This is a genomic window from Vibrio sp. 1180_3, assembly GCF_029478545.1.
In the GTDB taxonomy this organism is placed as follows: domain Bacteria; phylum Pseudomonadota; class Gammaproteobacteria; order Enterobacterales; family Vibrionaceae; genus Vibrio; species Vibrio aestuarianus.
This window is the reverse complement of the sequence record NZ_SJFM01000010.1, coordinates 57672-115342: the sequence shown is the minus strand read 5'-3', so window position 1 is coordinate 115342 and position 57671 is coordinate 57672. Positions and strand designations below refer to the sequence as shown.

The 57671-nt window shown below is 42.3% G+C and carries 52 protein-coding genes, 3 tRNA genes and 3 pseudogenes (2 of these 58 cut by a window edge); 37 read left to right on the top strand and 21 right to left on the bottom strand.

Features of this window, described 5'->3' with window-relative positions:
• A protein-coding gene (locus tag EYW48_RS08635; protein ID WP_277432252.1) for an ATP-binding protein crosses the window boundary here: on the top strand, positions 1 to 645 show its 3' end. Its footprint begins 2013 nt before the window's first position; the window shows 645 of its 2658 coding nt (coding positions 2014–2658); its start codon lies beyond the left edge, outside the window; its stop codon occupies positions 643 to 645.
• On the opposite strand, the gene EYW48_RS08630 is transcribed toward EYW48_RS08635, so the two are convergent.
• Entirely contained in the window at positions 588 to 2408 is a 1821-nt protein-coding gene (locus EYW48_RS08630) for an EAL domain-containing protein (protein ID WP_346780432.1), read from the bottom strand. The genes EYW48_RS08635 and EYW48_RS08630 overlap by 58 nt on opposite strands.
• Before the next feature lie 334 nt (positions 2409 to 2742).
• On the opposite strand from EYW48_RS08630, the pseudogene EYW48_RS08625 reads away from it, so the two are divergent.
• Positions 2743 to 3105: pseudogene (locus tag EYW48_RS08625) on the top strand (efflux RND transporter permease subunit); the annotation flags it as partial.
• Positions 3102 to 3176, top strand: a pseudogene (locus tag EYW48_RS08620) (copper-binding protein); the annotation flags it as partial. The pseudogenes EYW48_RS08625 and EYW48_RS08620, both read left to right, overlap by 4 nt.
• Positions 3177 to 3228: 52 nt before the next feature.
• Here EYW48_RS08620 and EYW48_RS08615 read toward each other — a convergent pair.
• Positions 3229 to 3672 carry a cytidine/deoxycytidylate deaminase family protein gene (locus tag EYW48_RS08615; protein ID WP_053310474.1) on the bottom strand — a complete coding sequence of 148 codons (444 nt, stop codon included), beginning with the start codon at positions 3670 to 3672 and terminating at the stop codon, positions 3229 to 3231.
• Positions 3673 to 4479: 807 nt separating this feature from the next.
• Here EYW48_RS08615 and EYW48_RS08610 point away from each other — a divergent pair.
• From EYW48_RS08610 to yddG, 4 genes are all read left to right on the top strand, one after another.
• Positions 4480 to 5460 (top strand): Gfo/Idh/MocA family oxidoreductase, encoded by a 981-nt coding sequence (locus tag EYW48_RS08610; protein ID WP_274682307.1) that lies wholly within the window; start codon positions 4480 to 4482, stop codon positions 5458 to 5460.
• 192 nt (positions 5461 to 5652) lie between these two features.
• A complete protein-coding gene (locus EYW48_RS08605) occupies positions 5653 to 6051 on the top strand; it encodes an OsmC family protein (RefSeq protein WP_053310476.1) in 399 nt (132 codons plus the stop codon).
• 108 nt (positions 6052 to 6159) lie between these two features.
• Positions 6160 to 6729 (top strand): sugar O-acetyltransferase, encoded by a 570-nt coding sequence (locus EYW48_RS08600; RefSeq protein WP_053310477.1) that lies wholly within the window; start codon positions 6160 to 6162, stop codon positions 6727 to 6729.
• A gap of 22 nt (positions 6730 to 6751) precedes the next feature.
• Complete coding sequence (gene yddG, locus EYW48_RS08595; protein WP_277432251.1) at positions 6752 to 7672, top strand: aromatic amino acid DMT transporter YddG; 921 nt, start codon at positions 6752 to 6754, stop codon at positions 7670 to 7672.
• A gap of 69 nt (positions 7673 to 7741) precedes the next feature.
• Here yddG and EYW48_RS08590 read toward each other — a convergent pair whose 3' ends face one another.
• Both EYW48_RS08590 and EYW48_RS08585 read right to left on the bottom strand, forming a co-directional pair.
• Positions 7742 to 8638 carry a cation diffusion facilitator family transporter gene (locus EYW48_RS08590; protein ID WP_053310479.1) on the bottom strand — a complete coding sequence of 299 codons (897 nt, stop codon included), beginning with the start codon at positions 8636 to 8638 and terminating at the stop codon, positions 7742 to 7744.
• 180 nt (positions 8639 to 8818) lie between these two features.
• Entirely contained in the window at positions 8819 to 9697 is an 879-nt protein-coding gene (locus EYW48_RS08585; protein ID WP_053310480.1) for a LysR family transcriptional regulator, read from the bottom strand.
• Between the two features lie 210 nt (positions 9698 to 9907).
• On the opposite strand from EYW48_RS08585, the gene EYW48_RS08580 reads away from it, so the two are divergent.
• The 8 genes from EYW48_RS08580 to EYW48_RS08545 all read left to right on the top strand — a co-directional run bounded on the left by EYW48_RS08580 (position 9908) and on the right by EYW48_RS08545 (position 16997).
• Entirely contained in the window at positions 9908 to 10489 is a 582-nt protein-coding gene (locus tag EYW48_RS08580) for a class I SAM-dependent methyltransferase (protein WP_277432256.1), read from the top strand.
• 201 nt (positions 10490 to 10690) lie between these two features.
• On the top strand, positions 10691 to 11266 hold the full coding sequence (locus tag EYW48_RS08575; protein WP_253910156.1) for a thermostable hemolysin: 576 nt from the start codon (positions 10691 to 10693) through the stop codon (positions 11264 to 11266).
• Positions 11267 to 11268: 2 nt separating this feature from the next.
• Positions 11269 to 12774 (top strand): AMP-binding protein, encoded by a 1506-nt coding sequence (locus EYW48_RS08570; RefSeq protein ID WP_277432250.1) that lies wholly within the window; start codon positions 11269 to 11271, stop codon positions 12772 to 12774.
• 10 nt (positions 12775 to 12784) lie between these two features.
• Positions 12785 to 13468, top strand: coding sequence for an iron-containing redox enzyme family protein (locus EYW48_RS08565; RefSeq protein WP_277432249.1), 684 nt, complete (start codon positions 12785 to 12787; stop codon positions 13466 to 13468).
• A 10-nt stretch (positions 13469 to 13478) separates the two neighbouring features.
• Positions 13479 to 14285, top strand: a complete 807-nt coding sequence (locus tag EYW48_RS08560) for an SDR family oxidoreductase (protein WP_274702110.1) — start codon at positions 13479 to 13481, stop codon at positions 14283 to 14285.
• A gap of 54 nt (positions 14286 to 14339) precedes the next feature.
• A complete protein-coding gene (locus EYW48_RS08555; RefSeq protein WP_277432255.1) occupies positions 14340 to 14936 on the top strand; it encodes a hypothetical protein in 597 nt (198 codons plus the stop codon).
• 2 nt (positions 14937 to 14938) lie between these two features.
• Entirely contained in the window at positions 14939 to 15595 is a 657-nt protein-coding gene (locus EYW48_RS08550) for a response regulator (protein WP_261918595.1), read from the top strand.
• A complete protein-coding gene (locus EYW48_RS08545; RefSeq protein WP_277432248.1) occupies positions 15585 to 16997 on the top strand; it encodes an ATP-binding protein in 1413 nt (470 codons plus the stop codon). The genes EYW48_RS08550 and EYW48_RS08545 overlap by 11 nt, the downstream gene beginning before the upstream one ends.
• 353 nt (positions 16998 to 17350) lie before the next feature.
• Here EYW48_RS08545 and EYW48_RS08540 read toward each other — a convergent pair whose 3' ends face one another.
• Entirely contained in the window at positions 17351 to 18265 is a 915-nt protein-coding gene (locus EYW48_RS08540; protein ID WP_171981701.1) for a LysR family transcriptional regulator, read from the bottom strand.
• A gap of 192 nt (positions 18266 to 18457) precedes the next feature.
• The gene (locus tag EYW48_RS08535) at positions 18458 to 20452 is read right to left on the bottom strand and encodes an acetoacetate--CoA ligase (RefSeq protein WP_176313879.1); all 1995 of its coding nucleotides are present in this window, start codon (positions 20450 to 20452) and stop codon (positions 18458 to 18460) included.
• A 237-nt stretch (positions 20453 to 20689) separates the two neighbouring features.
• Here EYW48_RS08535 and phhA point away from each other — a divergent pair, with 237 nt between their 5' ends.
• Together phhA and EYW48_RS08525 are read left to right on the top strand one after the other, a co-directional pair.
• A complete protein-coding gene (gene phhA / locus EYW48_RS08530) occupies positions 20690 to 21481 on the top strand; it encodes a phenylalanine 4-monooxygenase (RefSeq protein WP_261918596.1) in 792 nt (263 codons plus the stop codon).
• Positions 21474 to 21806, top strand: coding sequence for a 4a-hydroxytetrahydrobiopterin dehydratase (locus tag EYW48_RS08525; protein ID WP_053310492.1), 333 nt, complete (start codon positions 21474 to 21476; stop codon positions 21804 to 21806). The genes phhA and EYW48_RS08525 overlap by 8 nt, the downstream gene beginning before the upstream one ends.
• A 127-nt stretch (positions 21807 to 21933) precedes the next feature.
• On the opposite strand, the gene EYW48_RS08520 is transcribed toward EYW48_RS08525, so the two are convergent.
• Both EYW48_RS08520 and EYW48_RS08515 read right to left on the bottom strand, forming a co-directional pair.
• Positions 21934 to 23361, bottom strand: a complete 1428-nt coding sequence (locus EYW48_RS08520) for a methyl-accepting chemotaxis protein (protein ID WP_176313877.1) — start codon at positions 23359 to 23361, stop codon at positions 21934 to 21936.
• Positions 23362 to 23537: 176 nt separating this feature from the next.
• Positions 23538 to 24749 (bottom strand): aromatic amino acid transport family protein, encoded by a 1212-nt coding sequence (locus EYW48_RS08515; protein ID WP_171981470.1) that lies wholly within the window; start codon positions 24747 to 24749, stop codon positions 23538 to 23540.
• Positions 24750 to 25085: 336 nt separating this feature from the next.
• Between EYW48_RS08515 and EYW48_RS08510 the strand changes: the two genes are divergently transcribed.
• Together EYW48_RS08510 and EYW48_RS08505 are read left to right on the top strand one after the other, a co-directional pair.
• Positions 25086 to 25208, top strand: a complete 123-nt coding sequence (locus EYW48_RS08510) for a hypothetical protein (protein WP_255091333.1) — start codon at positions 25086 to 25088, stop codon at positions 25206 to 25208.
• Between the two features lie 126 nt (positions 25209 to 25334).
• Complete coding sequence (locus EYW48_RS08505; RefSeq protein ID WP_053310495.1) at positions 25335 to 26600, top strand: DEAD/DEAH box helicase; 1266 nt, start codon at positions 25335 to 25337, stop codon at positions 26598 to 26600.
• Positions 26601 to 26611: 11 nt separating this feature from the next.
• On the opposite strand, the gene EYW48_RS08500 is transcribed toward EYW48_RS08505, so the two are convergent.
• The 3 genes from EYW48_RS08500 to EYW48_RS08490 all read right to left on the bottom strand — a co-directional run bounded on the left by EYW48_RS08500 (position 26612) and on the right by EYW48_RS08490 (position 29148).
• On the bottom strand, positions 26612 to 27322 hold the full coding sequence (locus tag EYW48_RS08500; protein ID WP_261916213.1) for a TetR/AcrR family transcriptional regulator: 711 nt from the start codon (positions 27320 to 27322) through the stop codon (positions 26612 to 26614).
• Between the two features lie 297 nt (positions 27323 to 27619).
• Positions 27620 to 28624, bottom strand: a complete 1005-nt coding sequence (ltaE, locus tag EYW48_RS08495; RefSeq protein WP_261918600.1) for a low-specificity L-threonine aldolase — start codon at positions 28622 to 28624, stop codon at positions 27620 to 27622.
• A gap of 8 nt (positions 28625 to 28632) precedes the next feature.
• Positions 28633 to 29148 (bottom strand): NUDIX hydrolase, encoded by a 516-nt coding sequence (locus EYW48_RS08490; RefSeq protein ID WP_261918601.1) that lies wholly within the window; start codon positions 29146 to 29148, stop codon positions 28633 to 28635.
• A 285-nt stretch (positions 29149 to 29433) separates the two neighbouring features.
• On the opposite strand from EYW48_RS08490, the gene EYW48_RS08485 reads away from it, so the two are divergent.
• From EYW48_RS08485 to EYW48_RS08465, 5 genes are all read left to right on the top strand, one after another.
• On the top strand, positions 29434 to 31092 hold the full coding sequence (locus tag EYW48_RS08485; protein ID WP_277432247.1) for an ATPase RavA domain-containing protein: 1659 nt from the start codon (positions 29434 to 29436) through the stop codon (positions 31090 to 31092).
• Between the two features lie 9 nt (positions 31093 to 31101).
• Complete coding sequence (gene viaA / locus EYW48_RS08480; protein WP_171981465.1) at positions 31102 to 32547, top strand: ATPase RavA stimulator ViaA; 1446 nt, start codon at positions 31102 to 31104, stop codon at positions 32545 to 32547.
• A 176-nt stretch (positions 32548 to 32723) separates the two neighbouring features.
• A tRNA-Gly gene (locus tag EYW48_RS08475) sits at positions 32724 to 32799 on the top strand.
• Between the two features lie 56 nt (positions 32800 to 32855).
• Positions 32856 to 32942: transfer RNA gene (locus tag EYW48_RS08470), tRNA-Leu, on the top strand.
• A gap of 36 nt (positions 32943 to 32978) precedes the next feature.
• Positions 32979 to 33052, top strand: a tRNA-Cys gene (locus tag EYW48_RS08465).
• Between the two features lie 109 nt (positions 33053 to 33161).
• On the opposite strand, the gene gbpA is transcribed toward EYW48_RS08465, so the two are convergent.
• Positions 33162 to 34634 (bottom strand): N-acetylglucosamine-binding protein GbpA, encoded by a 1473-nt coding sequence (gene gbpA / locus EYW48_RS08460; RefSeq protein WP_277432246.1) that lies wholly within the window; start codon positions 34632 to 34634, stop codon positions 33162 to 33164.
• 462 nt (positions 34635 to 35096) lie between these two features.
• Here gbpA and EYW48_RS08455 point away from each other — a divergent pair, with 462 nt between their 5' ends.
• Complete coding sequence (locus EYW48_RS08455) at positions 35097 to 35675, top strand: cytochrome b/b6 domain-containing protein (protein WP_261927071.1); 579 nt, start codon at positions 35097 to 35099, stop codon at positions 35673 to 35675.
• A gap of 356 nt (positions 35676 to 36031) precedes the next feature.
• Here the strand turns inward: EYW48_RS08455 and choV are convergent, their stop codons facing one another.
• The 3 genes and pseudogenes from choV to EYW48_RS08440 form a co-directional block, all read right to left on the bottom strand.
• Positions 36032 to 37219, bottom strand: coding sequence for a choline ABC transporter ATP-binding protein (choV, locus tag EYW48_RS08450; protein WP_171980442.1), 1188 nt, complete (start codon positions 37217 to 37219; stop codon positions 36032 to 36034).
• 2 nt (positions 37220 to 37221) lie between these two features.
• A pseudogene (locus EYW48_RS08445) lies at positions 37222 to 37365 on the bottom strand (choline ABC transporter permease subunit); the annotation flags it as partial.
• 70 nt (positions 37366 to 37435) lie between these two features.
• A complete protein-coding gene (locus EYW48_RS08440; RefSeq protein ID WP_053310510.1) occupies positions 37436 to 38224 on the bottom strand; it encodes a lipase in 789 nt (262 codons plus the stop codon).
• A 327-nt stretch (positions 38225 to 38551) separates the two neighbouring features.
• On the opposite strand from EYW48_RS08440, the gene nirB reads away from it, so the two are divergent.
• From nirB to EYW48_RS08415, 5 genes are all read left to right on the top strand, one after another.
• Positions 38552 to 41137 carry a nitrite reductase large subunit NirB gene (gene nirB, locus EYW48_RS08435; protein WP_277432245.1) on the top strand — a complete coding sequence of 862 codons (2586 nt, stop codon included), beginning with the start codon at positions 38552 to 38554 and terminating at the stop codon, positions 41135 to 41137.
• A 2-nt stretch (positions 41138 to 41139) separates the two neighbouring features.
• Complete coding sequence (gene nirD / locus EYW48_RS08430; RefSeq protein WP_053310512.1) at positions 41140 to 41475, top strand: nitrite reductase small subunit NirD; 336 nt, start codon at positions 41140 to 41142, stop codon at positions 41473 to 41475.
• Positions 41476 to 41611: 136 nt separating this feature from the next.
• Complete coding sequence (locus EYW48_RS08425; RefSeq protein ID WP_168524519.1) at positions 41612 to 42424, top strand: formate/nitrite transporter family protein; 813 nt, start codon at positions 41612 to 41614, stop codon at positions 42422 to 42424.
• A gap of 77 nt (positions 42425 to 42501) precedes the next feature.
• The gene (cobA, locus tag EYW48_RS08420) at positions 42502 to 43254 is read left to right on the top strand and encodes a uroporphyrinogen-III C-methyltransferase (protein WP_277432244.1); all 753 of its coding nucleotides are present in this window, start codon (positions 42502 to 42504) and stop codon (positions 43252 to 43254) included.
• A gap of 64 nt (positions 43255 to 43318) precedes the next feature.
• Complete coding sequence (locus EYW48_RS08415; RefSeq protein ID WP_053310515.1) at positions 43319 to 43792, top strand: NYN domain-containing protein; 474 nt, start codon at positions 43319 to 43321, stop codon at positions 43790 to 43792.
• Here EYW48_RS08415 and EYW48_RS08410 read toward each other — a convergent pair.
• The gene (locus EYW48_RS08410) at positions 43781 to 43984 is read right to left on the bottom strand and encodes a DUF2986 domain-containing protein (protein WP_053310516.1); all 204 of its coding nucleotides are present in this window, start codon (positions 43982 to 43984) and stop codon (positions 43781 to 43783) included. The two genes, EYW48_RS08415 and EYW48_RS08410, sit on opposite strands and share 12 nt — an antisense overlap.
• A 107-nt stretch (positions 43985 to 44091) precedes the next feature.
• On the opposite strand from EYW48_RS08410, the gene EYW48_RS08405 reads away from it, so the two are divergent.
• On the top strand, positions 44092 to 44493 hold the full coding sequence (locus EYW48_RS08405) for a nitrous oxide-stimulated promoter family protein (RefSeq protein WP_176246964.1): 402 nt from the start codon (positions 44092 to 44094) through the stop codon (positions 44491 to 44493).
• An 8-nt stretch (positions 44494 to 44501) separates the two neighbouring features.
• Here EYW48_RS08405 and EYW48_RS08400 read toward each other — a convergent pair whose 3' ends face one another.
• Both EYW48_RS08400 and trxC read right to left on the bottom strand, forming a co-directional pair.
• Positions 44502 to 45833 carry an MFS transporter gene (locus EYW48_RS08400; protein ID WP_216652896.1) on the bottom strand — a complete coding sequence of 444 codons (1332 nt, stop codon included), beginning with the start codon at positions 45831 to 45833 and terminating at the stop codon, positions 44502 to 44504.
• A gap of 25 nt (positions 45834 to 45858) precedes the next feature.
• Positions 45859 to 46293, bottom strand: a complete 435-nt coding sequence (gene trxC, locus EYW48_RS08395; protein ID WP_277432243.1) for a thioredoxin TrxC — start codon at positions 46291 to 46293, stop codon at positions 45859 to 45861.
• Positions 46294 to 46479: 186 nt separating this feature from the next.
• On the opposite strand from trxC, the gene EYW48_RS08390 reads away from it, so the two are divergent.
• From EYW48_RS08390 to EYW48_RS08375, 4 genes are all read left to right on the top strand, one after another.
• Positions 46480 to 47577: a ketoacyl-ACP synthase III gene (locus EYW48_RS08390; RefSeq protein WP_277432242.1), complete on the top strand. Its 1098-nt coding sequence runs from the start codon at positions 46480 to 46482 to the stop codon at positions 47575 to 47577.
• Positions 47578 to 47865: 288 nt separating this feature from the next.
• Positions 47866 to 49119 (top strand): diguanylate cyclase, encoded by a 1254-nt coding sequence (locus tag EYW48_RS08385; RefSeq protein WP_253910134.1) that lies wholly within the window; start codon positions 47866 to 47868, stop codon positions 49117 to 49119.
• Complete coding sequence (locus EYW48_RS08380; RefSeq protein WP_171980446.1) at positions 49109 to 50425, top strand: glycosyltransferase; 1317 nt, start codon at positions 49109 to 49111, stop codon at positions 50423 to 50425. Before EYW48_RS08385 ends, EYW48_RS08380 begins: the two co-directional genes overlap by 11 nt.
• A 2-nt stretch (positions 50426 to 50427) precedes the next feature.
• Entirely contained in the window at positions 50428 to 51462 is a 1035-nt protein-coding gene (locus EYW48_RS08375) for an HlyD family secretion protein (protein ID WP_171980447.1), read from the top strand.
• A 44-nt stretch (positions 51463 to 51506) separates the two neighbouring features.
• On the opposite strand, the gene glpC is transcribed toward EYW48_RS08375, so the two are convergent.
• From glpC to glpA, 3 genes are read right to left on the bottom strand one after another with little or no spacing between them, the layout of a single operon-like run.
• The gene (gene glpC / locus EYW48_RS08370; protein WP_053310540.1) at positions 51507 to 52733 is read right to left on the bottom strand and encodes an anaerobic glycerol-3-phosphate dehydrogenase subunit GlpC; all 1227 of its coding nucleotides are present in this window, start codon (positions 52731 to 52733) and stop codon (positions 51507 to 51509) included.
• A complete protein-coding gene (glpB, locus tag EYW48_RS08365) occupies positions 52730 to 54043 on the bottom strand; it encodes a glycerol-3-phosphate dehydrogenase subunit GlpB (RefSeq protein ID WP_176313279.1) in 1314 nt (437 codons plus the stop codon). Before glpB ends, glpC begins: the two co-directional genes overlap by 4 nt.
• The gene (gene glpA / locus EYW48_RS08360) at positions 54040 to 55689 is read right to left on the bottom strand and encodes an anaerobic glycerol-3-phosphate dehydrogenase subunit A (RefSeq protein ID WP_274699778.1); all 1650 of its coding nucleotides are present in this window, start codon (positions 55687 to 55689) and stop codon (positions 54040 to 54042) included. Before glpA ends, glpB begins: the two co-directional genes overlap by 4 nt.
• A 528-nt stretch (positions 55690 to 56217) precedes the next feature.
• On the opposite strand from glpA, the gene EYW48_RS08355 reads away from it, so the two are divergent.
• Positions 56218 to 57072 carry an MIP/aquaporin family protein gene (locus EYW48_RS08355; RefSeq protein WP_053310543.1) on the top strand — a complete coding sequence of 285 codons (855 nt, stop codon included), beginning with the start codon at positions 56218 to 56220 and terminating at the stop codon, positions 57070 to 57072.
• Between the two features lie 60 nt (positions 57073 to 57132).
• On the top strand, positions 57133 to 57671 hold the 5' portion of the coding sequence (gene glpK, locus EYW48_RS08350; RefSeq protein ID WP_053310544.1) for a glycerol kinase GlpK. 979 nt of this gene lie beyond the right edge of the window; only the first 539 of its 1518 coding nucleotides appear in the window; the start codon lies at positions 57133 to 57135; the stop codon falls past the right edge of the window.

The window sequence follows — 57671 nt, the reverse complement described above, 5'->3', positions numbered from 1 at the left end:
GTTTTATACTGTCAAACGCTTACCGCTAGTCTCCAGTCAGATCTTATTGATCTGCATGATCAATTTCCTAGAGTCAAAGTTCTTGTGCTACAGCATCATCTATTCATCAATCAAGATTTTGTAAGATTCGCACAGCCAATGCTGACTTTACCATTTTTAGGATCGCGGTTTGAAAGGGCAATGCGTGAGCTATTAGTGGCTTCGGTATGGGAGAGTGAGAAAGATTTGTTATCGGCAAGGGCTGATTCAATCATTGAAAACGGGAAGCGAATCTTGATCGTGGAAGATAATTTAATGAATCAAAAAATAGCCAGTTTCTTTCTTGAAAAAGCCGGACTGGATTATATGGTGGCGAATAATGGACAAGAAGCACTGGATGCGATCACACAAGGCGGTCAATTCTGTGCCGTGCTTATGGACTGCATGATGCCAGTGATGGATGGTCTAACAGCGACCAAAAAAATTCGCCAATGGGAACAAGAACAAGGTAAGAATAAGCTGCCCATCATTGCTTTAACCGCCAGTGTACTTGAAGAAGATATTAAGAATTGTTTTGACGCAGGGATGGATGCCTATCTACCTAAACCTTATAAATCTAAGCAACTATTTGATATCTTTAGTGAGTTGAATGTTGCCGAATACTGAAGAAGTAGTTTGGAAAATTGTTTCGCAGGAATCGGTTTGGAAAACAAATATCCTTGGTAGTTGTCACAACCTTCAGTATTTAATAGTGAGAGCTGTTGTTCCGTTTCGACGCCTTCTGCGGTGACTTGCTTACCAATATTATGACCAAGCTGAATAATGGTTTTTACAATCATGTGATCATTGTGGTTATCTACACAGTCGTCAATAAACGACTTATCAATTTTCAATACGTCTACGGGAAGTTGCTTCAGATAGTTGAGTGAAGAATAAGCAACACCAAAATCGTCAATGGCAACGGAAACTCCCAATTTACGCAGCGCATTACAAGTTTGCGCAACTTTATCTGGATGCTCCATTAAAGTCGTTTCTGTTATTTCTAATTGAAGTAAATTCGGATCTAATTCATTGACCTTTAATGCTTCTGTGACGATATGAAAAATATCATCAAATACAAACTGAACCGCAGAAACATTGACTGATACACAAATTGGGTATCCTTGATCACTCCATTGCTTGGTTTGTTGACAGGCGGTTTGAATAATCCACTGTCCAATAGCGATGATTTGCTGGCTTTTTTCGGCGGTACCAATAAATTCAACTGGGGAAATCATTCCCAATTCAGGGTGTTGCCAACGGATTAGTGCCTCCGCACCTTGTATACGATTGCTCTTGATGTTGATTTTGGGTTGGTAGTACAACAGCAATTGGTTTCTTTCTATGGCGGAAATAAGCTCTCGTTCTATTTGATAATTGCGAATCGTCTCGTCAATTAACGCCTCGTCATACCACTGAATGGTATTTTTCCCCCGCGATTTAGCGCGGTATACGGCAATATCTGCATTTCTACACCAAATATCGACGGCATTAAGTGCGTCTTCTAATAATGCAATGCCAATACTAAATGTCATCGAATATGATCGATTTTCCAATGAAAATTGTTGATTTGATATATCTTTCAATTGGTTAGAAGCATACTCGGCGGTGTGACGAATATTGGTTCTATCTTTGATAATCATGGCAAATTCATCACCGCTAAGGCGATATATATTTATCCGCTCAAAAGGAAGATCTTTTAAACGGTTAGAAAACTCTATGAGCACGAGGTCGCCAAAGTGGTGACCTAGGTTATCATTAATTTTCTTAAAATCGTCAAGGTCAAGCTGAATGAGTGCATAGCCGTCGCTGTATGGTGTTTCCTTAGCAATCTGTTGAAGATCTAAGGTAAATGCCTTTCTATTGGCTAATCCGGTTAAGAAATCGGTCAGACTATCCTGTTTATACTGAGTAATTTGACGTTGCCACTTTTGTTGGTAGTAAACCATGACGGTAGCGAAAATCGCAATGGTCATTAGTTCAATGGCATCTTCCCTAAATTCAATAAATTGCTCTGCAGGTAAGTTGTGCAGATAGCTGAATATCAGTAATACCGCAGAAAGTATTGGTAATAGTGAGCCTAGGAAAATGACGATGTAGCATAACGGAATGAGAATAAATGTTTCTTCTATAGCATCGATATCAAGCGGTTCAATATAACTTCCGATCAAAATGGTGCTGATTGCAATTAGGCTAGTCAAACGTTTGACCAATGTTGAGCGGTGTAATCGAGCGATGACCATGGCGATAGGAAACAAAAGGTAAATGTTTATGGCTGCACGATGTTCGGTGAGTAAAGTGAAGCTTATTGCGCTAACAGAAGCAAAATAGAACGCAGTGATAAGCAATGAGAAGGCTATTTTTTTATCAATTTTATTAAGCATTATCATATAAATTTCCGCGTTATCTAGCCAAACTAACGATTAATTTTAAGGTGAACGGGTTAGAACGATGGTGCTAGTGCAAACTTAGAGCTCACTTCAAAGCATTATGTTTAGAGTGTAGTTGCTGTATCTGTAACGCTTTGGAGATGCAGTCATTTAATTAAAATTATGTTGCCTATTCTCATTTTTGAATCATATATAACCGATAAGCTATTGACCTTGCCCCTAGGGGATACTTTAGTCTATTCAAGCTATTTAATACTAGAGTGATGTTGTTATGCAACAAGTAACGCATACAATTTGGTTTTCAGTGCTGATGGTCGTGGTTTTGATCACATCATCAATGGTGTCGAGTGCATCTTTGATGGCGTCAGCTTATTATCCACTGAGCAAACTAGTCAGCGAGTTCATTCCTCCTTTAGATGAAGGGGATTTAATGTATATGCCGACCACTTATCCGAGCATTTCTATCGGTAAGGCTCGTGAGCTATTACAGCAAACCAACAAACTCATCAAAACAGTTCCGGAAGTAGAAACCGTGTGGGGGAAAATTGGTCGAGCAGAAACCGCGACCGATCCGGCTCCGCTGACGATGACAGAAACGGTTATTCAACTGAAACCTCAAGATCAACAGCGTGAAAGGGTAACGACGGAATCTTTGCGCAAAGAATTTGATAATTTAGTGCAATTCCCTAGTTTGACAAAAACATAGAGTTCGCTTGTAACATTCCAGGCCACGCTGAAGCTGGAATGGTCAAAAAGATTCAACTGTAATGTAAAGCGCCCTCCAATATCGGAGGGCGTTTAGTATTGAATATGTTGTTACTTACTTTAGGCTATCTAGCGGTAGCCAGTTTACTTTTACTCCGGCTTGTAAAAACATATCTTGGCTGACTTTGATTTTATCACCCCAGCGAGACAAAAAGTCTTCCGTTTGTTCAGGGCAGTGAACCGCAGAAATACCGGTTTGAATAATTTTTGCCGCACAGTTTGGGCAAGGGAAATGAGTCACGTAAATCTCACAGCCATCTAAATCACGCTTAGCAAAAAGAATCGCGTTTTCCTCAGCATGCAAGGTTTTGAGATATTTCATATCTCGATCATCGGTTCCTGCGCTGTCTGAAATGCCGTGTGGATAGCCATTGAAGCCAACGGAAACGATGCGATTTTGTTTGGTAATGACTGCACCCACTTGGGTTGACGGGTCTTTACTCCAAGAGCCAACAAGTTCTGCCATTTGGTAAAAGCGTTGTGCCCATTTCGAAATCATGCTTTGTTCCTCTAATGATTTTTCTTTGCTCCCCAGACTAAATAGGGATTTGTGATAAAGATCAGCATTAATATCCTAGTTTTCGAGCACTGAGTCTAGAGTAAATCTATTTTAGCGAAGATATTTCTTAAATTAGAGTGAGAGCTCTATCCCGTTTTTTTCTTCACAAAAATTTCTTCAATGGACATATTTAGGATTTTCTTTGTGCGAGATCTCTTACACGGACTGTAAGATTTTAGCGTTTATTGATGCCGTAGAATGAGATGTTGTATTTTTAACTCATTGAAAATAAATCATTATAATTGCAATCAATTTATAGTGTAGAAAAGTTTTTTCAGAACGGTAATTGTTCGTTAACGTAAAAAAAGTAATCTTAAGTTGTCAGCAGGAAGCGGACACGGAACAGGAAAGACCCAAGGATAGGTCATCTTCAGGATGAAGATTCGATGATTCGGGAAGAATTATCGGCAAGGAAAGCGAAGGACATTAGCTGGATGCTGAATAACTAGGATGGTTATCAAGGATGGTTAATGTACGGTGCAAAGGATAATTGCACGAATCTGTCAGGAAGACAGATTAAGGACACCGCTAGGAAGGCGATGAAAAGGATTGCGCTGAAGGAGTCAGCCAACTATCAAGGAATAGATGCAGGGAGCACCTATTAGTAGCTGGATTGCTGCGAGTAAGAACTGGAACCCCACTAGGCGAAAGCTTGGTGGGGTTTTCTTCATTTTATTCTTGTAAAGTAAGATTGCTTCCTACTCCGTAACTCCAGATAATGAGTGAAATTTGTAAAAGGAGCTCATTATGATTCGCTTAGCGGTTATTGGAACCAACTGGATTACCGATCAATTTATTGAAGGCGCATTAAAAACAGGTGCTTTTAAGCTGACGGCGGTCTACTCGCGCAGTTTCGATAAAGCAAAAGAATTTGCAGCGAAATACGATTCTCCGGTTTTATTTACCGATTTAGTCCAGTTAGGGGAGTGCGATGAGGTTGACGCGGTCTATATTGCAAGTCCTAATGCACTGCATGGTCCGCAGTCGATTCAAATGATGGAGGCAGGTAAGCATGTCATATGTGAAAAGCCTTTGGCATCAAATTACCCACTAGCGCAGCAGATGTATAAAGTGGCAGAGCAGCAAAATGTCATTTTATTTGAAGCATTTATGACGCCGCATTTACCAAATTTTGCTGTTATTAAACAGCAGTTATCGCAAATTGGTGCTATTCGCAAAGCGATGATTAGCTACTGCCAATACTCATCTCGTTACCCTAAATATTTAAATGGCCAAAGACCAAACACTTTCTTAGCTGAATTTTCTAATGGTTCCATCATGGATATTGGTTACTACTGTCTAGGTTCTGCGGTTGAATTGTTTGGTGAGCCAGACTCAGTTCAAGCCCAAGCTCATTTGTTGGATACGGGGGTGGATGGCAATGGCAGTGTCATTCTAGGATACAAAGGTTTTGATGTGGTGTTAATGCACTCCAAAACTAGCGATTCTTACTTGCCAAGTGAGATCCAAGGTGAAGAGGCTGCGTTGCAAGTTGAGATGATTTCTATCTGCAATAGTGTCACAAAAATTAGTCGCAGTGGCTGTCGTGAAGATTTAAGTGTTGATCAACAAACGAATCGCATGTTTTATGAAGCTCAGAAATTTGCCGCGCAAATCCAGCGAAACAGTATTGATGAGCAATGCAAACAACGTTCACTACTGGTGTCCAAATTATTAACGGAAATACGCCGTCAAACCGGAGTGGTTTTCCCTTCCGATAAACAGTAATACCAATCGTAGTAAATAACTGGTCATCCTAGCTTGTTTAAATATTCGATAACAGCGTTAGAATTTTTGATTGTAGAATAGCTACTTATCGAAAAATTTCGCCTTGCTATCAAGCATTTTTTCTACGCTATTTCGGAACACTGACTTACGGTGATTGGTATAATTCACAGCCAATGAATAAGAGATCAAGTGATGCAAGCAGAAGTTAAGTGGGTTGAAGATTTTAAATTTTTAGGGCAATCACAATCGGGTCACTCTATTGTGATGGATGGTAGTGGCGGTGCGAGTGCACCAAGCCCAATGGAAATGGTTCTGATGGCCGCTGGTGGTTGTAGCTCTGTCGATGTAGTTGATGGTTTGAAATCGGCCAAGCAAAATGTGACATCGTGTGTTGCTAAATTAACCACAGAGCGCCGCGACACAGCACCGCGTATTTTTACCGCGGTAAACATTCATTTTGAAGTTTCTGGAGAAAACCTTGACCCTACCGTGGTGGCAAAGGTAGCTCAAGATTCATTAGAGAAATACTGCTCAGTCTGTTTGATGTTAGGTAAAGGTGTGGTGATGACCCATAGTTGGGAAATCATTTAATTCGCCATGAGCGATGTAAAAAGGGGGAAAATGTACGAGCGACATTTTCTCTTTTTTCTTTTTTATTTCAGCGTACTCTGGCTTTTTATTGCGATGAGGAGTGAAAAGATGACTGAAATGGAAAAAATGATGGATGGACAAATCTTTGATGGTGCCGATCCTGAAATAGATAGAATTCGTTGCAAAGCGGCTCAATTGCAAATTCAAATTAACCAATGTTGTGATGCGTCGCAGCGTTATTCATTACAGCAGCAACTGTTCGGTGCCATTGGTCACAGCGTTGTTCAACCTCCTTTTCACTGTGAGTTTGGTGAAACGATTCACATTGGTGACGAAACTTTTATCAATATGAATGTCACTATGTTAGACGGTGCTTGTATTACCATTGGCAATCATGTTCTTATTGGCCCTAATACTCAATTTTATACACCTTCTCACTCTTTAGATTATCGCAGTCGCCGTTTATGGGAGACGTTTTGTAAACCCATCGTAGTGGAAGATGATGTTTGGATTGGCGGTAACGTGATTGTTAACCAAGGTGTCACCATTGGTGCGCGTTCGGTTGTGGCGGCCAATTCTGTGGTTAATCAAGATGTGCCACCCGATACACTGGTTGGTGGTACACCAGCCCGAGTGATTCGCTCATTAAAAGAAGTCAACAGTCTCTCAACCAGTTAAATAACAGCGAGGAAGGTCATCATTGAAACAACATAAGCACACCTTGTTTGGTGTGGCTGCCATTTTGCTATGGAGCTGTCTTATGGGGCTCACCCGAACAGTGGCTGAGCAATTTAGCCCAATTGGGGGGGCGGCTTTGATCTACACAGTGAGTTCTATATTTCTCGTGCTAGTGATGGGTTTTCCTAAGCTAAAGCAATTTTCTTTACGTTACTTGCTGATTGGTGGCGCGCTTTTTGTCAGCTATGAAATTTGCTTAGCGCTAGCACTTGGCATGGCAAATGACCGTCATCAAGCGTTAGAAATGGCAGTTATCAATTACTTATGGCCAGCACTGACAGTGTTGTTGGCTGTTATTGTTACTCGTAAACCCATTAATTTATTCGTTTACCCGAGCGTTGTATTAGCTTTTGTGGGGGTGGCGTGGACGATCGCTGGTGATGATGGCTTTTCTATCGAACAGTTTTCTCGCAACATCGCCACTAACCCAGCGACTTATAGCATGGCGTTTGCGGGAGCGATTATTTGGGCTGTGTATTGCAATATTACCAAACAGTTAGCGAATGGACAAAATGCAATTATCGTCTTTTTTATCGCCACAGCCAGCGCACTTTGGATTCAATATTTCTTCAGTGATGAACGAGCGTTAGTATTTACACTCCCTGCTACTTTAAATTTAGTGATCACTGGTGTGGTTATGGGCAGTGGCTATGCGTTGTGGAATGTCGCGATTATTCGAGGAAATATGCTGTTACTGGCTACGCTTTCCTATTTCACTCCTGTCATTTCGATGCTATTTTCTTCGGTTATATTGGGAGTGGTGCTCGGTGTCAGTTTTTGGCAAGGTGTCGTGATGGTCACCATTGGCTCATTAATGTGTTGGTGGGCGACAAAAGATAGATCGTCATCTGTTAAAGAGAGCGAGGCAACACAAGCAAGCTAGGCGAATTGGCTATTAGAAACAAAAAGACCTCACCATAATGGTTGAGGTCTTTTTTATGAAGGTTTGTGACTATCGTGCAATGTTCATGTTTAATTGCAATTCAAAAGGCAGTTTCGATAAACGCTTATGTAACGAACGACGTGTACTTTCAATATCTTCGATAGCAATCATTTCATTCTCTTCTGGGCGAATATCTACGTTTACCCATAACTCATGGCCTACTTTAGTCACGGAAGTCAATTCAATCTCTTGGTCTGATTCTTCACCTGCGGCTATTACGCCTTGGTCAACTGTGTTACAAATTTCTTTGCTCGCCGACATCATCAGTAATTCACGCATCGCGGATTTGAGCATGTCGTAAGGCACTTTAATAAAATAAAACGACATTAGTAGCATCATCATTGGATCTACATATACGGCATACTCCGCATAAGGTGACATTGTCACTAAAAAAGCCACTAAGAAACCTACGGTTACCACGACACTTAATAGCGTGTCCATTTGCCACTGTTTCGTTTCTGCTTCGATTAAGCCAGAAGAGTAACGCTTACTTTTTTGAGCAATAAACCACCAGGCAAAGCCACAGCCAATAACGTTGATTGCGCCAAAGAGTGTTGCGATAGAAGCATCCACTTCACGCCCACCAGTAAATAATGCAACGACAGCTGAGTAGAGCGAATAACTCACTACTAATAAAATCACGCTGGCTTTAATTGCAATTACCGCTGGTTCAAAAACGGCTCTACCCAATGGAAATTGAGAATCTGAAGGTTTACGGATATAACGTGAAGCCACCAGCGACAATAATGTTAACAGCAAGCTGACCAGTGAATAGACACCATCAAACACGATAACTAATGAGCCGACAAGCATACCTACCACTAAACCACCTCCAGCAAAGCCAGAAGCCAAAAGGGCAGAAATCGTTAATACGCGATTTTCGTTATTTCTTGTTCGAGCGCACATAAAATAATACCTGTTGAAAACATAGTGTTATTTTGGCTGAAAACCCATTTTTGACAATCGTTAAGTGAGCGTAATTGATAGTGGAATCAATGTGAAATTATTATTTTATTTAAAAACAAAGAGTTACGAATTATCTGCCTGTCAGTTTTTTTGACACTGACTGCTTGAGTCTCGATTGGATTAAAAATCAAACAAGTAATCGCTGAGTTTATCCGCCAACCAATTCATTCCAGGATGTTCCGCCATGCCTGTTGCGGTGAACATGCAATAATCTTCTTGGGTTAAACCATAAGTATGCTTGATTACCGTTAGTTTTTGTTCACGCAAATAACGGCGAATAAGTGGCTCGGGCAAAACTCCCCATGCATTTTCTGTCAAAATGGTGTTGAGCATGTAATCAAAACTTGAGAAACCGATGTATCGACGTGAAAAAGGTTGTAGCTCTGGATTATCCTTCTCATTTAGGTAAACCATCACCGCTTGCATTGCTTTGCGGAGTTCTTCATCGGTTACACGTTTGATTTTGGTCAGTGGGTGGTCACTTTTACACACCGACATCATGCGGATTTTGCCCAAAGGCTGGTAGGTAATTCTGGGGTCATTGATACGCTCGTAATCAACGCCAAACGCGAAGTCAACTTGGTGAGTGGCAATTAAGTTGGCTAAGTCACCGCTCGATGCGAGTACTAAGTTGAATGACGTGGCTGGAAAACGATTATTGAGCTGATGCGCAAAATCTTGCCATAGTGCATCGGGTAGTGAGTCATCACGGGCTATCCACATTTCGGCGTTAAACCCACGTGAGACTTGAGTGCAGGTGTGCTTTATCCGCGCAATCGTCACCAACACGCTTTCACAATCTTTGTAGATCGCTTTACCTGCTTCCGAAAGCGTGAGGTTATTACCGGTTCGCACAAACAGGGCAGTATCGAGCTCTTTCTCTAATGCTTTTATCGCCATGCTCAGTTTAGTGCGGTTACATTCTAGCTGCCGTGCCGCTTCAGAAACAGAACCGGTTTCTGCGACGGAACAAAATGCTTCAATTTGCGAGAGATTCATAAAGACTCGAAGATATAGTAATCACAAGTGATGATAGTCAGCGGATCATAAACAATTTTCAGTTGGATGCCTATCTGTCTGTTTTCTCGCCAAATGAAATAAGCGCCCCATTTCTTGAATAAGATTGCGTTGTAACGCTATGAACGTCACATAGTTTTGGTTTACTCTTGGCAATATTACCCCAATACAAGAAGTAATACGGAGGCCATGATGGCGAACGAATGGGATGAGTACGCAGCTGAGTGGGAACAGGATGAGTCCACGACTATTTTTGCACAGAACGTTTTTCAGCAGCTTCAGAAGTTAGCGTCACTCAATGGCAAACATGTTTTTGATTTTGGCTGTGGTACGGGTTTATTGAGCCAATTGATGTCACCACAAGTAAAGGATATTGTCGCATTAGACAGCTCGGAAGCGATGATTGAAGAGTTAGACAAAAAAGAACTGTCTAATGTTGAACCTGTGGTTGACTTCTTGACCCGTGGTTTAGTCGCGCAGCACCCTGCCTTTCGTAAGCAATTTGACCTTGTCGTTGCTTCTTCTGTTTGTGGTTTTGTGCCTAATTTGAGTGAAGTGCTCACAATTATCCATTCTTTACTGGATGACAATGGCTTATTTGTGCACTGGGACTGGTTAGTAGCAGAGGATGATCCTGAATATGGTCTTAGCCAACGTCAGATCGAAACACTACTTAAAGATGCATGTTTTAGTCAGGTTGAAACCTCAGTGGCTTTTGAGATGCAAACAAAAAATGGTCTAGCGCCAGTTGTGATGGGCGTGGGTCGTAAATAATCCTTTCATCCTAGTTCACGATTTTATCTCGGTATTTTCCCTTAGAAATCGCGCTGTAAAGCGCGGTTTTTTTATGCGTGTAGCAAAAAATTTACTTTCTTAAGTTTCCCTTAAGTTTCATTTCTTATTCTCACTATGAAATCAAAGTTAGAGGGTGAACAAATGAAAGATCTCTTACGAGCAAACACACTAGTGTTAGAGATGGTTGAAAAAGACCACCCAAAACGTAAAGAAGTCGAAGCGTATATCGGTGAACGGTACGCCCTAGCGTTTGACGCGAAACTCAATAGTTTCATGCCAACGTTTCTTGCTCTGCTCGAGCACGACCATATCCAGTCTTTATGCGGTTTTCGCATTGCCAGCAATGAAGCCTTGTTTCTTGAGCAATATTTAGATGAGCCAGCGGAAGCTATCTTGTCTAACGTTTTTAGCCAAGCTATTAGCCGTGAAAGCTTAATTGAGTTTGGTCAACTGGCATCATTTTCTAGAGGAATGTCACCGGTCCATTTCCTACTCATGACTGAAAAATTGGTGGCATCGGGTTTTGAGTGGTGCATTTTTACAGCGACCGATCCCCTTTATGCCATGATGTGCCGTTTAGGCTTAACCCCTACGATATTAGCAGAAGCGGATCCAAATCGAATTGCTGATGCTACCCAAATATGGGGAAATTACTATCAGCATCAACCGCGTATTGTTGCCGGTAACTTAAAGCAAGGGTTGGCGCATTTGCAGAGCTTATTTGTAAACCACAGCCGTACGGTTATAGGAGAGTAGTGATGTCTGCCATTATTGAAACCTTAATGCAGCGTGCGGAACTAACGCCTGACCGTATTGCCTTTATCGGCTGTTCGCATAGCTCTGACCAAGTGATGAGACTGAGTTATGCTCAACTGCTAGAAAAAGTGAAAGGCTACGCGTCAATACTTGAATCTTTACAGCCTCACTGTATTGCTCTGCGCGCTGAAAACAGTTTGGATTGGGTGATAGCAGACCTTGCGGCTATGTATATTAAGTTGCCGATTGTACCGATCCCGATGTTTTTTACAGCGGAGCAAATCCGCCACACTTTAGACTCTGCGGGTGTCGATTTACTGTTGGGAGATTGGCCTGATACCTTATCAGCATCATTAGTACAGCCGCTAGCCGTGACGATTGGGTCGCTGGATGTATGGAAAATCTGTGATGTGCAGCCTGCTCGGTTACTTGCCCATAGTGCCAAAGTCATATTCACTTCAGGCTCAACAGGAACACCGAAAGGGGTGTGCTTAAGCAGTCAACACCTTGCTACTGTGAGCATGACTTTAAAGGAAGCGATTGCGACGCAAGCGAAATGCGATACTCACTTGGTTTTACTGCCTCTGTCCACTTTGCTAGAAAATATTACCGGTATCTATGTACCAATCATGCTTGGTGCTAGCTCTGTGGTACTGCGAGGTGAAGACGTGGGCTTAGTGGGGTCGAGCCAGTTTGATGCACAGCGTTTCGCACATGCACTGGCTAGCTATCAACCCAATAGCCTAGTGCTTACCCCTGCGTTGTTAATGGCTTTGATTCACGTTGCTAAACAGGATGCTGCTCTTGTCGCCTCGCTGGTTTTTGTCGCGGTGGGTGGCGCGCGTGTTGCCCCGCAGTTGATGCAGTATGCTCACGCGATGCACATTCCGGCTTTTGAGGGTTACGGCCTGTCGGAATGCGGCTCTGTGGTGAGTTTAAATACACCATCACAACTGAAAATGGGCACATGTGGACGAGTATTACCGCATTCAAAAGTGATGATTGCGCCGGATGGAGAAGTGCTTGTTAAAGATAATGTTGCGCTGGGTTATATCAACCAACCTTTTAATGAGCAATGGCTAGCCACGGGCGATTTGGGTTCGCTGGATGAGCAAGGTTACCTTTCTATTACTGGTCGTAAGAAAAACCAGATTATCACCAGTTTTGGCCGGAATGTATCGCCGGAATGGGTTGAATCTGAAGCGCAAATTTTTGCGCCTTTACGCACCATGGTTGTGGTTGGTGAAGGTCAGCAGCACCTAACCGCCGTTGTTGATGGCGGCGATCAATCACTGGTGTTATCAGCCATTGAGCAACTTAACCAAAAATTGCCAGATTACGCCAACATTGGTGATGTGCTTACGGTGAGCGATCTACGTTCATACCATCACTTATTTACAAGTAATGGGCGGCCGATTCGCCAAGCTTTTGAGTCTTGGTTAAGCGACACCAACGTCCCCAGCTCTGTGCAGCGAATTTCTATTGCCCCTATGTCAATTTATTCTTGAGGAACCGATGATGAGTCAATTTTTTCAAACATTAAAACAGCAAACTTTACCTGCGCAAATGTCGATGCTCCAAGCCCCTATTTTTGCTGCCTGTCAGCGTGGGGATATAGATAAAGAGACTTATGTGAATTTTCTCACTCAAGCTTTTCATCATGTAAAGCATACCGTCCCTTTATTGATGGCATGTGGAGGACGATTGCCTGAAAAATACGAATGGTTACGCCAAGCGATTGGAGAGTATATCGAAGAAGAAAAAGGTCATCACGAGTGGATTTTGAATGATATTCAAGCATGTGGTGCCGATGCTGAACTTGTTAGATCAAACCAAGAAACTGGCCGTGTGGGTATGCCTATCGAGCTGATGGTGTCGTATTTGTATCATCAAATTGACCGCGCTAATCCTATCGCTTTTTTCGGTATGGTTTGGGTATTAGAAGGTACGAGTGTTGGTGTGGGGGGACAAGTGGCGCAGTTGGTGAAGCATACTTTGCAACTACCGGATAGCGCGATGACGTATCTCACCTCTCACAGTGTGCTCGATCAAGACCATATCAAATTGTTTGAAGATTTGATGAATAAGATCACCAACCCTGAAGATCAGCAAGCGATCATTGACTCTGCCAATATGGTTTTTCATCTCTACGGAAAAATGTTGCATGACTTAATGCCCAGTAGTTTGCAAAACGTTGCTTAAGGAGCATCAAATGGATCTGCAAGGAAAACACGTTCTATTAACTGGAGCCTCTGGTGGTATAGGCCATGAGTTAGCGCTGGCATTGGAAGAAAAGGGGGCAACGTTGTTGCTGGTTGCTCGCAATATCGAAAAATTACAAGCGCTTCGCCAATCACTGAGTAACCCAGATGCCCATCACTGTTTAAGCGTGGATCTATCAACCGCCGATGGGTTAGACAAACTGAAACAGATGTGTCGCCAGCTAGATAACCTCAAACGCATTGATGTGGTGATTAATAATGCAGGGATTAACCAGTTCAGCTTTTTAGCTCAACGGAGCAGTGCGTCGATAGAACAAGAGATTCACCTAAACCTTACGATGCCAATTCTGCTTAGCCAAGCTGCACTAAGTTGGTTAAATCGCCCCGGAATTATTTTAAATATTGGGTCGACTTTTGGGTCGATTGGCTTTCCAGGTTACAGCAGTTATTGTGCCGCAAAATCAGGAGTACAGCGCTTTAGCGAAGCGTTAGATCGTGAACTTGATGGTTCCGGTCTTCGTGTGCTTTATCTTGCGCCGCGCGCAACTAACACCAGCCTTAATGATCCGTTAGTCGAGCAAATGAACAAACAATTGGGTAACGCCAGTGACTCACCCCAAGTCGTTGCGCAGCATGCTATTAAAATATTGGAAAAAGAGCAGGCATCACATTGGATAGGGTGGCCTGAAAAACTGTTTGCCAAGCTAAATCAATTGTTTCCATCATTGGTTTCTCAATCTATCCGCAAGCAACAAGACACTATTCATCATTACATTAATCAAGTTCATGGAAAGTAGTAAGAGGGATTTAAGATGAAAACATATTGTATAGGACTTCTTTCACTATTAACGATGGGCAGTATCCAGCCTGTGGTTGCATCGAGTGCAGATCCGTTGAACACTATTCAAAAAAAATGGGCGGTGTGCCAATATCAATCGCAAGATAAAGAACATCAGGTTTACTGTTTAGAAAAGCTTATTGAACGTAATCAAAAAGCACTCGATGATCAACCTGAACGCCCAGAGTTAAAAGTTTGGCTTGCTATCAATAAAGGCTCTTTAGCTGGCGTTAATGGTGGGCTGGGCGCGCTTTCTTTAGTGAAAGAAGCAAAAGTATTGCTTGAGCAAGTGATTGAACAAGCACCAGAAACGTTAGATGGATCCGCTTATACCAGTTTAGGTTCGTTATACTATCAAGTGCCGGGGTGGCCTATTGGCTTCGGTGACGATGAAATGGCGGAAAAAATGCTCAAAAAAGCGCTAGAAATTAACCCCGATGGTATCGACTCTAATTATTTTCATGGTGATTTTTTAGCTGAAGATGGCCGAAAAGTGGATGCTCTGACTTATTTGAAACGAGCTCAACAGGCCAAAGCAAGACCCGATAGACCTTTGGCTGATATGGGGCGTCAAAAGGAAATAGAAAAGCGAATAGGAGAGCTTAATTAATCATGCGCTTGTTGTTGGTTGAAGATGATGTATTACTCGGCCAGTCTATGGTGGCTTCATTAAGCCGCCAAGGCTATACCGTTGATTGGGTAGAAAGAGGTGGTGGGGTTGATTTGGCTTTAAAAACCGAACAGTTTATTGCCATCATCTTAGATTTAACCCTTCCTGATATTGACGGTTTAGTTGTGCTTAAAAATGTGCGTCGGGCGGGTTATACATTACCTGTTTTGATCTTAACCGCGCGTTATGATGTTGAAGACAAAGTCAAAGGCTTAGATGGCGGAGCTGATGACTATCTGGTCAAGCCTTTTGCATTGGAAGAATTGATGGCAAGGTTACGGGTGTTGATCAGACGTCAATCCGGTTTCTGTGATACACGTATGGAAATTGGTGATTTAGCCCTGTCGTTAGCTGAACAAGCGGTTGAATATCAAGGAGTACGACTTAAACTTACGAATAACGAGTTTAAATTACTAGCCGTATTGATGACGCAAGCTGGCCGAGTCGTAAGCAAAGAACAACTGCTACAATCTCTACATGGGTGGGATGAAGGCACGAGCGATAATGCGATAGAAGTGCACATTCATAACCTACGAAAGAAAGTTCCAAATAACATGATAAAAAACATCCGTGGCGTGGGGTATATCATTGAAAAATAAAAATGGCTATTCGATTAAAAAGAGGTTGACTGTTTCGGTAGTAATGCTCTCCTCGTTACTAATCCTCATTTCCCTGTATTTCAGCTACAGCGCCGCACAATATGAAATCAATGAGGTTTATGATGCACGTCTTGGGCAATCAGCCAAACTGCTTTTATTAGGTATGCCAGTTGATGATGGTGAGCGCTCTATGGCAGAGTCTCAGCAAGTTTTTGACACTTGGATGCAACGAATTTCTCAGCAATCTCAAGCCAAGGGACATGATGACCCAACCACTTTTGGTCACCCATACGAAAAAAAAATCCTTTTTCAGTTTTACCGTAATGGACTACTGATATGGGGATCTAACCCTGAGGTTGGCAAAATACCTCATAACCCCGCATATGTTGGTTTTGGCGATGTCACGCTCAATGGTGAATCGTGGCGCTTTTTTCAATTACCATTACCTGAGAATTATCATACTACTCCTGAATATGTGATTGTCGCGGAAAAACAAGTCATCAGACAAGAAATGAGTCACGAATTAGCGTTGTCGACAGCGTTGCCGCAATTGATCTTAATTCCTTGCTTAGCTGGCATTATGGTGATCTTAATTGGTATACACTTTGAGCCTATTTCAGAGTTAAAACGAGCAATTACTCAGCGTAGTGTGAATAAACTCGATAGTATTTATGTGGCCAACCCAACGGTTGAATTGTCGCCGTTAGTGACGGCATTGAATGAACTATTAAGTCAGCTTGATCAAGCGTGGCAGCGAGAAAAACGCTTTACCCGCATGGCTGCTCATGAACTAAAAACACCATTAACCGTATTGAGGCTTAATGCGGAAAATGCACTTAACAGCCAAAATGAAGAACAATTAAAGAACGATCTTAATAATATTTTGCGAGGGATAGAAAGGACTGACAGACTGATCCAACAACTTTTGATGTTAGCTAAAGTCGAAAGTCAGAATCCACAATTCTCATCGCTAGATCTCCGCAAACTGTTACAAAATGTGATTGCTCAACTTGTGCCTATTACGCTAAAGCAAAAGCAAGAGATTTCGCTACAAGCTATTGATGTTCAAATCCGTGGAGATGAAACCTTATTGACGGTGCTGTTTAGTAATTTAATCGACAATGCGATTCGTTACTCCGGTGAAGGCAGTGAAATTCATGTGGTAATTAGCGATAGTGGTGATTATATCGAAGTGCGAATCGCTGATAACGGCCCAGAAATTGATACAGAAACACGAGAGAAATTGTTTGATAATTTTTACCGTGCGAACACCGAAAAAGGTGATGGTGCGGGGCTTGGTATGTCTATCACACAAGATATTGCCAAGTCACATCAAGGTCGAGTGGAGTTACTCCCTAGAGAACACAAACAAAATGTATTTTTGGTTCGGTTGCTAAAGTAACTGGTATTGAATGTTATTTTAATAGATGAAATGGTAGTTGCCATAGCCTTTATTTTTCGTAATTTGGATTAACGTCCTAAGTCTTTTATGGTTTTCCATATTGAGAATTGCTTATTTACATTATTTCACTGTTCGGTCATTCTCAAATTACGTATTCTTCACCTAGTGATAGAGATCGTAATAGCTGGTTAAAAGCTACGTGATGTTTGTCAAAGGATTCTATTTGTTGACTAATAACTCATGGCTAGGGTTGCTCAAAAATAAAAGCAAATTAGAACAAGCAATAAGGGTCAGCGTATTGCTGACCCTTATTGTTTTCAATGCTTATCTCATTCTAGTAATCAATTACTCAACTAACTAGGTTGCCTGAGCTGTTCACACAACCACCTAATGGCTTGGTCGTTCATGCTGGGCTTATTCCAAACTAAACTGTAAGCGACTGTACCGTAATTAAACGGAAGTGGTTTGGTGACTAACTGCTGTGCTTGCAAAGCCTGTTCTGCCCATTTCTTAGAACATGTAAAGAGATAGTCAGTATGTTGGCAAAGTACCGCCGCCGAACCGAAATCGGCAACGATAATAGGAACTCGACGCGCATGATGGCATTGTGCTAGGTTCTTTTCAAAGAAAGGCTCAGAGAGCTCCTTATCCAAAATACCAATATGTGAATAATCTAAATACTGCTCGGTGGTCAATATTTCATTAGCCAGAGGGTGGTTCTTTCCCATTAAGCAGACCATTTCATCATATTCAAGTACTTCCCATACCAATTCTTTATCGCGAGTGGGGGGTTGGCTAATATCGTGTGGTAGTAAAATAAAGTCGACTAAACCGCTTTGTAGAGCATCAAATCCATAGTGTTCTTTTGAGTAAATCGTAAAGGAAGCGTTGGGTGCCTGGTTGGATACAACATTGGCAAGTTTCGAAGCAAACACTTCGAAAGTGCTTTCTCTCATTGCAAGGTGATACTGACCTTGGTGGGCAATGGGCTCAAAATCAGCATGGTGTAGTAAGCCATTCATACTCGACAAAATGGAGTGAACGGTCGGCCCCATTTGCAGTGCAAACTGGGTCGGAATCAAGTGGGTGCCGTCTCGGTAAAATAGTTCATCTTCCATGAGAATGCGCAATTGTGACAAACACTTACTGATACTTGATGGGCTGACACAAAGCTGAGTTGCTGTCTGTGTAACGCTACGCGTGCTTAACATGATGTGCAGCGCTGTCAGGTGCTTTAAACTGATTCTCGAAAGATGAATGTAATCCATAAATAAAGACGAAATCTCCCTCTATTTTGGTGAAGCATATCACTGAGTAGTATGTTAATGGCATTTTAATATACTGGCCATGATGCATTGTGTCACAACTTTCCTCTTGTTATTTCTATTATTGGTTGTTTATTCTGCTTTATGTGATGCTTATGATGGTAGGAAGAAGAGTTTTTGTTGCTATTTCACTAGTTATTTGTTGAAAAAGAGCTGGTGAATTTCACTTAGCACTCGACTATTCGCGATAGAACCAAGGTTGTTAACGGTTTCATTGTGGATGGTTTGTTTAACAGCCAGTTCAACCAGTTTCCCCGATTTTGTTCTGGGAATATCACTAATAGCATAAATTTGAGCGGGTACATGGCGTGGAGAGCAGTGGGTTCGAAGTCGTTGTTTGATTTCATTGATTAAGTTGTCATCCAGTTCTGAACCAGCGACAAGCTGCACAAAAAGAATGATGTGTTCATCGTTGTCTACTTTTTGACCGACAGCGATAGAGTCAATAACTGACGTAAGTGCGTTGACTTGTTGATAAATCTCCGCAGTACCGATGCGTACCCCTCCTGGGTTTAACGTCGTATCACTGCGCCCATAAAAACGCATGCCTTTATTTTCAGTCCATGCTACTTCATCGCCGTGGTGCCAAATACCCGCATATTTATTCCAATAGGCGTGATGGTAGCGTTCACCATCATCGTGCCAAAAACCTATCGGTTGGTTAGGAAAACTGTTGCGACAGACCAACTCTCCACGCTGTTCAGTCGTTGGTTCACCATCTTGATTGAACACTGCTACATCTAATCCGAGCGCTGCGCCTTGGCACTCTCCTCGATAAACGGGGGATATGGGGTTGCCTAATACAAAGCAGCCGCAAATATCAGTGCCACCGGAGATAGAAGCGAGATGTAAGTCAGCTTTGATATTAGAATAGACATAATCAAATTGCTCTGGATACAACACCGAACCAGTAGAGCAAAGTGTCTTTAGATGAGAAAGCGGGTAGTAATCGCTTGGTGAAAAGGCTGTCTTTTGCAGTGCTTCTAAGTATTTCGCTGACGTTCCAAACAAGGTGACCTCGGCCTCCTCGGCCAGTTCCCACAGCACACTAGGTTGTGGATACATGGGGTGGCCATCGTAGATCACTAATGTCGCACCACTGGCGAGCGCAGAAACATGCCAGTTCCACATCATCCAACCGCAGGTGGTGTAATAAAAGACGCGGTCTTTAGGTTGAATGTCACAATGTAGTTGATGCTCTTTGAGGTGGTTCAGCACTGTCCCGCCAACCGAATGAGCGATACATTTTGGCTTGCCTGTTGTGCCAGAAGAATAAAGGATAAACAGTGGGTCGTTAAATCCAACTCGGCTGTAGTGCAAACCTCGTGGTAAGTAACTAGCGAAAATGGAATGCCAGTCAGAAAATCCGTCATTAATCGTTATGTTTACCGAGCGTTGCTGTAAGTATTCGATTTGGCAGGTATTTTGGATGCTAGAAATTGCGTCGACAATGTGTGTATTTTTCTCCTCCATTGAATGGGTTTTGCCGTTAAAAGTATAGCCGTTACAGCAAAAAAGAATTTTGGGATTAACTTGCCCAAAGCGCTCGACCACGCTGTCTACACCAAAATCTGGTGAGGTGGCTGTCCAAATAGCACCTAAGCTGGTGGCTGCAAGCATTGCAACTAAGGTTTCTGGAATATGAGGTAAGTAACCAGCGACTACGTCGCCTTTTTCTACGCCATTTTGCGTTAGCCATTGCTGAAGGATTGAGACCTGATCATTGAGTTGCTGCCACGTGATTTTCTGACTTTTTCCATTCTCATTTTTAAACCACACCGCAATGCCATCTGGTTGCTGGAAAGCGTAAGAGAGCAAATTTTCCGCGTAGTTGAGTTGTGCCTGTGGAAACCAGATCGTGTCACGTGCTGGGATAAATTGTTCCCATCGTGATATACCTTCACCATAAATACAGTTACCGCGAAAGCCAATGACATCGCAAAACTGCCACACCTCAAGCCAGAATTGTTTCTTATCTGCAATTGACCACTGATGAAGCTGTGAGTAATGCTCTATCGCTTCTCCTTGCATATTAATGTGTTGAATAAATTGCATTAAGTTAGATGAGGAAACGCGCTCTTCACTAGGGATCCAAAGTGGATTGCAAGCGGGTGGATTTTCCTTATGCATGATAGCTATCCTTTGCAAAGGCTGTGACTGACGGAGTGGTAATTCATTCAAGTGTTGTTGCTCAACCTGGCAAAGTCAAATATCTCCTTCATATTCATACTTATGATATTTAAGTAAAAAAAAGAAAATGTAAAAAATATGTTACATTGCCTGCGGGGTTAATATGCTGTGCAGGAATTGGCAGAGTTGAAGGGAGGCGATAGGCTTAATGTAACTAACTTGTTATGAGGTTCAGTGATGACTCAGTATCATTCTAAGCCATTAAATAGTAGAGGCTTGATCGATTGGAGCGGCGCTGAAGATGCTATTTGGCATGATTTGGTTTCTCGTCAAAAAGCGGTAATTCAACAGCGAGCTTGCCAAGCTTACTTGGATGGATTAGAGCTGCTACAGCTTCCGAATGATTATGTCCCGCAATTGACCGACATTAACCGCATCTTGCAGCGTGAGACGGGATGGCAAGTTAAACCGGTTCCTGCTCTGATCAACTTTGACCGTTTCTTTGCATTATTGGCTGACAAAAAATTTCCAGTGGCAACATTTCTTCGTACACGAGAAGAGTTTGATTACTTACAAGAACCCGATTTTTTCCATGAAATCTTTGGTCATTGTGCCATGTTAACCCACCCTGATTTTGCAGCATTTACCCATAAATACGGCCAGTTAGGGGCGAGGGCAGATCACAAACAGCGCGTCTATCTCGCTCGTCTATATTGGTTTAGCGTTGAATTTGGTCTAGTGCAAGAGCGTGGTGAGACGAAGATTTATGGCGGCGGGATCCTCTCTTCTCCAGGGGAAACGGTTTATAGCCTAGATAGCGATGTACCAAAAAGAGAGATATTTGATATTCAGCAGGTGCTGAGAACGCCTTATCGCATCGATATTATGCAGCCGATGTATTATGTGCTCCATGATCTCAGTGATTTATACCATTTAAGTCAACAAAATTTAATGTATCAAGTCGAGAAGGCCATGAAAACAGAGCTGCTTACTCCATTATTTCAACCCAAGGAAGAAACACATGCTTGAAGAATTGCGTTGTGAAGCGTGCAGTATTGATGCGGTTGCTTTGACTGCAGAAGAGCAACAAAACCTACTCAAAGAGCTAGACGGATGGACTTTAGTGCATCGCGGAGAAATCCCACAGCTTGAAAAAGTGTACCTGTTTAAAAACTTTAAACTGGCTTGGGCGTTTACCAACCAAATAGCACAATTAGCGGAAGATGAATTTCATCACCCTAGTCTTTTATTGGAATGGGGTAAAGTGACGGTGACATGGTGGAGCCATTCCATTAAAGGTTTACATCAAAACGATTTCATCTGCGCTGCCAAATGTGACGCGTTAGTCGACTAGCTAATAGCCGATACAGTTCAACACCTGACCAGACATAAATATTCCCTTCATTTATGTCTGGTCTTTTTTATAAAAATTAAGCAGTTGTATAACTTGAAGCCACAGCGGTATGGGCTGAAATTTCAAGTTAGTTAGTACGGTAGCGGCTCAAAATTTCACCCAAATTGCGAGAGGCTTTAGCTAAGCTTGCAACACCTTGAGATGATTGTTGTGCAACACTGCGTATGGCATTTGATTGCGTTCGAATATCGCTAAGTTCTGCAGCAATATCATTGGCGACAGAGCTTTGTTCCTCAGCAGAGGTTGAAATTTGCACGCTCATGTTATTGATCATTTTCGCGGACTCAGCAATCAAGTTAACGTTATCACCGATATCAGATACTAAATCACTGCTAGTTTGAGCTTGGCTAACAGTTTGTTCGGTAATGCGTGCAATGCCTTTGCTTTCAGTTTGTAGTTTCTCGATCATCGCTTGAATTTCAACGGTTGCTGCCTGAGTGCGGCTAGCAAGTGTGCGAACTTCATCGGCAACCACTGCAAAGCCTCGACCTTGCTCACCAGCACGCGCGGCTTCAATCGCTGCGTTTAATGCTAATAAGTTGGTTTGTTCTGAAATAGCGTTGATGGTGGTGATCACTTCGTTGATCTGAATCGTGTTTTCATTCAAGGTCGAAACTGAGTTTGACGCTTGAGCAATGAATTGCGAAAGTTGTGAAATTTCATTGATCGCTTGTTGAACCAATTGGTAGCTTTGTTCAACTTGTTTGGTATCGTGCTCAGATTGTTGGTTCGCTTGCTGAGAGATGGTTGATACTTCGTGTGCTGAGGCGGTCATCTCTTCCATCGCAGTCGCGACAGAATCAAGCGATGCATATTGGTTATTAATCTGTTTTTCACTCTCTTTCATTTCATTAGCGAAAGAGTCTGAAGTTTGTCCTAGCGTGCTCGCATTTTCTTTTACCGAAACAACCAACTCGGTCAATGTATCCATCGCATTATCTAGAGCGCAGCCAATGGTACCGAATTCATCACGACCTGGGTGAAAACCTAAACGAGAAGTTAAATCACCCTCTGCAATTTTCTGTGTGGTGGTGTAAAGCACCCACAGGGCACCACCAAGAAACGTAGCAACCCAATAAACAAAGATCGCAAATGGTACGGCCCACAAATAAGAGAGTAAGAAACTGTTGAGGGCTTGATGGCGAGTTTCGTTTTCAAGGCGAGACATATTTTCTGTTAGTGCATAAAATTTGCCGTCACTGTGTCTTGCCGTTGCAGTCACAACCCCGTTTTTATAACTGGTTATGGCTGCTGAAGTTCGTGATTCGATACCAGGTATCGATTTTACATCTGTTGTGCCCGCCAATAAGCCTTGCAGTTTGTATTCGATAGCTAGCTTAGATTGCGCTTCGATATGTGTAAGCGTATCAAAATAACGATTACCTGCCATAAAACTTAAGGCGGTAAGGAATAAAGCGAAGATCACCCACATTTTGTCGTTTATCGACATTTTAATAAATACGCGGTCAATCGTCCTGAATTGAACTTCTTTCATTGTTACTCCAGTATGCAAGAGATGAATAGACAATATTATAAATATAGTAATCCCTAATGTGTGCCGTACGGCATAACTTTATGAAATGAATGTTGGAGTAAATATCAATAGTGAGATTTTGATCTTGTTTTTAAGCGGGAACGGTGAAGGTGGGAATCTTCCCACCTAAAACAAGCTTAACCAAGTGAGGGTAGAACTCCTAAACTGATGAACACTTGTGATGTTATGATCATCAAACCGATGGCTGCCGTCATAGTTAAAGCGACTTTACCACCTTTAACTTGATATTGGTTTTCGCCATTGTATTGTTCTTGGTTGCGCACTTTAATCACCATGACAACAGGTAAAAAGATGGCAAGAATCGTCAATGCTATCGCTGCATAACCAAGCGCCATAATAAAACCTTGTGGGTAAAAAAGAGCGAATACCAAAGGTGGAACAAACGTAATAATAGCTGCGACTGTGCGGTTGGCTCCGATTTTCTTTTTCTTTATGGTGTCACCCATGAATTCAAATAAACCGAGGCTTACCCCTAAAAAGGACGTCAGTAGGGCAAGATCTGCGAAAATACCAATAGTGCTACTTAAGTTTGACTGGTGCACCGTTTGTCCAAGGGTCACAATCAGAGCACTTAGACCAGAGTTTTCAACCAGTTCTGGCTGACTTACAACACCCAGAGTCACCAATTGCCAAAAGATATAAATAACCAATGGTATTGCAGAACCGCATAATATTGCTTTGCGCAGTGATGGTGTATCACCATCTAAGTATTTGACGATGGCAGGAATACTTCCGTGAAAGCCAAAAGAGGTGAAAATTACAGGGATAGCAGCAACGACTAAACCTTGCCCAAGCGGCATGCTTAGTAGGTATGACTGAGACACATTGGGTGCAAGAAAGGTGAGCACTGCGATCATCGCGATCATCTTTCCCGCAAAGAGTAAGCGGTTGACCTTATCAACGGTACTTGTACCCACAGTAACAATGACCGCAACCACTAACGTAAAGATGAGTGTGCCTAATGAATTACTGATGTCTAAACCTGCAAGATCGGTAAGTCTATGTGTGAACTGAGCGCCTCCGCCAGCGATATACGCTGCGCACAATGAGTAAAACAGAAACAACATCGCAAAGCTCGCCACCCATTTACCTTTCTCTCCAAGTATTTGCTTAGCAAGAGAGTGTAGCGTTGCATCTTTATCAGCATATTGATGGATCTCGACCATAAGTAGAGCAGTAAATGCCATTAATCCCCACAGAGAGATCATAATGAAAAGTGAAGTTGTAAAGCCGATACCCGCTGAAGCTAGGGGCAGAGCAAGCATGCCTGCGCCAATAGTGGTTCCTGCGATGATCAAAGTACTGCCGAAAATCTTTGATTGAGTCATGATGTAAATATCTTTATACGGTTTGTGGTGTGTTAGGTAGTGGTAAATCGCTGTAAAAGCATCAATAACCTATGAACCTATCGATTTGTGGTTATTTTGTAGAACTTTCAATTTGTTTTCAATCTATTTGTACAAATTAAAATCCACAAGTGTATTTTTTTGTTTACACTTAGAGGTTTGATGCAAATAAAGCTAGTAGTCATCGTTTACCTATGATAAACCTCATATAAATGACCATTTTGACTGTCCGCTTTCAAAAATTTGTCATATAAAACATCTAAAAAGGACCTTGTGGCGTAATAATTTTGCTCAAGTTAAATAAAAAGGAGGTCGACAGTGAGTGACCAATACAAAAATGATGAGTGTCTAGAATGGCTAGATGCGATGGAAATCGGCTTCGATTTATCCGATTATGATACGGCTACCGATGAATGTGCACAGCACGTCAACAATGAATAACCTGGGCCAGCAGTTTTGCTGGCTCTGCTGCTCGTTAAGTGTTTAATTTGAGCATTGATTTTGAATAGGCTAAACACCACCCTCTCTGTTACAATCCGCGCCCTTATTTCCAATAGGTAAGCGCTCATGTCTGATAACTTAAACCCGTTCCAACGCTTGGGGCTATCTCTACCTTTAGTTAACGCTCTAGACCATTTAGGCTTTGAAGCCCCAACAGAGATCCAATCTCAAGCTATTCCTCATGTTTTGGAGAAAAAGGATGTGATGGCAGGAGCGCAAACGGGAACCGGTAAAACAGCCGCATTTGGTTTGCCTATTTTGCAACGCTTTTTAGATGATCACAGCCCGCGAGAAGCAAACAGTAAAGTCATCCGCGCGTTAGTCTTGGTTCCAACTCGAGAACTGGCACAGCAAGTGTTTGACAACTTAACCGCGTATGCAGCCGGTACGGTTTTGAAAGTCGTCACGGCTTATGGTGGCACTAGCATGCATGTACAAACGCGTAATCTCAGAGGTGGTGCGGATATTTTGATTGCTACGCCGGGACGATTGATCGATCACCTGTTTGTCAAAAATATCATTCTGACACAAACCGAAGTATTGGTGCTAGATGAAGCAGACCGCATGTTAGACATGGGGTTTATGCCTGATATTCAGCGCATTTTGAAGCGTATGAATGAAGATCGTCAGACTCTATTTTTCTCTGCAACGTTTGATAATAAAATCAAGGCACTTGCACACAAAATGATGCGAGATCCTGTGGCACTGCAGATAACGCCTGCCAACACGACTGCTGACACCGTGAAGCAAATGATCTACCCAGTTGATAAGAAACGTAAGAGTGAGCTTTTGGCTTATCTGATCGGATCTCGCAACTGGCAGCAAGTGCTCGTGTTCACTAAAACCAAACAAGGTAGTGATGCGTTAGCGAAAGAACTCAAGTTAGATGGCATTAAAGCCGCTTCTATTAATGGTGACAAAAGCCAAGGTGCGCGCCAAAAAGCGTTGGATGATTTTAAATCTGGCAAGGTACGGGCATTGATTGCGACTGATGTGGCAGCGCGAGGCATTGATATCCACCAACTCGAACAAGTGGTCAACTATGATATGCCATACAAAGCGGAAGATTATGTACATCGAATTGGCCGAACAGGTCGGGCAGGGCAGCAGGGCTTAGCGGTTTCGTTAATGAGCCGCGATGAAGAGTATCTACTTCAAGCGGTAGAAACATTATTAGATCAGCGTTTGCCCCAAGAATGGTTACAAGGTTTTGAACCTAGCTTATTGGAAGAAGTCGCTTCAGAGCACCATTCTCCCAAAAAGAGTCGTTCATCGGAAAAGCGTAAAATGAAAGCAAAATTAAAAATTCACGCTGGTCGTGGTAAACGATAAGGTGTCATCCCTTATTGGGTCCAATCATAACCAATATTGTAAACTAGGTCGCTGACGTTTTTGGGTGACAGTTTCTGCGTTTCATCGATGTGGAATTTTGTCACCATTAAGTCATTAAACAGTTGCCAATGCCTAAGTAAGCATTGATCGATGTCTTGAGTTTCATCTGACCAAGTCTCTTTTAAAAATGGTGTTAAGCTTGCCGCGCCATGCGCGTACATGATGATTTGCCATTTTATTTCCCAGACCTTAATCGGTGTTGCTGGAAACTCATGGTTATATCGTTCGGCGAGTTGTTCAATAATGTGTTGAATTTCACCTGCACTATCAATGAAATAATCAAATAAAGCGTCTTCTTGTCTCACTGCATCAGCAATAAATTGGATGGGTTGCTTGACGATAAGCATGTGTGCAAGTAAGCGGATGGTAAACAGATACAGCTGTTGGTTAACCGGAGTATTTTCTGGAATTTCTGCTATTACTCTGCGCAAGTAGTGCTCGGTATATTGATGTAGGCCATCACTAATACTTTGCCAGATTTGCTCTTTACTGCCGAAGTGATGACGAAGAAGGCTATGTGATACACCTGCTTTATCGCTGATATTTCGTAGCGAAACACGAGCATAGCCAAATTGACAAAATAGCTCAGCAGCGACCATTAAGATATCTCTTTTGGTCTGTTTGGCATCTTGGGCGCTTCTTCGGCCTTGTTTTTTTGTCATCTCACTTGCTCATTACTATTTTTCACGAGGGAGTTGTACCAGATTTACACATCAGATTCACGGAAAAGCACATAACGAGTCGCATAAATACGCAATAATGGCACGAAATGACGTATTTATACCCAAACAACTTCAAGTCGGAAGGGTATAGATGGCGTGTGTTTTAATAATAGACGATCTCTGCTCTGGGAGGGCTAGTTGCTAAGTGTGAGCATATGTGTTTATGAGAGTATGAGCTCCTCGAAAGAAGCTCATGCCTTATTGAATATTTCTACCGCATTAACAACGGTGAGTTGTTCAGAGATAAGCCGCAAGCTTTTCCAGCAGTAAATCGATATCGCAGCGTGATACGTCTTTATGAGTAACAAAACGGATAGGGTTACTTGGTGAGATTGTAATACCATCTTGCGCCAGTTTTCGCGCAATTGCGTCGATATCTATCGATTGATCTAATTTAGCGAATACAATGTTCGTTTGTACAAAATCTGGGTTAACGGAGAAGCCCGTTAGCTTAGCAAGCCCACAAGCTAGGTATTGCGCATTGTCGTGATCCGTTTTGAGTTGTGCGACTTGTTCGGTCAACGCCAGTTTACCCGCTGCAGCTAAAATTCCTGCCTGACGCATACCGCCACCGAGCATTTTTCTCAAGCGTCGAGCTTTAGCGATGTATTGTTTAGACCCTAATAACAACGAGCCGATTGGCGCGGCTAATCCTTTGGATAAACAAACCGTCATCGAGTCAAAGTATTGAGCAATCTCTTTAACATCTACCTCTAAGGCGACCGCAGCATTATAGACGCGCGCGCCATCCAAATGCATGGCAAGGTTGTGTGTATTTACAAACTCTCTAGCCTGCGCTAAATAAGATAACGGAAGTACTTTGCCATTGATGGTGTTTTCTAAGCTGAGTAAACGTGTACGCGCAAAGTGGAGATCATCAGGCTTAATCGCCGCTTTTAGTTTGTTGAAGTCCAATGTGCCATCTGGATTGTTTTCGATAGGCTGGGGTTGGATCGAGCCTAAAACGGCGGCTCCGCCAGCCTCATATTTATAGTTATGCGCTTGTTGCCCACACAAATATTCATCACCACGTTCACAGTGTGACATTAAGCCAAGCAAATTTGCCTGAGTACCTGATGTAGTGAATAAGGCTGCTTCGAAACCGTGGCGCTCTGCTGCCCATTGCTCTAATGCATTAACGGTTGGGTCATCGCCATACACATCATCCCCAACATCTGCTTTTGCCATCGCCTCACGCATTGCTTGAGTGGGTTGAGTTACAGTATCGGATCGAAAATCCATGATATCTCCTATAAATAGCCGCAAAGCTTTGCTTTGCTTAAGCAGGTAATTGTTTTGGAATCAGTTATTTGGTCATTGATTATACGCTGTTCTAATTCCTCAATAGAAAGAAAAACAACCTCAATGACTTCATCATCATCACATCCCAAACGAGCAGTATTTGTTAGTTGTTTTGCCACGAATAGATATTGAATCTCATCGCAGAATCCGGCAAGCGGTGTCGCTTGGCCTAAATTAATCAGTTGGTTGGCTGAGTAACCAGTTTCTTCTTCTAATTCTCTGTGAGCACACTCATGAGGTTGTTCATCTTGTTCGATGGTGCCTGCAGGGAGTTCCAAAAGCCATTTCTTAAGAGATGGACGGTATTGATTGATTAAAATCACTTCACCTTGCTCGGTAATAGGCAGAATAACGGCGGCGCCTGGGTGAACAATGGTGGTGTGTTGAACGGTTTTGCCTGTCGGAAGACAAACGCTTTCTTCGACCAGTGAAATGTTTTTCCATGTATGTATGGTTTTGCTCATGCAACTCTTCTATTTATGTAGCCAACGCCGGGAATTTGATTCGACTTCCCACCTTACTGATTTCTTCTGCCAAGACAAATGAAAAATAGTCTGATGATGAGCATTTTATTGCTGCAATTAGTGATATATCTCTCATATTTGCAAACAATGATTCCATGAAATTTCATGTAAAAGAGATCTGCTATAAGGAGGGTTTAAAATAAAAAATCTCATTTGCAACAAAATGATAACAAATGTATAAAATTATTTATAAAGATACTATTCTGAGCCCTTTGGAGCATTGACGTGATAAACCCTAATCCTGCATCTCATGCACAAAAAGCACTGCTTTCTGAGCGCATTAATAAGCTTGCGAAAGCTTTATCTGATGGTGTTTATGAGCGTGAAGATACCATTAAGCTTTGTTTGCTTGCGGCATTAGCGGGTGAAAGCGTTTTTTTACTTGGTCCACCCGGTATTGCAAAGAGTTTGATCGCTAAACGCTTGATCCAAGCATTCGATAATAGTAGCTATTTTGAATATTTAATGACCCGTTTCTCAACACCAGAGGAAGTTTTTGGTCCTCTGAGTATCCAAGAATTGAAAGACAATGGCCGCTATGTTCGTTTAACGCAAGGCTATCTTCCTACTGCTCAAGTGGTTTTTCTTGATGAAATTTGGAAAGCAGGCCCGGCTATTTTGAATACATTACTGACCGTGGTAAATGAAAAAACATTCAAGAATGGCAGTGATATTGAACGTGTACCAATGCGCCTCTTAGTCTCCGCTTCCAACGAACTACCTGATGAAGAGAGTGGGTTAGACGCACTGTATGATCGAATGTTGGTACGAGTATTTGTTAACCGTATTCAAAATAAGCAGAACTTCAAATCAATGCTGACCGTTGGTACTCCACAAGAAGCACGAATTCCAGACGGGTTAGCCATTACTGATGAAGAATACCATTCATGGCAACAGCAGCTTGATAGCTTACTATTGACTGATGACGTATTTGAGAAACTGTTTGAACTCAAAAACATGTTGGAACAATCGATAGCCAGCCTCCCCTCGGCATCAAGCAGCGATATGTATGTGTCAGATCGGCGCTGGAAAAAAGCGGTGAAGCTACTTAAAGCAAGTGCCTTTTTTAATGGACGAGATTCGATCAATCCATTGGACTTACTTTTGCTGCAAGATTGTCTGTGGAACAGCCCTGAATCTCGCGATATTGTGCGTGATGTGATCCGTGAGTTTGCGCTAAAACATGCTTTTGACCAACAAGACGTTGAACAGCAAATTGAATTGTGCCGCGAAGAACTTGCCGACATTCAACAAGAGCTAGAGTCTCAATTTGCTATGCCTGTTTCGCTTGAAACCTCAACGGGCTTGATTAAAAAGCAAGTATACCAATGTGACACCACAGCGGCGAAAACCTACAAAGTTGGTTCAGCATTTGATTTAGTCAAACTAGTATTGCTGCAAAGTAACATGTCGGTATCGGAATCAGAAAAAGGTGATAGTCGTTGGGTGTATGTACCTAAAAATGAGCTTGAGCGAGTGATCAAAGACGGCCATGGTGATGTTTACGGCTACGTAAACCAAAACACCAATTTGTGTCGTTTGAAGTTTGAGCTGAGTGCCGACAACCACATAGTGATCAAAGACATTGCAAACCGTTCGGTGTTGGTTAGTTTAGTGACAGAACAAGGTTTAAACGATGAACTCTATCAGCAATGGATCTCGAAAGCCGATCAAGCCGTAATGCAATTACAGCATGCAGAGCATCATTTGCGTAAAGTGCGTTCCACGTTCCATGGAGCATTGCCGCATAATTTTATTGATCCTGAATTACCAACTGCGATGGAAGCAACGTTGCAACATCTACAGCAGTTACTCGAATCGACTCAAAGGGAATGTGAGAAAACGGTTCAGCGCTTTAAAAACTTCAATCAGTTTTTTGAATAGGGGGCTGAGATGCTTGGTGCAGATGGCTTAAATTTGGCGTTAATGATTGCTGATTCTGGCATTATTGATACCGCGGTGAATGACTTGCTGGCTCGCTCTCAGGTGATGATGATGGCTGAGAATCGTGGTGTTTCAAGCACGGTTAAAAACCATCTCTCTAAGTGGCGGGGTAGTGTTAAAAAACGTATTACGCGGGTGTGTGAAACGGAACGCTTTCAGCAAGAGCTTGCGTTATACCAAGAAGTTATCCATTGGGATGAAGCGACTTTCTTTAATCAGATCAATGATGTTATCAAGAAATTAGAATGGCACTCAGCATTTTATCTTCAAGCTCGTCGTTTAATGGAAAAAAATAAGGGGTTAACTAACCCCATGTTCCCGCATTTTTTTTGCGACCAATGGTATCAAAGCCTTTCTGATGCGATTAAGCAGGCGCAAGTCAATGAGCTAGAAAGTAACAAAGAAAAGGTATTAGCCGATTTATACCAGCGCATGGAAACCATGAAAAACATGGATAAAGTGACAGAATCTGGCGATGAGTCGAGCGTTGGCCGTTTGTGGGATATGGCTTCAGCCAAACTGAGTAAGACGGATATTTCTGTCATGAAACGCCATGCTGAGTTCTTAATAAAGAATAAAGGCCTACAAGATATTGCGGAGCAATTAGGGCGAATGGCTGGAGAAGTGGATGATCCAGACCTAAACCGAGCCCCGGTTGAAGAGCTACAAATGGTGGAAGAAAAGTCTGATGAAGCAACGGATGACATTGTGGGGATTCATGAAAGCGATGATCTCAACAAACTTCTGCCAAATGAAACTATGTTTTTGGCTTATCCTGAACTTGAAGTTGTCTTTTACAAACACCTAGTCGATAAGCGCTTGATGAATTACCGCATGCAAGGGAAGTCACGTACGCTCAGAAAAGTAAAAGCCCATCGCCCTGAAAATAAACAGCATGATGTTGATAAGGGACCATTTATTGTTTGCGTTGATGCATCGGGCTCAATGAGCGGTTTTCCTGAGCAATGCGCTAAAGCGATGGCTTATGCTTTGATGCAGATTGCATTAGCGGAAGACCGTGAGTGCTATGTGATGCTATTTTCAACCCAGCTGATCACCTATGAATTAACCAAACAAGATGGTTTGCGAGAAGCGAGTGATTTTTTGAGCTATTCATTCCATGGCGGCACAGATCTAGAGCCAGTATTAATTCAGTCGATAGAATTGATGCAAGGGGATAAATATAAAAATGCTGACTTAGTGGTATTGTCAGATTTTATTGCTCCTAAGCAACCCAAAGAATTGCTCGAAAAAGTGGCGCAGTTGAAAGTACAAAAAAATCGCTTTCATGCAGTGAGTCTATCGAAATATGGTAACCCCGAGTTGATGGCAATGTTTGATCATTGCTGGTCATATCACCCGAACTTAGTCGGACGGTTAATGAAAAAATGGTGAGCGTCGGTATTTTAGAGATTGAGGTTGTATCATTCTTGATCAAAAACTGGTTGTCAAATAATCGTAAGTTTGCTTTTTAACCACTTGATTCAAAGAAATAAAATTTATTGTTGACTCATTTTTTCAATCCGTTAAAGTACACCTCGTTCTCACGGGGAAGCCCACAAGAACATGATGCGACACTAGCTCAGTTGGTAGAGCGCAACCTTGCCAAGGTTGAGGTCACGAGTTCGAACCTCGTGTGTCGCTCCAAATTTTACGATGGTGTGTAACGTTTCCGTTTACGGCATCGCAATCCAGAATTGCGTGCCCTGGTGGTGAAATTGGTAGACACAAGGGATTTAAAATCCCTCGACTTTCGAGTCGTGCCGGTTCAAGTCCGGCCCGGGGCACCATCTCTTCTTTGTTCATAAGAACAATATACAAATAATGGCGCGATGGCAGAGTGGCTATGCAGCGGATTGCAAATCCGTGTACCTCGGTTCGACTCCGGGTCGCGCCTCCAAAAAATAAAAAGACGCTTTTTAGCGTCTTTTTTTATGCGTTAATTAAGGTTAACTCAAACTCAAAAGCGCTTTACGAACATAAAGCGCTTTGCTGTTAGTGGTTACTAATTAGTGATCTAATTTATCCCACGCTGATTGCCAGTCAGAGCCCGTACCTGGTTCGAATTGAGTGGCAGTTGGAGACCACTGTGAACAGTATCCACTATAAGGGAAAGCCTTACATTGGTATATTGCGCCATCTTTTGCCAGCACTTTTGTACCTGCTTGATAGTTGGTAAACCCTTCTGGGAAAACAAAATCATAATCACCTGATGGCGGTGTTGTTGTTGGTTCATCGACTAAGAAAAAGTCTTTTATGTCTTGACTGATAAAGTTGCCATCCATATCTGTGATTCTAGTCTTCAACATATGATGCCCTGCTTTAGATTTTGATAATGTCAATGTGGTATTCTTCACCCGACCATCTTTAATCTTTGTACGGAAAGAGGCTAATTTTTCACCGTCATGATTAAATACGTTTAACCTTACTTTAAGATCTCCCTTTGCTTCTAGAGATAAATCTATCTCTGTTGGTTGGTTTCCTATCACATATTCTTCTTTTAGCCCGGTTACCTGAAGGTCATACTCAGGACCTTCAGCGATATCATAGCCAATTTCAACACGCTCAATATTACTATTTTTGCTTCGATAAATAGGGTTTATGCCATAGGTCGGAGAGAAGTCACCAGTGTTTTCATTTAACTGGCCCGCTTTCATATTGCTTTGCGTTCTGTTGATTTTTCTTGCTAATGCATAGGACCAATCATTTGCTTGCGTATGCTGTTCATCAATTTTAAATACCGTTGATAGTGTGGCGTTTTCACCAGAATGGTCAAATACACGAGTGAAAACACGATCGCCGACACTGAGATTTTGCGCGGGAGTAATTTGCCCTGTATTTATCCAGTCAGGATCTGGAGTGCCAGGATTATCACCATTAAATTGAACGTCTATAACGTTGTAGAAAGAAGCGGCAGTATCACCTACATCCCATACTGCTAAAATCACGTGATACCCTTCACGAGTTGGGACATCGCATTGATGTTGAGCACTGGACGGTGGTCGCTGCATATGGCCATCAATGACACAAAATGGATTAAGATCAAAAGAACTACGGCTTAAAGTTTGATTAGGGTTCCAATTAGGCTTGGTAATGTAGTATTTCCAATCTTTGGTTACGTGAGGTGCAGTAAAAGTCCACGCAAATGTTTGAAGACCAGATTGAATTGGACGTTTAACCCAGCGATCACTCGTTTGTTCATCAAGCGCAGTTGCAATGGATCTTCCAGCACTAGCTATATGCCCATCCGCAGGACCTGAGTTAGGAAAACCATCTGGTCCTTCAATACTTTGAGGTTCGTATTGAATAGGTCCACATTCGATGTTTTTCTCATTAGTATCTGGTGCTGGGTTTTTACATAATGCGACACGGCTACTTGCTACACCTGAACCTGACTCTGAAACATAACCATGGCTCATGGCTATTGAACTGATACTGGCTAGCGTTAAAGCAAGTAATGTTTTTTGGGGAAATGTATTCATAAATATTCCAAATGGAGGTTGACAAAAATTATTATGCAACTGGGGTGTTATTTATAATGCTGTTATTCGTGTTGAGCAATTATTCAACATTACAAAACCCAAGATGTGCATATGTTAAGGTTCATAGGATATTTAACACACAGATGCTTCCACTTCGAATGTGGGATAATTTTATTGGAACTAATACTATATTGGTTGTTTTTATCATTTTATTTAATTTGCTAATTATTGATTTTTAAATCTGCTCTTGTGTTGTAATCGAATAGTTATAAGTGCAGTGATCTTGATTTATTTATGATATTTCATGTTTTAATATGAAAATTAAATTAAAATTTATAGAATGTGGCTTATGTTTGGTGTGCTTAATCTCTGGGGTGAAATATTCCTGAAGTTTCATGTGTGATTAATGATACTTAATGTGATAATTATTCTATTAATTCAAAAATTCAAAAATTCTTCATCATGATGCTTCGTATAAAAAATTTAGTTTCAAAATTAGTAAAAGCTAATTCTGGTCAGTATGACGTACTCAGTAAATTACTCCATTGGTGTATGGCTATCATTATCATTTACGCATTAATAGCGGGATATGCCATGCATCTCGTTATGGACAAACCCAAGTTATTTCATATTCTATCGGTTCTTAATATGTCGTGGGCGACGATAGGAGCATTTCTCTTGGTTTTACGTTGGATATGGCGATTTTTTCGTGTCGAACCAGAATTGCCATCTTCAATTCCAAAATTGCAAAGACACATCGCTAAATTAGCGCATAGCGTGATTTATCTTTTAATGCTAATCGTGTTTGTCAGCGGGTTCTTAATGTTGAAAGAGAACTACTCGTTTTTTTGGCTTTTTGAAATACCGAATCCAGTAAAAAATTCTGAGGTTAACGCATTCTTCTTTTCAGTTCATCGAGTGTCATGTGTTTTACTTTTGCTTATGGTAGTAATACACATTATTGCAGTTGTTAAACATCGTTACATTAATAGGAATGGTGTACTAAATAGTATGCTCATAACACGGCAATTATCAGATTAATAATCCATTCTATAATGTGATATATAAGGTTTACGTTATGGGAGTTTTCTGATCGACCATTAATAATGGTGTGATGATGAAATTATCAGTTTTTTTAGTAACCATGTTTTCCTGCTCAGTATTTGCCACGGGAAAAATGTTGAATATGCGAATGTAGGAGTTGATTATCAGTCAATAATTGTGAAATTTAATTCGGACTAGAACCCATCGATGTATCTGATTCATCATTTGCCCCTGGTGTAGCTGTGGACCCTAACTGGGTAAATCAGCAATGGCAATTTCTTCGCCAATAAATAACGCCATCAAAATGATGGCGTTAACATGAAGTTTATTTCAGTGTAGTGAAGAGGTCGCCGTCAAGCTGCCTCTTCAGTTTGATAATTTCCCAGTAGGGCACTATAAATTTCTTGATCGCTTAAAACACCGACGAGCTGATTATTTTCCATCAGAAGAATTGGGTTTTGAGTTCGGTGTTTCAATTCAATCGCACTGCGCATATCAATGTCAGGGGTAGTGACAATAATCGTTGATGAGTCGATGTTCGACATATCGCTAGCCTGAGTATCCCAATGGAGTAGTGTAGTTGATGTGGCTCCATATAATGTCAATTCTGTATCGTTTTGGGCTACCCAAACATCTTGTTTGTTGCAGATCTGCCAACGATCATCTTGTTGTTTTAACTGTTCGATAGGCTGCATTAATGAACGTCCTTTTAATACGTTAATGGGGTTAGTGTGTGCCACGAACTCTTTGACGTAGTCAGTTTTTGGAGTAAGGACTATTTCTTCAGGCTTACCGTGTTGAATCAGCTTACCTGACTCCATAATAGCGATGTTATTACCTATTTTTAGCGCTTCATCTAAATCGTGGCTAACAAATAAGATCGTCTTGTTTAATTTGCTTTGTAGCTCTAATAACTCATCTTGTAGTTGCGCGCGAATGAGTGGATCAAGTGCCGAGAATGGTTCATCCATTAACAGGATGTCACTGTCCATTGCAAAAGCACGCGCTAAACCGACACGTTGCTGCATGCCGCCAGAAAGTTCATGGGGGAATTTATCTTCCCATTCAGCAAGGCCAACCATTGTTAGCTGTTCACGAGCACGTTGGTGGCGTTTTTTCTTACTCATTCCTTGCATTTCTAAGCCAAACGCCACGTTATCTAAAACCGATAACCAAGGCATAAGGGCAAACTTTTGAAACACCATCGAGACACGATTTGTTCTTAAATGCTGAAGCGTTGCTTTATCACAGCTGGCAAGGTCAACAAAGCGTTCGCCATCTTTTAATTCTAATGATCCCCGGCTGATGGTATTCAAGCCATTCACCGCGCGTAGCAAGCTCGATTTCCCTGAACCAGACAGCCCCATCAAGACGCAAATTTCGCCTTCTTTAACAGTAAGGCTGACATTGTCTACTCCTACGACTTGACCGCAGGTATCGATAATCTCTTGGCGAGATTCACCTGCATCAAGGCGTTGCAGCGCTTCATTTGGATTGTGACCAAACACAACATCGAGGTTTTTAATGGTAATTGCGTCCATGATTATGCGTCCTTATTATTTTGATGTGGGGTTTTGCATAAACGATCAAGAATGATGGCGACTAAAACGATGGCTAAACCAGCTTCAAAACCTTGAGAAATATTGACGGTGTTGAGTGCACGAATCACTGGTTTGCCAAGGCCGTCATTATTATTTATTTTTGTTTAGTGTAAAAAACATTTGAAGTCGCTTTTGTTTTTGGTTTGAATGCTGGTTTTATCGTTCATCGAAAAAATCCTTATTGCGGATGTATTTACTCATGAGGTGATAGGAAAATGGGCGGACAAGCCAACTGAATAACGAACGTGCCATTCGTATCCATGTTGGTGTGTTTTCATAAATTTTACCGTTATACAGCCATAGTAATTTCCCTACATGCCAATAGAGCAATGGAATTGGTGGCATAAATGTCACAATGTCGAGATCACAGCAAATGCGGTAAGTTTTGTGACCTAAAGCATAGTGTTTGCGAAAGTTCCAATCCCCGATGGCTGGTTGACCAAAAGTCACAATTCGTTTGATAGATTTTGGGTGTTTTTTTTCTAAATAATCAGCAAATACACAACCAATGGCTCCGCCTGAAGAGTGGCCGGTAATAGTAATGCGCTTGCCATTTTGGATAAGTGGTGTAACAAAGTTTTCTAAACGCTCAATAACAGACAAACCCAACTTATCTTCATTGCGTGTAGGCTGGCTTTCTTGGTGAAGCAGATGATAAAAACCTGCATGAATGCGATAAGGTAAGCCAAGGTGCTGACAGCTTCGGGTCCACATTGCAAAGTTCAAAAGCCAATCACTTACGCTATGCGATCCTTTTATCACTACAATCACTTCTTCGTGATTTTGGCTCCACAGGACTCGTACCATGATTTTGCCAAATTGATTACGAATGATGCGTTGCCCATTAGGATCAAAACCATAACGTGTCTGTTTAAAAGTACGTTGGTACGTAAGGTTACACAGTACGGCGTAACGTTCGTACTGATAGCGTTTGAGTGGTTTCACATTCGACCTCGTTGTTGTCACGCTAACTTAACCAATGAATGTGAAGGCTTAATGAAAGGCTTGGTTAAGTGAAACACAAAAATGCTTGAAGTGAATGTTGGTTACATTTTGGTAATGTTATGAAATGTTTACAATGATACTCAGATATCTAAAAAGCCATTAATCCATACAGTAAATATGGTTAATTACTGTTTTTACTGAAGAATGGCTGATTTTGCCTACCTCTTTAGGGTAGTTTGAATTTGTAATTGATTTACATCATTAATTCATTTTTCTTCATAACTGAGAATCTCGCTCAATAAATGGCTATATAAATTAGGAACCCATATGAGCAAGATGAAGCTAGTCATCATCGGTAATGGCATGGTTGGTCATCGCTATATCGAAGATTTGGTGGAAAAAATGGACGCATCAATGCTTGATGTGACGGTCTTTTGTGAAGAACCTCGTGTCGCTTACGACCGAGTACATCTTTCCTCCTATTTCTCACACCATACCGCTGAAGAGCTTTCTCTTGTTAAACAAGGTTTCTACCAAAAGCATGCCATCAATGTGTTGATTGGCGAACGTGCGATTAACATTAACCGCGATAAACGCGTGGTTTACTCGAGCACTGGGCGCGAAGTGTCTTATGACAAACTCGTTCTTGCTACGGGATCTTTCCCATTTGTCCCGCCAATTAAAGGTAATGAAAGTAAAGATTGCTTTGTATACCGCACGATTGAAGATCTTAAAGCGATAGAAGCGTGTTCGAAGAAAAGTAAAAGCGGTGCTGTGATAGGTGGTGGTTTGCTTGGCCTTGAAGCCGCTGGCGCGTTAAAAGCGCTAGGTGTGCAAACACACGTTGTCGAATTTGCTCCGGTGCTAATGGCAGAGCAACTTGATCTACAAGGTGGTTTGCAACTGCGCAATAAAATTGAGCGTATGGGAGTGCAAGTTCACACCAGTAAAAATACGTTAGAGATTGTGGCGCAAGGTGAAAACGCTCGTAATACCATGAAGTTTGCAGATGGCTCAGATTTAGAAGTCGACGTCATCGTATTTTCAGCAGGGATACGTCCTCAAGACAAATTGGCTCGTCAAATGGGCCTAGACATTGCTCCGCGTGGTGGTGTTGCTATCAACGATCACTGTCAAACTTCTGATCCTGATATTTACGCGATTGGCGAATGTGCTTCTTGGAATCAAACCTTTTTTGGTCTTGTTGCTCCTGGTTACAAAATGGCAACCGTCGCGGTTGACCATCTTGTTGGTAACGACAGCCAATTCGAAGGTGCAGACATGAGCGCCAAACTCAAATTATTGGGAGTGAAAGTTGGCTCAATTGGTGATGCGAATGGCCGAACTCCGGGTTGTAAGAGTTACGTTTATCAAAATGAAGAAGACGAAGTTTATAAACGCATTACTGTCTCGGAGGACGGCAAAAAACTGCTCGGTGCAGTTTTAGTTGGCGATACGTCAGACTACGGTGATTTACTGCAACTCAAACTCAATGAAATTGAGCTACCAAAACACCCCGATACGCTTATTTTACCGGCTCACGCAGGGGCTGAAAAACCAGCATTAGGTGCGGATGCGTTACCTGATTCCGCGGTGATCTGCTCTTGTTTTGATGTTACTAAAGCGAAAATAGCCCAAGCGGTAGCGGATGGTCACCATACTTTGGGTGCCATTAAAGCGGTCACCGGGGCAGGAACGGGTTGCGGTGGTTGTGTGCCATTGGTGACTTCGGTTCTGAATGCCGAGCTTGCTAAATCTGGCGTGGAAGTAAAAAACGACATTTGTGAGCATTTTGCGTATTCACGCCAAGAGTTGTTCCATTTGATTCGTATCGAAGGCATCAAGAGCTTTGATGACATGCTGCACAAGCACGGTAAAGGTTATGGTTGTGAAGTGTGTAAGCCAACGATTGGCTCGATCTTAGCTTCTTGCTGGGGTGATCACGTTCTTGAGCCTTCACTCGTCAGTTTGCAAGATACGAACGACAACTTTCTTGGCAACATGCAAAAAGACGGCACTTATTCGGTGATCCCACGTATGGCTGGTGGTGAAGTCACACCGCAGGCACTTGCGGTGTTGGCGAATGTCGCTCAAGAATATAACCTTTACACCAAGGTTACTGGCGCACAACGCATTGGTTTATTTGGTGCTCAGAAAGACGATTTACCAGAGATTTGGCGCAAGCTGATTGATGCAGGATATGAGACAGGTCAAGCGTATGCGAAAGCACTGCGTATGGCGAAAACGTGTGTGGGTAGCACATGGTGTCGTTTTGGCGTGCAAGACAGTGTTGGTTTAGGTGTTCTGATTGAAAATCGCTACAAAGGTATTCGCACCCCACACAAAATGAAATTTGGTGTTTCAGGTTGTACCCGTGAGTGTGCGGAAGCGCAAGGTAAAGATTTGGGTATCATTGCCACCGATGCTGGCTGGAATATGTATGTATGTGGTAACGGTGGTATGAAGCCTCGTCATGCTGATCTTCTGGCTTCTGATTTAGATGAAGCCACTCTGTTGAAATACATTGACCGCTTCATGATGTTCTACATTCGCACCGCCGATAAATTACAACGCACCTCGGTTTGGTTAGACAACTTAGACGGTGGTGTCGATTATCTGCGCGAAGTGATCGTTGAAGACAAACTTGGCATTAACGACCAATTAGAAGCGGACGTTGCAGCACTTATTGCCAACTACCGCTGCGAGTGGACTGATACCATCAACAGCCCACAACAGTTGAAGCGTTTTTCGCACTTTATTAACTCTGATTTGCGTGATGACAATGTGGTTTTTGTTGCCGCACGTGAACAGCATCGTCCGGCCAGTCATAGCGAAAAATACCCACAAGCGAAAGGCGATATCCTGCATGTTGCTATTGGCAATCAAGCGACATCAACCGTTGGGGAGAAATAAACATGGTGAGCAATAAAGTATTCCAAGCAGTGTGTGACATTACTGATATCACCCCTGGTACTGGTGTGTGTGCATTAGTTAATGGTGAACAAGTCGCTATCTTTCGTCCGGCGCAAACTGAAGAAGTTCTGGCTATCAGCAACATGGATCCATTTGCGCACTCTAATGTGTTGTCACGCGGGCTCATTTGTCAGCATCAAGATCAGTTGTGGGTAGCAAGCCCACTTAAAAAGCAGCGTTTTAATCTAGTGACGGGGCTGTGCATGGAAGATGAACGCTTTAGCGTAAAAACTTACACCGTACGGGTCATGAAAGGCGTTGTTGAAGTTGCAGCGTAATCTTAAGGCCTGCGAGATTTAATAGCGAGAAGGCTTCTTGCTCACCATCCATTTACGGTGATGTTCAAAGAGCAGGAAGCCTTTGTCTATTCAATTTCATTTTTTAATTTTAACTTTTGTGACAATAAGGACCATTATGTCTTACGTAAAACCTGCTGACTTTGTACAAACTATGATTAATGCTGGCGAAAGCAAAGTATTTATGTCAACGCGCGACACTATTATCCGTGGCATCATGGCGGGGGCGATTTTGGCCATCGCTGTTGCGGTTGCAATCACCGCTGCTGTACAAACCGGAGTGCCAATTGTGGGTGCTTTGGTCTTTCCTGTTGGTTTTTGTATCTTAAACTTAATGGGTTTTGATCTTTTAACCGGTGTATTTGCTTTAGCACCTTTGGCTTTATTTGAAAAACGTCCTGGTGTAACCAAAGCTGGCATTTTACGTAACTGGGGATTAGTTGGTCTTGGTAACTTAGTTGGCGCAGTATCGGTTGCTTTTCTTGTGGCTCTCACCTTCACTATGAATTTTAGTATGGAGCCTGGTGCGGTTGGCCAAGCGTTTATTAAAGCTTCTACCTCGCGCACTTTGGGTTTTGCAGAACATGGTCTTAATGGTTGGATTACTGTGTTTGTGAAAGGCATTTTGTGTAACTGGATGGTGTGTTTAGGTGTTGTTGGCGCTATGACATCAACCACAGTGAGCGGTAAAGTGGTTGCAATGTGGTTACCTATTTTTATCTTCTTCGGTTTGGTTTTTGAGCATGCGGTAGTGAACATGTATCTGTTCCCACTTGGTATGATGCTCGGGGCTGAATTTACCATTGGTGATTGGTTGGTGTGGAACCAAATTCCAGCTACGTTAGGTAACTTAGTTGGTGGTTTACTATTTACAGGTTTAAGCCTTTATATTACCCACGGTAAAACGCTTCCTCAGCGCAACGCGGCGTAACGACATACTACGAGAGAGGTTCGTCCTCTCTTGTGCATCGTATTCATTCTTCTTACCGCTAAGTAAAGGTATCATTCATGACAAACATCGTGACCTCTTGTGGTTTTGTTTCTTTAGTTGGCGCTGGTCCGGGCGATCCTGATCTATTGACGGTAAAAGGTCTGCGAGTGATCAGCCAAGCACAAGTCGTGGTATATGATCGATTAGTCTCACAACAGATTTTGGATCTCGCTCCTAAAAATGCAGAGATGATTTATGTCGGGAAGCAGCTTGATTTCCATTGTGTACCGCAAGATCAGATTAACCAAGTTTTGGTTGATAAAGCCCGAGAAGGTAAAAAGGTCGTCCGTCTAAAAGGCGGTGATTCGTTTATTTTTGGTCGAGGTGGTGAAGAACTCGAAACGCTAGCGGAAAATGATATTGCTTATGAGGTGGTGCCTGGAATCACCGCTGCTATGGGGTGTACTTCTTACGCTGGGATTCCACTGACGCATCGTGGCCATGCTCAAAGTGTTCAGTTCATTACGGGTCATTTGCAAAAAGATGGCCAAGAGATCAACTGGCAATGTTTAGCGCAAGATAATCAAACCTTGGTTTTTTATATGGGGTTAAAACAGTGCCCTAATATCACACGTAACTTATTGGATGCGGGCCTTAGTGCAGAGATCCCCTGCGCCATTATAGAACGAGGTACAACGCCCCAGCAGCGAGTGTTCCGCGGGTCTCTCAGCCAGTTACCAGAATTAGCACAACAAGCAGAAAGCCCGGCATTAATTGTGGTCGGGAGTGTGACCAGTTTGCACGACAAATTGAAGTGGTTTGGCGTATAATACACTCAATTTGCAAAACAGCGGCGATAGGCCGCTGTTTTCGTTTCTGAATGAGAGAAAACAGATGGAAAAAGTCGCTATTTTGGTCGACGTACAAAACGTCTACTACACCTGCAAAGAAAAGTACCGCCAGAACTTTGATTACAACCAGTTTTGGTACGTAGCTACTCATGGTCGTGAAGTGATCAAAGCTAACGCCTATGCGATTGCTAGCCAAGATCCAAAGCAACGTCAGTTTCACCATATTTTGCGTGGGATTGGTTTTGATGTGCAACTCAAACCATTTATCCAGCGTCGTGATGGTAGTGCAAAAGGGGATTGGGATGTTGGCATTACACTTGATGCGGTTGAATTAGCAGAGCAAGCTGACGTGATTGTCTTGGTGTCGGGTGATGGAGATTTTGAGCTATTGGTTGAACGCATTAAACAGCGTTTTAACAAACGAGTGGAAGTATATGGTGTGCCAAGGCTGACGGCTCAAAGTTTGATTGATGTCGCCAGCCGATTTGTTCCAATAGAGCAAGACTTACTGTTGTGATTCGCTTTTTGCAGTGACGGCATTAGTGTGCTGTTCGGTGTGCGTTGCTTCTGATGCTGTAGCTTGCTCTGCTTCTAATTTTGCTCGTTCAGCTTTAGAAATGTAACGTGGTTTGTTGCTAGGGTGCAGCTTAGCATTTTTCTTTTTTAGGTGTTTCTTCAGCGCTTGGTTGATTTTCTTTTTACGGTTCATAGTGTGTGCTCTTTAACGGTGAATCATTGGTTCACAAGGAACAAGGTGGCGCAGGATACTTGTTTTTTGGTGTGAACTCAATGGAGGGATAGGGAATGAAAAAGCCGATAAGTGATCTTTTAACGGGCCAGCTACTTACAGAGTTTCGCACGGTGAAATCAATGTTAGAGATATACTGCCAGCGTCATCACGATGTGCAGCAAGGTTTGTGTGATGCTTGCAAAGCGCTGCTTGATTACGCTGAAATTCGATTGGATCGCTGTCCATACGGTCAACACAAACCCACTTGTAACCAATGCCCAATTCATTGCTATAAACCTGAGCCAAAAGAACAGATGAGATTGGTGATGCGCTACTCAGGACCAAGAATGCTATTACCACACCCTATATTAGCTATTCGGCATCTGTTACATGAAAAAAAGGCCATCCCTGCAAAACCAAAAGCGCACCTTTCAAATCGTCATCAACGATTGAAAAATGCGCCGTCCAGTAAGCCATCAGTTGGATAAGAGTAGGATTATTCTCCTGCAACCCATTGACGTTTGGTCTTCATACTTGCCATTAACATATAAAGACAGGTTGTCAGTAAAGCAACCAGTAGATAGCCCATCAGACCTTGTGAACGTTGCATAAACCAATCAGCAATCAGTGGCCCAGAAACAGACCCAATACTGTAGCTAAAAAGCATGACTTGTGTGGCTGATACAATGTAATTTTCATCCAGTTTGTCGCAGCCTAAATTAATGGCGATAGGGTAAAGAGCAAAAGTCGCCATTCCCAACACAAACAGACTGGCTGCCAACATCATGATGCCCGATTGCAATAGAGTCATGGCAATTGCTGCCGATCCAAGCAAGCAAAACATTGCCATCAGGAGTGTGCGGCCCATAAATTTAGATAGCCAAGGAACCATAGGTTGAACGGCCATGCCACCTAATACCACCAAAGCCATGAGGCTGCCTAAGTCGGTATGATTGATGCCACGTAATTCAAGTTCGATTGGCATTAAGCCATATATTGCACCAAGCGTTAAGCCAGAAACAGCACAGCCAAGCAAGGCGGCATGGTTAAGTTTGAAAACCTGTTTTAGTGACAAACTTGATGAGTGTTGAGTCGAAGGTTGATCAGAATCACCGTAGATTAATACTGTGCTCGCAATAAGCAATAAAGTAATGATGGCAATGAACGGTACGCCGCCGGATACTCCAAGGTAGCCAATGCCTAGTTGACCAAGTGCTGTGCCACCATAAAGTGCCGCCATATAAATACCTAAGCGTTTAGCTCGGCCTTTTTCATCACCGTGCATTAGCCAAGATTCAACCACAACAAAAACGCCAGCAACTGCAGCGCCAGCAATAAAGCGTGCTACTAACCACACTTCTGCGATGTGCATAGCAGGTAAAGCGATGATGGTGAGCATCAGGGCAACAAGACACCAAACAAATGCGATGCGATGTCCAACGCGGTTAACGAAAGGTTCCACCACTAATGCGCCAAGCAGTAGTCCCGCATAAAAGGCGCTAGCCAACCAACTGGCAAGCGAGCTTTCTAGCCCGTAATGAGGCAACATCAACGGGATCATACTCATTAGATAACCTGATGCTATCGCATAGAGCGACAGCGCAATAACAGGTACAGAGATGCGTGGAGAAGACACGTTAGCAGTGATGTTGTCCAATGACTTTGCCTCAAAATCAAAAAATAAAAGGAGGTGATTTCGGGCGAATATGGAGTTGATAGTGAAAAAGGTAAAACGAAAAATTGTGTTCTTAACGATTAATTTTATTAATCGTTGTCGTAAGGGAAGAAAACGAGCATAAAGTTGGCATAAATAATCAAATAATGCCAACTTTATTTGTGTTTTTAGAAGCTTTTTACTTAGTCAAAGCTTGGTTTAGCCATTGATTAAATTGACTTTTTTGTAGGGCGCCATTAATAACCTCTACTTTTTGACCATTTTTGAAGAGCATAACAGTTGGAATGCTGCGGATTTGATATTTTGCCGCGAGATTTTGTTGACTTTCTGTGTCAACTTTTACAAAACGCACATTACCTTTATGCTCTGTAGCAACATCGGAAAATACAGGAGCAAATCCAACGCATGGATTACACCACGGAGCCCAAAAATCGACTACCACAGGTTGGTTGCTTTTCAATAGGGCCGCAAAATTTGCTTCAGTGCCTTCGATGGGCGCACCGTCAAGCAATGACGCTTGGCATTTGCCGCAGTTAGGGCTGTCAGATACACGTTCTAACGGGACGCGATTAACACCGTGACACGCAGGGCAACGAGTATTAAATGTAGACATGATGACCTCTCTTTCCTTTTTCTAATTGTATATTGCTGACCATAAATTTAACGCTTGAGCAAAAGCACGTATACTAATTAATATTGCAAAGGCCTTTTTTCGCTCCGCTACCTTTCATAGGGCGAGTGCTTATTTAATTGAAAGTCTTTTGATCGCCTTAGAAAATACAACAAAAACAGGTTAATAATGACAAAATTTTATGCCGAAATTACAGGTTGGGGAAAATGTCTTCCGCCTGCAGAGCTCTCCAACCAAGATCTTAGTACGTTTCTAGAAACTTCAGATGAGTGGATCCGAACGCGTACTGGTATTGAAAATCGCCGCATTAGTCATGTCAATACTTCTGATATGGCCACCGTTGCCGCTCAACACGCTATTGCCTGTGCGGGCATTGATGCTTCGGAGATTGATCTTATCATCATCGCGACGTGTTCACCTGATTCGCTCATTCCCAATATCGCCTCGAAAGTGCAGCAAAATCTTGGTATTAAAAGCGCGGCTGCTTTTGATTTGAACGCCGCGTGCACTGGGTTTGTGTATGGTTTAGAAACCGCCACCCGCTTAATTCAATCGAGTCACTACCGCCATGCTTTAGTAGTGGGTGCAGAGCGTTTGTCTTTTTATATCGATTGGACCAAGCGTGATACCGCTGTGTTGTTTGGTGATGGTGCTGGGGCGGTTGTGCTGAGCAAAACAGAGCAAGAACTAGGTTTGCAAGAGGCTCAAATTGGTTGTGATGCGGAAGGGCGAGACATTCTCGCTGTGCCTAAATTTGGTTCATCAATGGACCGTTTTGCTGCTGACAACGGTTACTGGGATTTTGACTTTGTAGGTAAAGAAATCTTCAAACGAGCGGTGAGAGGGATGGGGGCGGCAGCGCAAACGGTATTGTCACGTTCTGATCTTTCAACCGATGATATTGATGTTGTGATCCCTCATCAAGCCAATGTGCGTATTATTCAAACGCTTTGTGATTTGTCGGGCATCAGCCAAGATAAAGCTTTCGTTAATATTCAACACTATGGTAACACCTCTGCCGCGACGGTGCCGATTGCACTGTGCGAAGCGGTTGAGCAAGGCAAGATCAAAGCGAATGATAACTTGCTTGTTGCTGCCTTTGGCGCAGGGTTGACGTGGGGGGCTGGGTATATCAAATGGGGGCAACGCGTGACACCAATTGCTCAAAGTAATGCTGTTTTAACTGAGTGTGAGTCAACGGCGTTAGAGCTGTTAGCCAATGCCATAGAGCATTGCCAATTACGTCCATTATCTGAAAGGGAATAATCTTTGTATCTGGGTAGTAAATTCACAACAACAGCAATATTTTGTTGCATATGTTAGCTGTTTTTATGTGGTCCAGGCTATTGATGTTTCGGATAGATTTGTGGTGTAACTATTTGGTTTTAGAGAGATAAATAACAGTTCTCTGACATTTTTGTACCCGTAGTTTAATTATGATTGCGCCAAATTTTAGGCGGAGTCGTAAAAGTGCTAATCGAAAATACCATTTATTACTTGGGTTCAAGGACACAATGTGTTCTTGATACACATCGGGTTGTTTGCGTCAAAAATTTGAACGAATTACCAGACTCTATCGGCTGCGTATTAATCATTGCCAACGATATCGATGATCAATTGGAGGAATTTCACCGATTGAGAAAGTACTGGTCATGGCGTGTTTATGTGACTTCATCTAGCTTGCTTTCTGAGCATCTTTCGGATGGTGTATGGCAAGAGACACAAGTGGTGCAGTGTGATGAGCACCGACATCGTTTAGAAACTTTAAAAGTCAACCAAGAAATCGATCCACTTCTTGGTTGGCTTGGGTTGGATGAAACACGCCAACTGCTTCCTTTCCGTGACAGTAGTTCAGCTTCTGTTTATCGTTATCCCTTATTAGATGCATACTTACCCGACTTAGAGTCACCTGATCGTTTCTTATTTTCTGAGACTAAGCGAGACTTACTATTTAATCGAAATCTAGTTGATCGAATTCGTGTATGTAATCAATGCGGTGGCGGGCATCTTAACTATATTGAAACGTGTCCAGAGTGCCATCATTTTGATATTGAAGAGCAAGTTTCATTACATTGCTTTACTTGTGGGCATGTAGCTGAACAGAGTCGCTTTCGTCGAGGAGGTAAACTCCAATGCTCTAAGTGTTTAACTCTATTGCGTCATATCGGTGTCGATTACGATCGACCGCTTGAAAATCATGTTTGTAATCAATGCCATCATGCGTTTGCTGAGGCTCACACTATGGTGAACTGCCTATCATGTGAATACCAAGCTGAAGTAACGAAATTGGTTGTGCGTAAGATTTATGCACTGGGAATTGGAGAGCAAGGTCAATACATGCTGCGTCATGGAAAGCAGTTGTCCCTTCCTCAGTTTATGCTTAAAGGTAAAGTTGATCCTAACTATTTTGTGAGTGTTTTAGCTTGGCTCAATAAAATTGCATTACGCCATCAGGAAGTCCATTTACTTTTGGGTCTCTGCCTACCTAGGTTAAGTGAATATGCTCGTACTAAAGGAGATGCTAAGACATTCGCTTTGACCGAGCAAATCACTCATAGGCTTAACAATTTGTTCCGAGAATCAGACCTTTGTTGTCAGTACAAGCAAGATATCGTTTTCGTTTTGATGCCTAAAACAGGCAGAAAAGAGTTTCCTATTTTGCAACAGAAGATAGAACAACTTTGTAATCTGATTGATGAGCCGGATTTTGTTCTTAATGTGTTTAATTGGGAACTCCCAAACAAAGAGCTCAACGAAGAACCGCTCCTTTGGTTACAGCAATGTCTCGGTGAAATCTATGCTGTCTGATAGTTTTATTTTGGCAAAATCTCTATATGGAATGGTGATACAGAACCAAGACTTATGGGTGCTGCTCTTTCCGATGATGATCATGATAGAACTACCATTGTCACTTTTGGTGTTAACTGGAGTGTTTCGTTGGGCATACCATGAAGATAAACGTGAGCTAAAAAAATTCCCATCCATAAGTTTCATCATTACTTGTTATGGAGAAGGTGAGGCTATTGAAATAACGATTGATACGCTTGTTGAACAAATCTATCCGGGTCAGGTGGAAGTTTTAGCTGTTGTGGATGGAGCAACACAAAATGCACATACCTATCAAGCAGCTCTTAATGGTGTCAGGAAGTATCAATATACCAAAAATCGAAGTGTTCGAGTTATACCTAAATGGCAGCGAGGTGGTCGAGTTTCGACTCTCAATGCTGGCTTATCGGAGGCTAAAGGGGAGCTAGTTATCAATGTTGATGGCGATACCTCATTTGATAATGATATGGCGTTTACCATGGTGAAACAATTTCTTGATCCGAATGTAATAGCCAGTGGAGGAGCGTTAAGGGTAAGAAATTGGCGCACCAATTTGCTGACTCGCATGCAAGCTTTGGAGTATATGTTGTCCATGCAGATGGGAAAAACAGGCATGTCAAATTGGGGAGTGCTGAACAATATTTCAGGTGCATTCGGAGCGTTTCGCAATGAAAGATTAAAGCAGGTGGGCGGTTGGGATACGCATACTGCTGAAGATCTCGATCTAACAATGCGCCTAAAACAATATAAGCGTCGCTACCCAAACATCAAACTGGCTTTTACTCCTCATGCAGTCGGACATACTGATGTTCCTGACACTTTAAAAGGCTTGATCATGCAACGCTTGCGATGGGATGGCGATTTACTCTTTCTATTTTTGAGAAAACACAGAGTAGGACTAACCCCTAAATTACTTGGATGGGGCAATTTTATTTTTACGCTTGCTTACGGCGTTGTGCAAAATATATTGCTGCCAATTCTGGTGATCGGGTTTTCACTATTTATGGTGGTTAGCTACCCAGCAAATTTTATTGTATCCATTTTTCTATTGCTATATAGCGTTTATTTGATAACCATTTTACTGTTTTTTGCCGTTTACCTTGGGTTAGTGTCTGAACGAAGTCGTGATGATTTTTCTATGATTCTCTGGTTACCGCTATACCCTATTTATCAATTTTTTATGCGTCTAATCACCGCATTTTCGATGGTTAATGAACTTGTCCGAAGAAGTCATGAAGAATCGTCAATGGCACCTTGGTGGGTACTGAAAAAAGGTAAACGATTTTAATTATGAAAGTACAATTCCATTTAGATAAACAAATAGAACCACAATCTGAAAGCGGTATAAAAGTTGTTTATGGTCAGGCCAAGCGAGGTGGATATCGTTTTCGTTGGTATTTGCTCTTAGCATTGGTGATTAGTCCTGCTATTGCTATGCTGTACCATTTATATCGTGACAATATCATGATCATTGCTCCTGGCATTATTACCTCGCACCCTGTAGAGCTTAAAACCGTAGAAGATGGGGTTGTTGGTCCTGTTGGATTCGTTATTGGCTCCCCGATTGAGTCTAAACAACCAATTCTAACGGTGACAAATCAGTCGCTGTCTACAGAACTGAAATTTTTGACATCTGAAATTAATCGGTTGGATGTTCACTTAAATGAAAGTTTTGATATTCACCGCCAAGCGATAGCTGCATCAGAAAAAAATGTCGAGGAGATTTCTGCGATTAGAAAGCGATATGATATCTACAAGGCTAAGGGACAAGTGTCTGATGTTGATTATGCAGCGATTGTTAATTTGAATAATTCTGCCAATAATGAATTAAATAGCCGAAAAATGGCTTTTAACGATGCACAAAATGAATACCAAGAGCAGTTGTTAGCTGGGTCTGTAAGTCAAGCCAGGCGCTTTTTGCTTAAAGAATTGGTTGTTAAGAGTGATAGGCAAAAACAACTTACTATCAATAGCCCTTATGATGGGCGTATTGTTGATATTGCGGTGGTTGAAGGGCAGCAAGTCGTCAAAGGTGAAACTCTGGTCACTGTTGCGAAAAATATTAAACCACAGGTAATTGCCTATTTAAATCCTAAATACTTGAGTGAGAGCAAAATTGGTCAAAAAACGACGGTCCGTTTCTCTGATGGTAAGAAATTTCAAGCGGTGATCTCAGAAGCAGTTGAAATCGTCAGCAAGTTACCCATTCAGTTAACTAAACCATTTGAAGGGCAACCTTCATATATGAAAGTGGTGTTATCTTTTAATGACGATTTAGAGGTTAGTCGTTGGATTGAAGGAATGTCTGTAGAAGTTATTTTCTAAAAGTAAAAGAGACACACATGAGCGGGCGTTTGCCCGCCATGTATCTAAGCAATCGCCATCGCTAATAAGCTGATGGGGTGGATAGTCTCTAGAGCGGTATTCTCCTCGATTTGCCATTTGCACGTTTCGCAATCAGTAATGGCATAGTCTGCTTGAGAGGCTTTGATCGAATCAAATAAATGCGATCCAATTTTCATTGAGACATCATAGTTTTCTTCTTTGAAACCGTAGGTTCCGGCCAAACCACAGCACTCACTGTCAAGCACGATCAGTTCTAACCCAGGGATCATCTTTAACAGTTCAATGGTAAACATAACATTGCCGCTACGCTCTAGGTGGCAAGGGGTGTGATAGACCACTTTTAAGTTTACCGGTTTCATTCTTGGCGCATTGCCACTCATGAATTCTTTGAGTAAAAAGCGGGTGACATACTCAATTTTATTGACCACCTTACTATTATCAACGCCTAAAACATGTGGGTATTCTTGTTGTAAAGTGAATGAGCAAGTCGAAGAGGTCGACAGTACCGAGGTTTGACGATCTAACACCGCGGTTTCAATATTCTTCACATTCAATAATGCGTTTTTGCGAGCCTTATCGTGAAAACCGTTGGCAATTAGTGGCACGCCGCAACACTTCTCGTTATCCAACAAACGTACACCAATATTCATCGCATTCATCACGGCAACGAAATCTTTGCCTAGTTGAGGATGGTTGTAATTCACATAGCAGCCGTGGAAATAACTAACTTGGCGTGTATAAAGAGGCTGACGAGTGCAGTTTTGTTTGAACCAACGACGAAATGTACCATGCGAATATTTAGGTAGTGATTTATGGTCGTGAACGCCAATGGTTTTATGCATCACTTTTTTAACCAGTGGCATAGAGGTAGCGACGTTAACAATTGGTGCAAATGGTGTAGCCAATGTCCCGAATAAATCGGTGTGGCTGAGCACGTAATCGCGCACCAATTTCGGACTGAATGATTTCTTGCCGTGCTTACCACGAGCAACGGCAATAATATCGCCGATCTTAACACCTGATGGACAAGCGGTTTCGCAACGTTTGCAGTTAGTACACAGCTTCAGTAAGTCATCGTAATATTCTGCACTTTTTATTCTTAGGCGTTCACCATCCGGTCCGCATTGTTTTGGCCCTGGATAAAGAGGATTCGCTTTCGCAACGGGGCAATACACGGTGCATACGGTGCATTTGATGCACTGATCAAATGAGGTGTTTTTAGGTGCTGCTTCAATAAAAGAGGTTGTCATGCTAAAGCCTCCTCAATGGCATTTTTTGCCTGTGATTGGGCGATAATCTGCGATGTAGCGTGATAAGCACTCGCAATGGCAACACCACCACCACTGCCTTCAAAAACAGGGTCATAGCCACTAAGCATTGAGCCACAGCAGTATAAGTTTTTGATCACAGTCCCTTGATGTATCGGATTTAAATGGTGGTTAGTTTCTACGCCAAAGGTCATAAATGGATGTGATTGCTGGGCAAAGAATGCGTTATTTCGCCATTGAGTACGATCGTCGACGCTGTTTACGTTCAGTTGGAAGACCGGTTCAGAAACGCCATTATGCGAAGCGGATAAACCTTGGCTGAAATAACTGCCCGTCGCCATGACAAAGTGATCCGCTTGAATAGGCATATCGGTAAGGTTTTGTGTATGAATCGCGGTGAGCTTGTCACCTTCAAACTCCCCATTCACGACTTTGTCACCTTTGAGATGAATGCCGCCCATTGCCAAAAAGGCCCGGCTTAGTGATTCTTCAATGCGAATTCCCATCAATGATGGAGGCATAGTGGGCACTTCATGCAGTTGTAGATTGGTTGCTAATTTGAGTTTGTTTAATAAGGCTAGCCCGTCACCATTACCCATAATAGCGGGTAAGATGACAAGATCTTGCGTGTTAGCGTAGCGCATTAACTGGTCACAGAAACTGGTCCATGCTTGAGGTTGTTTTAATAGACGCGCAATATCGATTGAACGCAGTTCGTTCGGGTTGTGGCGAAGAGTTTCAAAACCAGGAATGGTCACTTGAATGATTTTGCTTGGTATCTCTTTAAATTCAGGTAAATGACGTAAGTTACCTTGCAACATCTGTGGTTGAAAGTCCCGGTAACCTTCAATCGCAAGCAAAATAATACGCTTAAACGGTGCTATGGTTTTGTGTTGATATACATAAGGTTGTGATAGCCAAGTGGCTTTCAGCGTGCCCATTGGCGTGATGCGATAATGGTTACTGCTGTCGGCTTGATGAGTTAATGGCATTCCGCGCTGTTGCAGTGTTTTTTGAAACCACAACAAGCCATTATGTGTTATCTCGGCGCCAATTTTACTATAAGGGTGATTGGGTGCTTGTTTTGCGAGCTCTTCCATGGCTAAAAAAGGTGCGTCTACCGGCTGGCCTGAAGGTAATTTACCCAGAACATCGATCGAGCCTGAAGAAAAATGCAACGCACTCTGGCCTTGGCTAATTAACGCTGTCTTAAGGCCTGCTTGAAGGCAACGAATTCCGGCACTATAGCCTGCGATGCCTCCACCAATAACTGTGACGTCGTACTTAATCATAACGTCTCCTCATTTTCATTCTTGTATTGTTGCTCAGGGATATCATTAGCCCCGAATAAACCTTCGTAAATCCAATAACTGAATTCAGCCTCGCGCAGAGCATCTCCCCAAAAGATGGGTTTAATACCTTTCCAACGTTCTTCTAAAAATTCAACCAACAACTGACTGGATTGCTGACCAGATACATTGCCATATTCATTAAATAAGCTGGCCGCTCGATAGCTGCATAATTCACCTTGGCAAGGGCCCATTCCTAAGCGTGTACGACGACGCAAGTCGACCAAATTATTCACGTCGAGCTGTTTAATGGCGTATTCAATTTCGCCAGCGGTCACCATTTCACATTCACAAATGATGGCTTGGCTTTTTACATCATCTGTCAGGAAGTTTTTAGCACGCTCACCGTGTCGATAGATGGCTGACTCATAAATAGGTTTGGCAATGCTGGCGGTTTTTTTCACTTGCTTTGGCGTTTCATTTGAACCGGGCAGTGGGCGAGTGTGAGTTTCACAAGATGCCGTATTACCTAATTTTTTGGCAACTAAATCGGTTGCCCATTCAGCCATTAAACGGTAAGTCATTAATTTTCCACCAGTAATGGTAGTCAGTCCTTTTAGACCATCGCGTTGTTGGTGATCAAGTAGCACGATGCCACGGCTGATATTACGACCGCTGCCATCATCGTCTACCGACACGAGTGGACGTACGCCAGCATAAGCACGTAATACCCGGGTGTTTGCCATGATTGGAGCGAGTTTAGCGCCTTCAGCAAGGAGGATATCGACCTCTTTCTCTGTGACGTGTAAGTTGTCGATTTGGTCATAATCAATATGTTCAGACGTGGTACCGATAAGCGAAATAGTATCGCCTGGGACAAGAATGTCGGCATCCGACGGTTTGCGGCAGCGGTTAATCACTAAGTTGTTGATACGGTAATCTAAAATGAGTAATGAACCTTTAGCTGGGAACATTTTGATGTTGAGATCGGCATATTCGCAGATGTTTTGACCCCATATTCCTGCGGCGTTAATGACTTCTTTAGCGAAGATCTCGTATTGTTGGTGAGTGTTAAGCTGTAAGCAACGCACACCCAAAATTGTATCACCTTGGCGAATGAGCGAAGTGACAATTGTTTTGTTGAAAATTCGGGCGCCATGTTCTTTGGCGTCTAAAACGTTGGAAGCACACAAACGAAAAGGGTCAAGCGTACCATCGGGCACTTTTACCGCACTAATCAGGTTGGGGTTTACGTGCGGCTCGAGTCTCAGCGCCTCTTTGGCTGAAAGTTGCTCCGTGGCGATACCCGCCTCACTGCATTTTTGAATAAAAGTACTTTGAAAATTCAGGTCGTCTTCAGGCAACGTAATGAACAAGCCATCGGTATTTTCAACACAATGCCTAGCGATATTTTTTAAAATTTGATTTTCTTGGATACATTCTTTGGCTGACTCTGGGTCTGTTACTGCGTAGCGTGCTCCAGAATGCAGCAAACCATGATTGCGTCCAGTCGTGCCCGATGCAATATCATCTTTTTCTAGCAAAATACAATTAATACCACGCAGCGCACAGTCGCGCATAATTCCAGTACCGGTTGCTCCGCCACCAATGATGACGACATCGGTTTCAAATCGGGTTGCTGTGGTCATGGTGAAACCTTATTCGATGAAAAACTTACATTCAGTGTGGCATTTTTTGTCATAAATGTTCGATATGTTGCTCACAAAAGTTCGAACGAACTATAAGTTGTATGTTTAATCGATGAGATTAATGAAAGTTTGGTGATAGATGTCAAAATGGAAAATTAATTAACATTTTTACTGTTAATGATTTAACAACTTGGTCTGTTTTGAACATGATATGCGCTTATGAGCATCTCAAATTACTGACGGTTAACTTGCTATTGAAAATGATGAATTATCTACTTCATGCTTTATTCTACGTATTATCCGTGATGTTAATTAGTATTTGCTTAAGTTTATGGAGGTTTGTACTGTTCATCCGTATGGGTGATAAGATCAAAATAATGAGTTAATTAACAAAATTGGATATTTGAAGTAACAAAATTGTGCTCGAACGCTCATAAATGTTGATTTTTTATTTTCGCGATACGAAAAGTGTGCAAAATGTGTCTCACACAGAAATCGTGTACATAAAAATAAACAAGGACACTTACTATGACTCGAACAAAACAACATACTCTTCTAGGAGAGTGTATCGCGGAGTTTATCGGCACCGGATTGCTGATCTTTTTCGGTGTTGGCTGTGTTGCGGCGCTGGTACTAACTGGTGCGCAATTTGGTCAATGGGAAATCAGTATCATGTGGGGCTTAGGCGTCGCCATTGCTATCTACTGTACTGCAGGGGTTTCTGGCGCACACATTAACCCGGCTGTTACTATCGCATTAGCTGCATTTCATGGCTTTGATAAAGCGAAAGTTATTCCTTACATTATCGCGCAAATGCTTGGTGCATTTTGTTCTGCCGCACTGATTTATAGCTTGTACAGTAACCTTTTTACCGATTACGAAATCGCACACAATTTTGTACGTAGCAGCCAAGAAGCGCTAGCCACTGCGGGTATTTTCTCTACTTATCCAAATGCATCTCTTTCCTTTACTGGTGCGCTCGCTGTTGAATTTGTCATAACCGCTGTATTAATGTTTGCAATTTTGGCATTGGGTGATGAAAACAACGGTGCGCATCGTAATGCGATGAACCCACTACTTATTGGCATTTTGATTGCGGTTATTGGCGGTTCATTAGGCCCACTAACTGGTTTCGCGATGAACCCTGCTCGTGACTTTGGCCCTAAATTATTTGCTTACTTAGCCGGTTGGGATTATGCCCTGACAGGTGCTAAAGATATCCCATACTTTATTGTTCCTATTGTAGCGCCAATCGCTGGTGCCTGTTTTGGCGCTTGGGCATATCCTAAATTCATTGGTGCTTATCTACCCGTTGTTGGTGTAGGTTGTACCATTCCAAATCAATGTGATGATGTAGAAGAAAGCGAACAAGCACACATCTAACATTAAAATAACTATAACAATCGATATAACGATTAACGTGAAATAAATAAGGAAACGACCATGACTGAGCAGAAATACATTGTTGCCCTAGACCAAGGTACAACCAGCTCACGCGCTGTTGTGTTGGACCACGATGCCAACATTGTGAGTGTTTCTCAGCGTGAATTCACTCAGATCTACCCTCAAGCTGGGTGGGTTGAGCACGATCCTCTAGAAATTTATGCAACTCAAAGTTCTACGCTTGTTGAAGCTCTTGGTAAGGCTGGTATTCGCAGCGATGAAATCGCAGGTATTGGCATCACCAACCAACGTGAAACTACCGTAGTATGGAACAAAGAAACGGGTAAACCCGTTTATAACGCGATTGTTTGGCAATGCCGTCGCACGGCTTCGATCTGTGAAGAATTGAAAAAACGTGATGGTTTGGAAGCGTACATTCGTGACAATACAGGCCTTGTGTTAGACCCATATTTCTCAGGCACGAAAGTGAAGTGGATTTTGGATAATGTCGAAGGAGCAAGAGAAGATGCTGAAGCTGGCAAACTGTTGTTCGGTACGATTGATACCTGGCTAGTATGGAAAATGACTCAAGGGCGTGT

Bases quoted from the DNA above. Each gene is read 5' to 3' on its own strand.
- EYW48_RS08415 (WP_053310515.1), top strand. From the start codon at position 43,319: ATGGAAAAAGTCGCTATTTTGGTCGACGTACAAAACGTCTACTACACC.
- EYW48_RS08500 (WP_261916213.1), bottom strand. From the start codon at position 27,322: ATGACAAAAAAACAAGGCCGAAGAAGCGCCCAAGATGCCAAACAGACC.
- EYW48_RS08590 (WP_053310479.1), bottom strand. From the start codon at position 8,638: ATGTGCGCTCGAACAAGAAATAACGAAAATCGCGTATTAACGATTTCT.
- nirD (WP_053310512.1), top strand. From the start codon at position 41,140: ATGGTGAGCAATAAAGTATTCCAAGCAGTGTGTGACATTACTGATATC.
- EYW48_RS08505 (WP_053310495.1), top strand. From the start codon at position 25,335: ATGTCTGATAACTTAAACCCGTTCCAACGCTTGGGGCTATCTCTACCT.
- EYW48_RS08455 (WP_261927071.1), top strand. From the start codon at position 35,097: ATGATGCTTCGTATAAAAAATTTAGTTTCAAAATTAGTAAAAGCTAAT.
- EYW48_RS08560 (WP_274702110.1), top strand. From the start codon at position 13,479: ATGGATCTGCAAGGAAAACACGTTCTATTAACTGGAGCCTCTGGTGGT.
- EYW48_RS08390 (WP_277432242.1), top strand. From the start codon at position 46,480: ATGACAAAATTTTATGCCGAAATTACAGGTTGGGGAAAATGTCTTCCG.
- EYW48_RS08375 (WP_171980447.1), top strand. From the start codon at position 50,428: ATGAAAGTACAATTCCATTTAGATAAACAAATAGAACCACAATCTGAA.
- gbpA (WP_277432246.1), bottom strand. From the start codon at position 34,634: ATGAATACATTTCCCCAAAAAACATTACTTGCTTTAACGCTAGCCAGT.
- EYW48_RS08610 (WP_274682307.1), top strand. From the start codon at position 4,480: ATGATTCGCTTAGCGGTTATTGGAACCAACTGGATTACCGATCAATTT.
- EYW48_RS08630 (WP_346780432.1), bottom strand. From the start codon at position 2,408: ATGATAATGCTTAATAAAATTGATAAAAAAATAGCCTTCTCATTGCTT.
- choV (WP_171980442.1), bottom strand. From the start codon at position 37,219: ATGGACGCAATTACCATTAAAAACCTCGATGTTGTGTTTGGTCACAAT.
- EYW48_RS08615 (WP_053310474.1), bottom strand. From the start codon at position 3,672: ATGATTTCGAAATGGGCACAACGCTTTTACCAAATGGCAGAACTTGTT.
- EYW48_RS08490 (WP_261918601.1), bottom strand. From the start codon at position 29,148: ATGAGCAAAACCATACATACATGGAAAAACATTTCACTGGTCGAAGAA.
- EYW48_RS08570 (WP_277432250.1), top strand. From the start codon at position 11,269: ATGTCTGCCATTATTGAAACCTTAATGCAGCGTGCGGAACTAACGCCT.
- glpC (WP_053310540.1), bottom strand. From the start codon at position 52,733: ATGACAACCTCTTTTATTGAAGCAGCACCTAAAAACACCTCATTTGAT.
- nirB (WP_277432245.1), top strand. From the start codon at position 38,552: ATGAGCAAGATGAAGCTAGTCATCATCGGTAATGGCATGGTTGGTCAT.
- EYW48_RS08555 (WP_277432255.1), top strand. From the start codon at position 14,340: ATGGGCAGTATCCAGCCTGTGGTTGCATCGAGTGCAGATCCGTTGAAC.
- trxC (WP_277432243.1), bottom strand. From the start codon at position 46,293: ATGTCTACATTTAATACTCGTTGCCCTGCGTGTCACGGTGTTAATCGC.
- cobA (WP_277432244.1), top strand. From the start codon at position 42,502: ATGACAAACATCGTGACCTCTTGTGGTTTTGTTTCTTTAGTTGGCGCT.
- EYW48_RS08600 (WP_053310477.1), top strand. From the start codon at position 6,160: ATGACTGAAATGGAAAAAATGATGGATGGACAAATCTTTGATGGTGCC.
- glpA (WP_274699778.1), bottom strand. From the start codon at position 55,689: ATGACCACAGCAACCCGATTTGAAACCGATGTCGTCATCATTGGTGGC.
- EYW48_RS08565 (WP_277432249.1), top strand. From the start codon at position 12,785: ATGAGTCAATTTTTTCAAACATTAAAACAGCAAACTTTACCTGCGCAA.
- EYW48_RS08580 (WP_277432256.1), top strand. From the start codon at position 9,908: ATGGCGAACGAATGGGATGAGTACGCAGCTGAGTGGGAACAGGATGAG.
- EYW48_RS08585 (WP_053310480.1), bottom strand. From the start codon at position 9,697: ATGAATCTCTCGCAAATTGAAGCATTTTGTTCCGTCGCAGAAACCGGT.
- EYW48_RS08575 (WP_253910156.1), top strand. From the start codon at position 10,691: ATGGTTGAAAAAGACCACCCAAAACGTAAAGAAGTCGAAGCGTATATC.
- EYW48_RS08540 (WP_171981701.1), bottom strand. From the start codon at position 18,265: ATGGATTACATTCATCTTTCGAGAATCAGTTTAAAGCACCTGACAGCG.
- phhA (WP_261918596.1), top strand. From the start codon at position 20,690: ATGACTCAGTATCATTCTAAGCCATTAAATAGTAGAGGCTTGATCGAT.
- glpB (WP_176313279.1), bottom strand. From the start codon at position 54,043: ATGATTAAGTACGACGTCACAGTTATTGGTGGAGGCATCGCAGGCTAT.
- EYW48_RS08355 (WP_053310543.1), top strand. From the start codon at position 56,218: ATGACTCGAACAAAACAACATACTCTTCTAGGAGAGTGTATCGCGGAG.
- ltaE (WP_261918600.1), bottom strand. From the start codon at position 28,624: ATGGATTTTCGATCCGATACTGTAACTCAACCCACTCAAGCAATGCGT.
- EYW48_RS08525 (WP_053310492.1), top strand. From the start codon at position 21,474: ATGCTTGAAGAATTGCGTTGTGAAGCGTGCAGTATTGATGCGGTTGCT.
- EYW48_RS08410 (WP_053310516.1), bottom strand. From the start codon at position 43,984: ATGAACCGTAAAAAGAAAATCAACCAAGCGCTGAAGAAACACCTAAAA.
- EYW48_RS08550 (WP_261918595.1), top strand. From the start codon at position 14,939: ATGCGCTTGTTGTTGGTTGAAGATGATGTATTACTCGGCCAGTCTATG.
- viaA (WP_171981465.1), top strand. From the start codon at position 31,102: ATGCTTGGTGCAGATGGCTTAAATTTGGCGTTAATGATTGCTGATTCT.
- EYW48_RS08515 (WP_171981470.1), bottom strand. From the start codon at position 24,749: ATGACTCAATCAAAGATTTTCGGCAGTACTTTGATCATCGCAGGAACC.
- EYW48_RS08380 (WP_171980446.1), top strand. From the start codon at position 49,109: ATGCTGTCTGATAGTTTTATTTTGGCAAAATCTCTATATGGAATGGTG.
- EYW48_RS08535 (WP_176313879.1), bottom strand. From the start codon at position 20,452: ATGCATAAGGAAAATCCACCCGCTTGCAATCCACTTTGGATCCCTAGT.
- EYW48_RS08605 (WP_053310476.1), top strand. From the start codon at position 5,653: ATGCAAGCAGAAGTTAAGTGGGTTGAAGATTTTAAATTTTTAGGGCAA.
- EYW48_RS08520 (WP_176313877.1), bottom strand. From the start codon at position 23,361: ATGAAAGAAGTTCAATTCAGGACGATTGACCGCGTATTTATTAAAATG.
- EYW48_RS08425 (WP_168524519.1), top strand. From the start codon at position 41,612: ATGTCTTACGTAAAACCTGCTGACTTTGTACAAACTATGATTAATGCT.